50 protein-coding genes, 1 tRNA gene and 1 pseudogene (1 of these 52 only partly in view) are annotated in these 56,607 nt (G+C 72.3%); 18 read left to right on the top strand and 34 right to left on the bottom strand.

Translation table 11 applies throughout. From position 1 onward, the window contains the following. From folP to ACIQNG_RS32955, 5 genes are all read left to right on the top strand, one after another. Positions 1 to 569, top strand: partial view of a dihydropteroate synthase gene (gene folP, locus ACIQNG_RS32975; protein ID WP_401433665.1) — the 3' portion only. It extends 340 nt beyond the left edge of the window; 569 of the gene's 909 nt are visible here — the last part of the coding sequence; its start codon lies beyond the left edge, outside the window; the stop codon is at positions 567 to 569. Then, on the top strand, positions 566 to 1,072 hold the full coding sequence (locus tag ACIQNG_RS32970) for a nuclear transport factor 2 family protein (RefSeq protein WP_401490128.1): 507 nt from the start codon (positions 566 to 568) through the stop codon (positions 1,070 to 1,072). The genes folP and ACIQNG_RS32970 overlap by 4 nt, the downstream gene beginning before the upstream one ends. Positions 1,073 to 1,303: 231 nt before the next feature. Continuing rightward, positions 1,304 to 1,663 carry a dihydroneopterin aldolase gene (folB, locus tag ACIQNG_RS32965; RefSeq protein ID WP_401433671.1) on the top strand — a complete coding sequence of 120 codons (360 nt, stop codon included), beginning with the start codon at positions 1,304 to 1,306 and terminating at the stop codon, positions 1,661 to 1,663. Further along, positions 1,660 to 2,268 (top strand): 2-amino-4-hydroxy-6-hydroxymethyldihydropteridine diphosphokinase, encoded by a 609-nt coding sequence (gene folK, locus ACIQNG_RS32960; RefSeq protein ID WP_401433674.1) that lies wholly within the window; start codon positions 1,660 to 1,662, stop codon positions 2,266 to 2,268. Before folB ends, folK begins: the two co-directional genes overlap by 4 nt. Positions 2,269 to 2,322: 54 nt before the next feature. Next, the gene (locus ACIQNG_RS32955) at positions 2,323 to 2,811 is read left to right on the top strand and encodes a DUF3180 domain-containing protein (protein ID WP_401490126.1); all 489 of its coding nucleotides are present in this window, start codon (positions 2,323 to 2,325) and stop codon (positions 2,809 to 2,811) included. A 355-nt stretch (positions 2,812 to 3,166) separates the two neighbouring features. On the opposite strand, the gene folE is transcribed toward ACIQNG_RS32955, so the two are convergent. The 6 genes from folE to dacB form a co-directional block, all read right to left on the bottom strand. Continuing rightward, on the bottom strand, positions 3,167 to 3,772 hold the full coding sequence (gene folE / locus ACIQNG_RS32950; protein WP_401490124.1) for a GTP cyclohydrolase I FolE: 606 nt from the start codon (positions 3,770 to 3,772) through the stop codon (positions 3,167 to 3,169). Between the two features lie 135 nt (positions 3,773 to 3,907). Beyond that, the gene (gene ftsH / locus ACIQNG_RS32945; protein ID WP_401490193.1) at positions 3,908 to 5,944 is read right to left on the bottom strand and encodes an ATP-dependent zinc metalloprotease FtsH; all 2,037 of its coding nucleotides are present in this window, start codon (positions 5,942 to 5,944) and stop codon (positions 3,908 to 3,910) included. Positions 5,945 to 6,307: 363 nt separating this feature from the next. After that, positions 6,308 to 6,868, bottom strand: a complete 561-nt coding sequence (gene hpt / locus ACIQNG_RS32940) for a hypoxanthine phosphoribosyltransferase (protein ID WP_401434063.1) — start codon at positions 6,866 to 6,868, stop codon at positions 6,308 to 6,310. Between the two features lie 97 nt (positions 6,869 to 6,965). After that, positions 6,966 to 8,222, bottom strand: coding sequence for a tRNA lysidine(34) synthetase TilS (gene tilS, locus ACIQNG_RS32935; protein WP_401490122.1), 1,257 nt, complete (start codon positions 8,220 to 8,222; stop codon positions 6,966 to 6,968). 192 nt (positions 8,223 to 8,414) lie between these two features. Beyond that, on the bottom strand, positions 8,415 to 9,539 hold the full coding sequence (locus ACIQNG_RS32930) for a zinc-dependent metalloprotease (protein WP_401433683.1): 1,125 nt from the start codon (positions 9,537 to 9,539) through the stop codon (positions 8,415 to 8,417). A gap of 258 nt (positions 9,540 to 9,797) precedes the next feature. Further along, positions 9,798 to 11,393 carry a D-alanyl-D-alanine carboxypeptidase/D-alanyl-D-alanine-endopeptidase gene (gene dacB / locus ACIQNG_RS32925; RefSeq protein WP_401490120.1) on the bottom strand — a complete coding sequence of 532 codons (1,596 nt, stop codon included), beginning with the start codon at positions 11,391 to 11,393 and terminating at the stop codon, positions 9,798 to 9,800. 79 nt (positions 11,394 to 11,472) lie between these two features. Between dacB and ACIQNG_RS32920 the strand changes: the two genes are divergently transcribed. Further along, a complete protein-coding gene (locus ACIQNG_RS32920; RefSeq protein WP_401433689.1) occupies positions 11,473 to 11,964 on the top strand; it encodes an inorganic diphosphatase in 492 nt (163 codons plus the stop codon). Between the two features lie 177 nt (positions 11,965 to 12,141). Then, on the top strand, positions 12,142 to 13,803 hold the full coding sequence (locus tag ACIQNG_RS32915; protein WP_401433692.1) for a threonine/serine exporter ThrE family protein: 1,662 nt from the start codon (positions 12,142 to 12,144) through the stop codon (positions 13,801 to 13,803). Positions 13,804 to 13,819: 16 nt separating this feature from the next. Here the strand turns inward: ACIQNG_RS32915 and ACIQNG_RS32910 are convergent, their stop codons facing one another. Beyond that, positions 13,820 to 14,884, bottom strand: a complete 1,065-nt coding sequence (locus tag ACIQNG_RS32910; protein ID WP_401490118.1) for a DedA family protein — start codon at positions 14,882 to 14,884, stop codon at positions 13,820 to 13,822. A gap of 147 nt (positions 14,885 to 15,031) precedes the next feature. On the opposite strand from ACIQNG_RS32910, the gene ACIQNG_RS32905 reads away from it, so the two are divergent. Beyond that, on the top strand, positions 15,032 to 15,397 hold the full coding sequence (locus tag ACIQNG_RS32905) for a YbjQ family protein (RefSeq protein WP_401490115.1): 366 nt from the start codon (positions 15,032 to 15,034) through the stop codon (positions 15,395 to 15,397). Positions 15,398 to 15,468: 71 nt separating this feature from the next. On the opposite strand, the gene ACIQNG_RS32900 is transcribed toward ACIQNG_RS32905, so the two are convergent. Beyond that, a complete protein-coding gene (locus ACIQNG_RS32900; protein WP_401490112.1) occupies positions 15,469 to 16,230 on the bottom strand; it encodes a MerR family transcriptional regulator in 762 nt (253 codons plus the stop codon). Between the two features lie 148 nt (positions 16,231 to 16,378). Here ACIQNG_RS32900 and ACIQNG_RS32895 point away from each other — a divergent pair, with 148 nt between their 5' ends. Continuing rightward, positions 16,379 to 17,662, top strand: coding sequence for an ion channel protein (locus tag ACIQNG_RS32895; protein ID WP_401490110.1), 1,284 nt, complete (start codon positions 16,379 to 16,381; stop codon positions 17,660 to 17,662). An 82-nt stretch (positions 17,663 to 17,744) separates the two neighbouring features. Here ACIQNG_RS32895 and ACIQNG_RS32890 read toward each other — a convergent pair whose 3' ends face one another. From ACIQNG_RS32890 to ACIQNG_RS32855, 8 genes are all read right to left on the bottom strand, one after another. Further along, positions 17,745 to 18,506, bottom strand: coding sequence for an ABC transporter permease (locus ACIQNG_RS32890; RefSeq protein ID WP_401433704.1), 762 nt, complete (start codon positions 18,504 to 18,506; stop codon positions 17,745 to 17,747). Beyond that, a complete protein-coding gene (locus tag ACIQNG_RS32885) occupies positions 18,503 to 19,540 on the bottom strand; it encodes an ATP-binding cassette domain-containing protein (protein ID WP_401433707.1) in 1,038 nt (345 codons plus the stop codon). Before ACIQNG_RS32885 ends, ACIQNG_RS32890 begins: the two co-directional genes overlap by 4 nt. Before the next feature lie 79 nt (positions 19,541 to 19,619). Next, a complete protein-coding gene (locus tag ACIQNG_RS32880; RefSeq protein WP_401434065.1) occupies positions 19,620 to 20,765 on the bottom strand; it encodes an RNA polymerase sigma factor in 1,146 nt (381 codons plus the stop codon). A 164-nt stretch (positions 20,766 to 20,929) separates the two neighbouring features. Next, complete coding sequence (locus tag ACIQNG_RS32875; RefSeq protein ID WP_401433709.1) at positions 20,930 to 21,337, bottom strand: YciI family protein; 408 nt, start codon at positions 21,335 to 21,337, stop codon at positions 20,930 to 20,932. A 121-nt stretch (positions 21,338 to 21,458) separates the two neighbouring features. After that, entirely contained in the window at positions 21,459 to 22,100 is a 642-nt protein-coding gene (locus ACIQNG_RS32870; RefSeq protein ID WP_401490107.1) for a PadR family transcriptional regulator, read from the bottom strand. A 95-nt stretch (positions 22,101 to 22,195) separates the two neighbouring features. After that, entirely contained in the window at positions 22,196 to 22,744 is a 549-nt protein-coding gene (locus ACIQNG_RS32865; RefSeq protein WP_401490104.1) for a DinB family protein, read from the bottom strand. Positions 22,745 to 22,901: 157 nt separating this feature from the next. Beyond that, the gene (locus ACIQNG_RS32860; RefSeq protein WP_401490102.1) at positions 22,902 to 24,362 is read right to left on the bottom strand and encodes an aldehyde dehydrogenase family protein; all 1,461 of its coding nucleotides are present in this window, start codon (positions 24,360 to 24,362) and stop codon (positions 22,902 to 22,904) included. Positions 24,363 to 24,593: 231 nt separating this feature from the next. Then, positions 24,594 to 25,418 carry a helix-turn-helix domain-containing protein gene (locus ACIQNG_RS32855; RefSeq protein WP_401434067.1) on the bottom strand — a complete coding sequence of 275 codons (825 nt, stop codon included), beginning with the start codon at positions 25,416 to 25,418 and terminating at the stop codon, positions 24,594 to 24,596. Positions 25,419 to 25,749: 331 nt separating this feature from the next. Here ACIQNG_RS32855 and ACIQNG_RS32850 point away from each other — a divergent pair, with 331 nt between their 5' ends. Next, on the top strand, positions 25,750 to 26,247 hold the full coding sequence (locus tag ACIQNG_RS32850) for an ATP-binding protein (RefSeq protein WP_401490100.1): 498 nt from the start codon (positions 25,750 to 25,752) through the stop codon (positions 26,245 to 26,247). A 117-nt stretch (positions 26,248 to 26,364) separates the two neighbouring features. Here the strand turns inward: ACIQNG_RS32850 and ACIQNG_RS32845 are convergent, their stop codons facing one another. The 4 genes from ACIQNG_RS32845 to rpmG form a co-directional block, all read right to left on the bottom strand. Then, positions 26,365 to 26,664: a DUF397 domain-containing protein gene (locus tag ACIQNG_RS32845; RefSeq protein ID WP_401433720.1), complete on the bottom strand. Its 300-nt coding sequence runs from the start codon at positions 26,662 to 26,664 to the stop codon at positions 26,365 to 26,367. Between the two features lie 847 nt (positions 26,665 to 27,511). Further along, a complete protein-coding gene (locus tag ACIQNG_RS32840) occupies positions 27,512 to 28,693 on the bottom strand; it encodes a CobW family GTP-binding protein (RefSeq protein WP_401490190.1) in 1,182 nt (393 codons plus the stop codon). Between the two features lie 10 nt (positions 28,694 to 28,703). After that, the gene (locus ACIQNG_RS32835; RefSeq protein ID WP_401433722.1) at positions 28,704 to 28,952 is read right to left on the bottom strand and encodes a type B 50S ribosomal protein L31; all 249 of its coding nucleotides are present in this window, start codon (positions 28,950 to 28,952) and stop codon (positions 28,704 to 28,706) included. Positions 28,953 to 28,960: 8 nt separating this feature from the next. After that, positions 28,961 to 29,125 carry a 50S ribosomal protein L33 gene (rpmG, locus tag ACIQNG_RS32830; protein WP_401433725.1) on the bottom strand — a complete coding sequence of 55 codons (165 nt, stop codon included), beginning with the start codon at positions 29,123 to 29,125 and terminating at the stop codon, positions 28,961 to 28,963. Between the two features lie 64 nt (positions 29,126 to 29,189). Between rpmG and rpmB the strand changes: the two genes are divergently transcribed. The 3 genes from rpmB to ACIQNG_RS32815 all read left to right on the top strand — a co-directional run bounded on the left by rpmB (position 29,190) and on the right by ACIQNG_RS32815 (position 30,647). Beyond that, a complete protein-coding gene (gene rpmB / locus ACIQNG_RS32825; protein WP_401433728.1) occupies positions 29,190 to 29,426 on the top strand; it encodes a 50S ribosomal protein L28 in 237 nt (78 codons plus the stop codon). Positions 29,427 to 29,441: 15 nt separating this feature from the next. After that, positions 29,442 to 29,747: a 30S ribosomal protein S14 gene (rpsN, locus tag ACIQNG_RS32820; RefSeq protein WP_401433731.1), complete on the top strand. Its 306-nt coding sequence runs from the start codon at positions 29,442 to 29,444 to the stop codon at positions 29,745 to 29,747. A 402-nt stretch (positions 29,748 to 30,149) separates the two neighbouring features. Continuing rightward, a complete protein-coding gene (locus ACIQNG_RS32815; RefSeq protein ID WP_401490188.1) occupies positions 30,150 to 30,647 on the top strand; it encodes a hypothetical protein in 498 nt (165 codons plus the stop codon). A gap of 13 nt (positions 30,648 to 30,660) precedes the next feature. Here the strand turns inward: ACIQNG_RS32815 and ACIQNG_RS32810 are convergent, their stop codons facing one another. Continuing rightward, positions 30,661 to 32,937, bottom strand: a complete 2,277-nt coding sequence (locus ACIQNG_RS32810; RefSeq protein WP_401490096.1) for an FUSC family protein — start codon at positions 32,935 to 32,937, stop codon at positions 30,661 to 30,663. Between the two features lie 59 nt (positions 32,938 to 32,996). Between ACIQNG_RS32810 and ACIQNG_RS32805 the strand changes: the two genes are divergently transcribed. After that, entirely contained in the window at positions 32,997 to 33,539 is a 543-nt protein-coding gene (locus tag ACIQNG_RS32805) for a DUF4232 domain-containing protein (RefSeq protein ID WP_401490094.1), read from the top strand. Positions 33,540 to 33,542: 3 nt separating this feature from the next. On the opposite strand, the gene ACIQNG_RS32800 is transcribed toward ACIQNG_RS32805, so the two are convergent. Next, positions 33,543 to 34,811 (bottom strand): DUF2786 domain-containing protein, encoded by a 1,269-nt coding sequence (locus ACIQNG_RS32800; protein ID WP_401490092.1) that lies wholly within the window; start codon positions 34,809 to 34,811, stop codon positions 33,543 to 33,545. Positions 34,812 to 34,860: 49 nt separating this feature from the next. Between ACIQNG_RS32800 and ACIQNG_RS32795 the strand changes: the two genes are divergently transcribed. Then, entirely contained in the window at positions 34,861 to 35,586 is a 726-nt protein-coding gene (locus ACIQNG_RS32795) for a Clp protease N-terminal domain-containing protein (protein WP_401490089.1), read from the top strand. Positions 35,587 to 36,673: 1,087 nt separating this feature from the next. Continuing rightward, complete coding sequence (locus ACIQNG_RS32790) at positions 36,674 to 38,389, top strand: bifunctional 3'-5' exonuclease/DNA polymerase (RefSeq protein ID WP_401490087.1); 1,716 nt, start codon at positions 36,674 to 36,676, stop codon at positions 38,387 to 38,389. Here ACIQNG_RS32790 and ACIQNG_RS32785 read toward each other — a convergent pair. From ACIQNG_RS32785 to ACIQNG_RS32775, 3 genes are all read right to left on the bottom strand, one after another. After that, positions 38,349 to 39,083, bottom strand: a complete 735-nt coding sequence (locus tag ACIQNG_RS32785) for an NAD-dependent epimerase/dehydratase family protein (protein ID WP_401490086.1) — start codon at positions 39,081 to 39,083, stop codon at positions 38,349 to 38,351. The genes ACIQNG_RS32790 and ACIQNG_RS32785 overlap by 41 nt on opposite strands. A gap of 88 nt (positions 39,084 to 39,171) precedes the next feature. Next, positions 39,172 to 39,669 carry an SRPBCC family protein gene (locus ACIQNG_RS32780; protein ID WP_401490084.1) on the bottom strand — a complete coding sequence of 166 codons (498 nt, stop codon included), beginning with the start codon at positions 39,667 to 39,669 and terminating at the stop codon, positions 39,172 to 39,174. Between the two features lie 104 nt (positions 39,670 to 39,773). Then, positions 39,774 to 40,784, bottom strand: a complete 1,011-nt coding sequence (locus ACIQNG_RS32775) for an SDR family NAD(P)-dependent oxidoreductase (protein WP_401490081.1) — start codon at positions 40,782 to 40,784, stop codon at positions 39,774 to 39,776. Between the two features lie 102 nt (positions 40,785 to 40,886). Here ACIQNG_RS32775 and ACIQNG_RS32770 point away from each other — a divergent pair, with 102 nt between their 5' ends. Further along, complete coding sequence (locus tag ACIQNG_RS32770) at positions 40,887 to 41,456, top strand: TetR/AcrR family transcriptional regulator (protein ID WP_401490080.1); 570 nt, start codon at positions 40,887 to 40,889, stop codon at positions 41,454 to 41,456. 53 nt (positions 41,457 to 41,509) lie between these two features. On the opposite strand, the pseudogene ACIQNG_RS32765 reads toward ACIQNG_RS32770, so the two are convergent. Continuing rightward, positions 41,510 to 42,836: pseudogene (locus ACIQNG_RS32765) on the bottom strand (MFS transporter). Positions 42,837 to 42,946: 110 nt separating this feature from the next. Beyond that, on the bottom strand, positions 42,947 to 43,186 hold the full coding sequence (locus ACIQNG_RS32760; RefSeq protein ID WP_401490078.1) for a hypothetical protein: 240 nt from the start codon (positions 43,184 to 43,186) through the stop codon (positions 42,947 to 42,949). A gap of 556 nt (positions 43,187 to 43,742) precedes the next feature. On the opposite strand from ACIQNG_RS32760, the gene ACIQNG_RS32755 reads away from it, so the two are divergent. Then, positions 43,743 to 45,014, top strand: coding sequence for a DUF6357 family protein (locus tag ACIQNG_RS32755; protein ID WP_401490076.1), 1,272 nt, complete (start codon positions 43,743 to 43,745; stop codon positions 45,012 to 45,014). Positions 45,015 to 45,198: 184 nt separating this feature from the next. Here the strand turns inward: ACIQNG_RS32755 and ACIQNG_RS32750 are convergent. The 7 genes from ACIQNG_RS32750 to ACIQNG_RS32720 all read right to left on the bottom strand — a co-directional run bounded on the left by ACIQNG_RS32750 (position 45,199) and on the right by ACIQNG_RS32720 (position 56,143). Next, a tRNA-Thr gene (locus ACIQNG_RS32750) sits at positions 45,199 to 45,272 on the bottom strand. 116 nt (positions 45,273 to 45,388) lie between these two features. Further along, the gene (locus tag ACIQNG_RS32745) at positions 45,389 to 46,981 is read right to left on the bottom strand and encodes an alpha/beta hydrolase (RefSeq protein ID WP_401490074.1); all 1,593 of its coding nucleotides are present in this window, start codon (positions 46,979 to 46,981) and stop codon (positions 45,389 to 45,391) included. Positions 46,982 to 47,158: 177 nt separating this feature from the next. After that, a complete protein-coding gene (locus ACIQNG_RS32740) occupies positions 47,159 to 48,364 on the bottom strand; it encodes a DNA polymerase III subunit delta' (protein ID WP_401490072.1) in 1,206 nt (401 codons plus the stop codon). 131 nt (positions 48,365 to 48,495) lie between these two features. Further along, positions 48,496 to 51,918 carry a dTMP kinase gene (gene tmk / locus ACIQNG_RS32735; protein ID WP_401490069.1) on the bottom strand — a complete coding sequence of 1,141 codons (3,423 nt, stop codon included), beginning with the start codon at positions 51,916 to 51,918 and terminating at the stop codon, positions 48,496 to 48,498. A 109-nt stretch (positions 51,919 to 52,027) separates the two neighbouring features. Beyond that, positions 52,028 to 52,291 (bottom strand): hypothetical protein, encoded by a 264-nt coding sequence (locus tag ACIQNG_RS32730; protein ID WP_401433863.1) that lies wholly within the window; start codon positions 52,289 to 52,291, stop codon positions 52,028 to 52,030. Between the two features lie 91 nt (positions 52,292 to 52,382). Continuing rightward, positions 52,383 to 55,286, bottom strand: a complete 2,904-nt coding sequence (gene topA / locus ACIQNG_RS32725) for a type I DNA topoisomerase (protein WP_401490067.1) — start codon at positions 55,284 to 55,286, stop codon at positions 52,383 to 52,385. A gap of 659 nt (positions 55,287 to 55,945) precedes the next feature. Continuing rightward, positions 55,946 to 56,143 carry a hypothetical protein gene (locus tag ACIQNG_RS32720; RefSeq protein WP_401490065.1) on the bottom strand — a complete coding sequence of 66 codons (198 nt, stop codon included), beginning with the start codon at positions 56,141 to 56,143 and terminating at the stop codon, positions 55,946 to 55,948. Between the last annotated feature and the right edge of the window lie 464 nt (positions 56,144 to 56,607).

The following is a 56,607-nucleotide window of genomic DNA, read 5'->3' as shown; positions in this document are numbered from 1 at the left end:
CGAAGCTCGTCAACGACGTCAGCGGCGGCCTCGCCGACCCCGCGATGATCCCGGTCGTCGCCGCGGCCGACGCCCCCTTCGTGGTCATGCACTGGCGCGGCTTCCTGGAGGGCGGCAACGTCAAGGGCGTCTACGACGATGTCGTGAGCGAGGTCGTGGACGAACTCCGCGCGCGCGTGGACGCCGTACGCGCGGGCGGCATCGCCCCCGACCGGATCGTCGTGGACCCGGGCCTCGGCTTCTCCAAGGACGCCGAGCACGACCTGGTGCTCCTCGCCCATCTCGACCGGCTGCGCGCGCTCGGCCACCCGCTGCTGGTCGCCGCCTCCCGCAAGCGGTTCCTGGGGCGCGTCCTGGCCGGCCCGCAGAGCGCGCCGCCCCCCGCGCGCGAGCGCGACGCCGCCACGGCCGCCGTCTCCGCCCTCGCCGCCCACGCGGGCGCCTGGGCCGTCCGCGTCCACGAGGTCCGGGCCACCGCCGACGCCGTACGCGTCGCCCGCGCCGTCGAAGAGGCGCGCACGGACACGACCCGCGCTCCCGGCGCACACCCCGCAGAAGGAGCCCGGTGAGCGCCCCCCACACCGACGTCGAGCAGGTCGAGGCCGCCAACACCGCTTTCTACGAGGCACTGGAACGCGGTGACTTCGAGACCGTGTCCTCGCTCTGGCTCACCCCGTCCGACCTGGGCGTGGACGAGGAGTACCACGACCCGGCCGAGACCGGCGTGATCTCCTGTGTGCACCCCGGCTGGCCGGTGCTCACCGGCCGCGGCGAGGTGCTGCGGTCGTACGCGCTGATCATGGCGAACACCGACTACATCCAGTTCTTCCTCACCGACGTACATGTCTCCGTCACCGGCGACACCGCGCTGGTGACCTGCACGGAGAACATCCTCAGCGGCGGCCCCGCCCCCGAGGAGGGCGGTGAGCTGGGCCCTCTGGTGGGGCAGCTGGTGGTCGCCACGAATGTGTTCCGGCGCACCTCCGACGGCTGGAAGCTCTGGTCCCACCACGCCTCCCCGGTGCTCGCCGAGAACGACGAGGAGGACGGCGAGGAGGCCCAGCCTTCCTGAGGGGGCACCTCCGGAAGGGCACCTCCGGAAGGGCACCTCCTGAGGGGCGCCTCCTGAAGGGCATCGGCCTGGTTGGAATCACCGACCCGGGGGTAGATGCCGCTTCCGGCCCCGGGGGCGCGGGCCGGGGCCGGGGACTGTCAGTGCGCGCAGGTAGATTCGTTCGAGGCCGACCGTCCGCCCGCACGCGGTACGGACCGGCCGACACCGACGATTGCAGGAGTGATTCGCGTGGATCGTGTCGCGCTGCGCGGCCTGAAGGCCCGCGGGCACCACGGGGTGTTCCCCAAGGAGCGCGAGGAGGGCCAGACCTTCCTGGTGGACCTCGTCCTCGGGCTGGACACCCGCCCGGCCGCGGCCGACGACGACCTGACCAGGACGGTGCACTACGGCATCGTCGCCGAGGAGGTCGTGGCCGTCGTCGAGGGTGAGCCGGTCCATCTCATCGAGACGCTCGCCGAGCGCATCGCCCAGGTCTGTCTGAAGCACGAGAACGTCCAGGAGGTCGAGGTCTGCGTCCACAAGCCGGACGCGCCGATCACGGTCCCCTTCGACGACGTGACCGTCACCATCACCCGGAGCCGAGTATGACCGCGTTCACCGGAGGTTCCAGCGACCCGACCGTCCAGCCGGTGCCCGCTTCCGTGGTCGAGCAGGTCGACGCCGCCGACACCACGCTCCAGAATCCGCGCCGGGCCGTGGTCTCCCTCGGCTCCAACCTGGGCAACCGTCTGGAGACCCTCCAGGGCGCCATCGACGCGCTGGAGGACACCCCGGGGGTGCGGATCAAGGCGGTCTCGCCGGTCTACGAGACCGAGCCGTGGGGTGTCGAGCCCGGCAGCCAGCCGTCGTACTTCAACGCGGTCGTGGTCCTCAAGACCACCCTGCCGCCGTCCTCCCTGCTGGAGCGCGCGCAGGCCGTCGAGGAGGCGTTCCACCGGGTCCGCGACGAGCGCTGGGGTGCCCGCACCCTGGACGTGGACATCGTGTCGTACGCCGACGTCGTCAGCGACGACCCGCGGCTCACCCTCCCCCACCCGCGCGCCCACGAACGCGCCTTCGTCCTCGCGCCCTGGCACGACGTGGACCCCGAGGCCCAGCTCCCCGGCCGCGGCCCGGTGGCCGACCTGCTCGACAAGGTCACCCGCGACGGCGTCACGCCCCGCGCGGACCTGGAACTCCGGCTGCCCGAATAGTCGTTAAGGTCAACACGACCGTATGGGATCGGACCGGGGAGCTGAAGGCACACCGTGAGAGAGCTGCGCATCAGGCTGCTGGCCGGCGTTTTCGTCATCGCCGGAGTCGTGTCCTGGGCAGGTGCCCGGCTGTGGAACTCGGTGGGCACGCTCCCCAGCGTCCCCCTCGCCGCCCCGATCGTGCTCGCCCTGATCGCCGCGGTGCTGACCGCCACGGCGCTCTCGCTGCGCGCCCGGCTCAAGGCGCAGCGCGAGCGTCAGCCCGGCGCCAAGGGCGTGGACCCGCTGATGGCCGCCCGCGCGGTCGTCTTCGGCCACGCCAGCGCCCTGGTCGCCGCGCTCGTCGCCGGGATGTACGGCGGCACCGGTGTCTTCCTGCTGGAGTTCCTGGACATCCCGGCCCGCCGCGACCAGGCCATCTACGCCGGCTTCTCGGTCCTGGCCGGCATCGCGGTGATAGCGGCGGCCATGTTCCTGGAGCATGTCTGCAAGCTCCCGGACGACGAGGACCACGACACCACAGGCACCGCCCCAGCCGCCTGACCTGTCCTCCCGAGCCCAGCCCCCCGGGCCCACGACCCCGACCACCCACCCGGGTCCAGCCCGTCCCCCACCCCCGGGAAGGGAACCCACCCGCCGAGACCGCGCCCCGGTCCGTGGCGAGGCCGACCGGCTTCCGGATCCGTGGCGAGGCCGACCGGCTTCCCGGTCACTCCGCCCATTCCCCCGACTCACGAGGAGGGGCGGCGCTCCCGAGGGCGGAGGGGTCCCGCTTCCGCTTCCGGTCCCGCTTCCGGCGGGCGGCTGTGGCCCACTTCCAGGAACGGCCCCCGACCGCCCCCGACCGCCCCGCTCAGCCCCGCCCCGAGCCCCGCCCCCGGGAGGCCACCCGCTTGCCTCATCGGGCCATGATCAGGCTCATCGCCTCGTTGCGTGTCGCCGCGTCCCGCAGTTGGCCCCGGACCGCCGACGTGATCGTCTTCGCGCCCGGCTTGCGGATGCCCCGCATCGACATGCACATGTGCTCGCACTCCACGACCACGATCACCCCGCGCGGCTCCAGGATCTCCATCAGGGAGTCCGCGACCTGGGTGGTGAGCCGCTCCTGGACCTGGGGCCTGCGGGCGTAGACATCGACCAGTCGCGCCAGCTTGGACAGACCCGTGATCTTCCCGCTGGTCGACGGGATGTACCCGACGTGCGCCACCCCCCGGAACGGCACCAGGTGATGCTCACACGTGGAGTACACCTCGATGTCCTTCACCAGCACCATCTCGTCGTGCCCGAGGTCGAACGTCGTCGTCAGCACATCCTCCGGCCGCTGCCACAGCCCCGCGAAGATCTCCCGGTAGGCCCGTGCCACCCGCGCCGGTGTCTCCCTGAGCCCCTCGCGGTCGGGGTCCTCGCCGACCGCGATCAGCAGTTCCCGGACGGCGTTCTCGGCACGCTTCTCGTCGAACTCGCCTATGGGCCCCTCGCCGTCAAGGGTCACGGGGTCGGTCATGTGGTGCCTCGTTCCTGTGCCGTCGGCGTGCGGCCCACGCCTGTCCGCGGGCACGACACATGCCGTGCCCCCCAGGCTAAAACCTGGGGGGCACGGCATTCATTCCGGGCCGGACGGCGGCCGGACCGGGTCCGGTCAGCTCTCGGGGCGCTCCTCGGGAGCCGGTTCCGGCGTCGGTTCGGGCGCCGCGGGCGACTTCGACGTGGTGATCGCCGGAGCCGATCCGTTGGCACCGTTCGTCAGGGCCAGCTCCTTGGGGGAGAGCACCGGCGGACGGGTCGACGGGGTACGCCGTGAGGAACCGGTCCACGCGGGACGCGGGGGCCGCTTCACGATCGTGGCGAAGACCTCCGCGATCTCCTCCTTGCCCAGGGTCTCCTTCTCCAGGAGTGCCAGGACGAGGTTGTCGAGGACGTCGCGGTTCTCGACCAGGATCTCCCAGGCTTCGTTATGCGCATTCTCGATGAGCTTCTTGACTTCTTCGTCCACCAGGGCGGCGACCTCTTCCGAGTAGTCGCGCTGGTGAGCCATCTCACGCCCGAGGAAGGGCTCGGTGTTGTCGCCGCCGAACTTGATGGCGCCGAGCCGCTCGGTCATGCCGTACTGCGTGACCATCGCGCGGGCCGTGGTGGTGGCCTTCTCGATGTCGTTGGCGGCACCGGTGGTCGGGTCGTGGAAGACCAGTTCCTCCGCCGCGCGCCCGCCCAGCATGTAGGCGAGCTGGTCGAGCATCTCGTTGCGCGTGGTGGAGTACTTGTCCTCGTCCGGCAGGACCATGGTGTAGCCGAGCGCGCGGCCCCGGGACAGGATGGTGATCTTGTGGACCGGGTCGGAGTTCGGAGAGGCCGCCGCGACCAGGGCGTGACCGCCCTCGTGGTACGCGGTGATCTTCTTCTCCTTGTCCGACATGATCCGGGTCCGCTTCTGCGGGCCCGCGACCACCCGGTCGATCGCCTCGTCCAGCATGTGGTTGTCGATCAGCTTCTTGTCGCTGCGCGCCGTCAGGAGCGCCGCTTCGTTCAGCACGTTCGACAGGTCGGCACCGGTGAAGCCGGGGGTGCGACGGGCGACGGCCGACAGGTCGACGTCCGGGGCGACCGGCTTGCCCTTCTGGTGGACCTTGAGGATCTCCAGACGGCCCTGCATGTCCGGGCGGTCCACCGCGATCTGACGGTCGAACCGGCCGGGGCGCAGCAGCGCCGGGTCCAGGATGTCGGGGCGGTTGGTCGCGGCGATGAGGATCACGCCGCCCTTGACGTCGAAGCCGTCCATCTCCACGAGGAGCTGGTTCAGCGTCTGCTCGCGCTCGTCGTGACCGCCGCCGAGTCCGGCACCGCGGTGCCGGCCGACCGCGTCGATCTCGTCGACGAAGACGATCGCCGGGGCGTTCGCCTTGGCCTGCTCGAAGAGGTCGCGCACCCGGGAGGCGCCGACGCCGACGAACATCTCCACGAAGTCCGAGCCGGAGATCGAGTAGAACGGGACGCCCGCCTCGCCGGCGACAGCGCGCGCGAGCAGCGTCTTGCCGGTGCCGGGAGGACCGTAGAGCAGTACGCCCTTGGGGATCTTGGCGCCGACGGCCTGGAACTTGGCCGGCTCCTGGAGGAACTCCTTGATCTCGTGGAGTTCCTCGACCGCCTCGTCCGAACCGGCGACGTCCGCGAAGGTCGTCTTCGGTGTGTCCTTGGTGATGAGCTTGGCCTTGGACTTGCCGAAGTTCATGACCCGGGAGCCGCCGCCCTGCATCTGATTCATCAGGAACAGGAAGACGACGACGATCAGGACGAAGGGGAGCAGGGAGAGCAGAATGCCGACGATCGGGTTCTGCTTGGACGGCGAGACGGTGTAGCCGTCCGGGATCTGGTTCGCCTGGAACTTGTTCTGAAGGTTGTCGGCGATGGTGACACCCTGGTCACCGATGTAGCTCGCCTGGATCTTGGAGCTGCCCTCGATCTTCTGACCGTCCTTGAGCGTGACCTTGATGGTCTGCTCGTCGCCGGTGGTCAGCTTGGCCGCTTCTACCTTGTTCTGATTGATCGCCTGGACGACCTGGCCGGTGTCCACCGTCTTGTAGCCCCCGGACGAGCCGACGACCTGCATCAACACGACCACGGCAAGGACGGCCAGCACGATCCACATGACCGGCCCACGGAAGTATCGCTTCACGTCCATCCACACGGAGCGGTGCCGCCCCGTCCCTCCTGCCATAGTGAGTTTGATAAGACAGTTCTTCTGACGGTACCCCAGCATTGTCGCGTGACAGCGCACGGGAGTGCCGGCAATCTCGTCTACGCATGCTCCAACGGCGCGGAACCGGCTGGGGTTCCCGATCTCGCGCATCGGCCCGCACCGCTTGGTCCGTACGGTTCAGCCGGCGCCCGGCGGGCCCGGCCCGACTCGGCCGGAACCCGGCCAGTACCGGGCCGGGCCCGGCTCGGTCCAGCCGGACTCAGCCGTCTCGGCCGGTCTCGGCCGGCCTCGCCGGACCCAGCCCGCCTCGCCGGACTCAGCCCGCCTCGCCGGACTCAGCCGGTCTCAGCCGCCGTAGACATGCGGCGCGAGCGTGCCGACGAACGGCAGGTTGCGGTACTTCTCCGCGAAGTCGAGGCCGTAGCCGACGACGAACTCGTTGGGGATGTCGAAGCCGACCCACTCCACGTCGATGGCCACCTTCGCCGCGTCCGGCTTGCGCAGCAGCGTGCACACCTTCAGCGACTCGGGCTCGCGCGAACCCAGGTTGGACAGCAGCCAGGACAGGGTGAGCCCGGAGTCGATGATGTCCTCGACGATCAGGACGTGCCGCCCCTTGATGTCGGTGTCGAGGTCCTTGAGGATCCGTACGACACCGGAGGACTGGGTGCCCGCCCCGTAGGAGGACACCGCCATCCAGTCCATCGTGACGGGGGTGGACAGCGCCCTGGCGAGGTCGGCCATGACCATCACCGCGCCCTTGAGGACGCCGACGAGCAGCAGGTCCTTCCCCGCGTACTCGGCGTCGATCTTGGCGGCCAGTTCGGCCAGTTTGGCGTCGATCTCTTCCTTGGTGATGAGCACCTGCTGGAGGTCGGCACCCATGTCTTTCGCGTCCACCCGCATCACTTTCGGTCGTCCCACCGGCTGACCGGTCCCCCGTCCGGGGGGACCGATGTCCCTCACCGGAGGGGTACCGATTCCCCCGTCCGGGGGTGTCGGGTCAGCCTTGCCGAATCACCAGTCTGCCACCCTGCCGACGGGCGACGACCCGGCCCGGCAGATTGATGGCCCCCTGGCCGCGCCAGCCGGTGATCAGCCGGTCCACTTCCTCGATGTGCCGCGCGAACAGCGAACCGGCCGGGGCACCGGCCTCGATGGCCGCCCGGCGCAGCACCCTGCGGCGCACGGCGGGCGGGAGCGCGTAGAGCTTGGCGCACTCCAGCAGTCCGGCCGCGTCCCGGACGGCGGACTCGGCCTGGTGGGCCCAGGAGTCCAGGGCGTCGGCGTCGTCCCGGGAGAGCCGGGCGGTACGGGCGAGCGCCTCGACGACGCCCTTGCCGAGCGCCTTCTCCAGGGCGGGCAGCCCTTCGTGGCGCAGCCGGGAGCGGGTGTAGGCGGGGTCGGCGTTGTGCGGGTCGTCCCAGACGGGCAGGGACTGCACCATGCACGCCTTGCGGACGGTCTGCCGGTCGAGGTGGAGGAAGGGCCTGCGGTAACGGCCGGCGGCCCCCGAGACCGCGGCCATGCCCGACAGGGAGCGGATGCCGGAGCCCCGGGCGAGCCCGAGCAGGACGGTTTCGGCCTGGTCGTCGCGGGTGTGCCCGAGCAGGACCGCAATGGCCCCGTGGCGTGCGGCGGCGGCGTCGAGGGCGGCGTAGCGGGCGTCGCGGGCGGCGGCCTCGGGGCCCACCCGGCGTCCGCCGCCGCCGGCGTAGGCGGTGCCGTGCGCGGGGCTGCTGGACTCGCGGCCGACGGTGACCGAGGTGGCCTCGACGGGGTCGAGGCCGAGGGCGCGCAGCCGCAGGACGACGTCCTCGGCGCGCTCGGCGGAGGACGGCTGGAGTCCGTGGTCGACGGTGACGCCGCCCGCTCGGATGCCGAGCCGGGGCGCCTCGAAGGCGAGGGCGGAGGCGAGCGCCATGGAGTCGGCGCCGCCGGAACAGGCGACCAGTACGAGCGGAGTCGGCGGACGCTCGTACGTCCCGGGCCCGGCGGCGCCGGATGCGGCGGGGCCGGTCGGGAGGGGGCCGCCGGTAGGGCCGGTGGGGGCGGTGGGGGCGGTCGTGACGGTGCCGGTGGCGGACCGGTGGGGGGTGCGGCCGGTGGGGGTGCGGCCGGGGGCGGCCTGGGAGGTCGCGGTGGGGCCCGTCGGGTGGGGGCCGGCCGGGTCGGGGACGCGGCTGTGTTCGGTGAGGAGGTCGTGGAGGACGCGGCGGACCGCCAGGCGTATCGCCGCGACCGCAGGATGGGGACCCATGTCCGGTTCCCTTCATGAAGTTTTCGGGGGGTGAGCCCGGGTTCGGTCACTCAGAGTGTGTAGATGGTGACAGAAGCGGGCGGTGTCCCGAGCATTGCACGCCTGCCCAGGGCCCACGGTCCCTCGGACGGGTGATTGGAGGGGCGTTCGACTGCCGCGGGCGGGAACCGGTTCACCTCACCCCCATGGGTTTCACGACTCCGCCTTGCGGTGCACCCGCGCGATCCAGTCCGCCGGTTTGGCGATCTCCGTCTTGGTGGGGAGGGTGTTCGGGGAGGTCCACACCCGGTTGAAGCCGTCCATGCCGACCTCCTCCACGACGGCCCGTACGAACCGCTCGCCGTCCCGGTACTGGCGCAGTTTGGCGTCCAGGCCGAGCAGCTTGCGCAGGGCGAGATCCAGCCGTGAGGCGCCCTTGGCGCGGCGCTGCTGGAACTTCTCCCGGATCTCCGCGACGGTCGGCACGACCTGGGGGCCCACCCCGTCCATGACGAAGTCGGCGTGGCCTTCCAGGAGGGACATCACGGCGGTGAGCCGGGCGAGAACCTCCCGCTGGGCGGGGGTCTGCACGATCTCGACGAAGGAGCGTCCGCCGTCGTCCTCCTCGCCCTCCGGGCGGCCCCCGGCCAGGGACTGCGCGGCCTCGCGGATGCGTTCCAGGACGGTCATCGGGTCGACCTCGGTCTCGCCGAGGAACGACTGGATCTCGCCCTCCAGGTGGTCCCGCAGCCACGGCACGGCCGAGAACTGGGTGCGGTGGGTCTCCTCGTGCAGACAGACCCAGAGCCTGAAGTCGTGCGGCTGTACGTCGAGTTCGCGCTCGACGTGCACGATGTTCGGGGCGACCAGGAGGAGCCGGCCGCCGCCGTCGGCACCGGCCGGGAGGTCGCGGGAGGCGGGGGCGAAGGTCTCGTACTGGCCGAGGACCCGGGAGGACAGGAACGACAGCAGCATGCCCAGTTCCACGCCGGTGACCTTGCCGCCGACCGCGCCGAGCACGGCGCCGCCGGGGGTGCTGGTGCGACGTTCCTGCATCTTGTCGAGGAGGGGTTTGAGGATCTCCCGGAACCCGGCGACGTTCGCCCGCACCCAGCCGGGGCGGTCGACCACGAGGATCGGGGTGTCATGGGTGGCCTCGGTCCCCATCCGGGTGAATCCGCGGACGTGTTCCTCCGAGGCCCTGGCATGTCGGCGCAGCTCGGCGACGACGGCCCTGGCCTCGTCACGGCTCACCTCGGGGCCCGGCCGGACCAGCCGGGTCGCGGTCGCCACCGCGAGATTCCAGTCGACCATCTCGGCACCACCGATGCTCGTCATGGGTTCAACGGTACGTGAGCGGCGCCGCTTCGGGCAGGCCGTGCGGCGGCCGGACCCCGGGTGACCGCCCGGGGCGGGGGACGCGGACGCTCATCGGCACCCAGACCGCCGACGCGGTGGCCAGGGCCCGCCCGAGATACGGACGCTCATCGGCACGCAGACCGCCGACGCGGTGGCCAGGCCCCTCCCGGGACACGGACGCCCATCGGCACGCAGACCGGCGGCGCGGTGACCAGGCCCCTCCCGGGACGCGGACGCTCATCGGCACGCGCAGGTCGCCAGTGCGGTGGCGGTCCGGTCCAGGGCCGCCTGCGCCGCCTGCGGGTCGGTCGTCTCCGAGGCCAGGAAGGCGAAGGCGAGCAGATGGCCCCGGGCGTCCACGAGGGTGCCGGAGAGGGTGTTGACGCCGGTCAGGGTGCCGGTCTTGGCGCGTACGGTGCCGGCGGCGCCGTCGGTGTAGCGGGCGGTGAGGGTGCCGGTGAAGCCGGCGACGGGCAGCCCGGTGAGGGTGGCGCGCAGGTCGGGCCGGTCGGGGTCGGCGGCCTTGGCCAGGAGCGCGGTGAGGAGGTCGGCGGTGAGCCGGTCGTCGCGGTCGAGGCCGCTGCCGTCCTTCAGGGCGATGCCGGAGACCGGGACGCCGAGCTTCCTGAGGCGGTCCTTCATGGCCTTCCCGGCGCCCTTGAAGTCGGCGCGTTCGCCGGAGGCGAGGGCGGTGTGCCGGGCGAGGGCCTCGGCGATGTCGTTGTCGCTGTCGGTCAGCATCCGTTCGACCAGCGAGGACAGCGGCGGCGAGGCGACCGTCGCCAGGGTCGTGGCGCGGCCGGTGGCCTTGGAGGGGCCCGGCGCGCTCGCCTTGATGCCGTGCTGCTTGAGGAACGTCGCGAAGGCGCGGGTGGCCTCCACCGCCGGATCGGTGTGGCGGGGTGCGGGTCCGCTGGTGGAGTCGTCGGTGCGGGCCTCGTCGGCCATGAGCGGGGTGATCGACGCGAGGTTGTCGTTGACCCCGATCGGATGGCGCTCGTCCCCGGCGTAGAGGGTGGTGTCGTACGACAGCGTCACCGTGCGCAGGTCGCGCTTCTTCAGTTCCTTCGCGGTGCGTCGGGCGAGGTCGCGCAGGCTCGCGTTGCCGTCGGTGTCGGCGCGGGCGGTGAGGGTGGGGTCGCCGCCGCCGACGAGGACGAGTTCGCCGGTGTCGGGCTCCAGGGCGGCCCGGGTGGTGAGGCGGTGGTCGGCGCCGAGCGCGGAGAGCGCCGCGACGGCCGTGGCGATCTTCGTGGTGGAGGCGGGGGTGAGCGCCGTGTCCTGGTCCAGTCCGTAGAGGGGTTTCCCGGCGGTGACATCGACGACCGAGGCGCTGCGGCCCTCCCCGAGTCCGGCGTCCCTCAGGAGCGGTTCGAGAACTTCGGCGAGGGGCTTGCCTCCGTTCGGGGCGGCCTTCACTCCTCCGGCGGGCCCGGAGGCGGTGCCGAGACCGCTGAGGACGGGGGGCGCGCTCGGCGCGGGACGCGGTGCGCCGGCGGACGTATCGGAATTACGTCCGTGATCTGCGCCACCCAGGGGCCCCTGCGCGGCGGCCCGATCGGCCTCGGCCCTACGCTGGCCCGTGGAGTCCCAGGGCCCGGCGGCGGTCACCACCCCGGCGGCCAGGACCAGACCGACGGTCGCGGCGCCCGCCGTGTACTGCCAGGTCTTCACCGTGGTCAACCGCGTGACCTGCGGTTGCACGGAACGCGCCCAGCGCGCGACCCGCGGCTTCGCGGCCACCGCCGCCCGGGTGAGCCGGGGCCGTAGGGCCTGCGCGACCCGCGTCACACGCGCTTTCGCCCGCCAGCGCCTCTGCTCGGGCACGACCACCAGCCCCTTTCGCGATCACACACCTGCGTGAGGGACACTTAACCACCAGAACTGTGTGTTGATCATGGAGGAGCCACCGGTGGAGTTCGACGTCACGATCGAGATTCCGAAGGGTTCGCGCAACAAGTACGAGGTGGACCACGAGACCGGTCGTATCCGCCTGGACCGCCGACTCTTCACCTCGACCAGCTACCCGGCCGACTACGGCTTCGTCGAGAACACCCTCGGCGAGGACGGCGACCCGCTGGACGCGCTGGTCATCCTGGAGGAGCCGACCTTCCCCGGCTGCCTGATCAAGTGCCGTGCGATCGGCATGTTCCGGATGACGGACGAGGCCGGCGGGGACGACAAGCTGCTCTGCGTCCCGGCGTCCGACCCGCGGGTGGAGCACCTGCGCGACATCCACCACGTGTCGGAGTTCGACCGCCTGGAGATCCAGCACTTCTTCGAGGTCTACAAGGACCTGGAGCCCGGCAAGTCCGTCGAGGGCGCCAACTGGGTCGGCCGCACCGACGCCGAGATCGAGATCGAGCGGTCGTACAAGCGGTTCGAGGAGCAGGGCGGCCACTGAGTCCGCCGCGGCCGGGCCAATGCGCCCGGTGGAGCGGGCCACTGGGCCCGGTGCAGGGCCAATGGGCCCCCTTCGTGCCCCTCCCGGACGGGCCGTACGCGTGAGCGTGCGGCCCGTCCGCATGTCTGTGCGCATACTGAGGCGGTTGGGACCCAGTCGTACAGGGAGCGGCCTCAAGTGACGGACGCGCAGGACCGCCGGCCTCCTCAGGACGAGGCCCGGGGCGTTTTCGATCCGGAAGTCACCTCCGAGTTCGCCGTCCCCGACGGCATGGCCGTGGCCAGACCGGGGGACGAGCCGGAGACCACCTCCGAGTTCTCGGTGCCGGAAGGGCTCGACGTCCCGGCGTCGGCGGGCGGGGAGCAGGAGGGGTCGGCGTTCACGGCGCCGAGCACCTACAGCGCCAGGAACGCCCCGCCGGTGTTCACCCCGGTGGGCGGGGTGCCGGCGGTCAGTCTGACCAAGCACGCGCCCTGGCAGGACCGGATGCGCACGATGCTGCGGATGCCGGTGGCCGAGCGGCCGGCGCCGGAGACCGCGCACAAGACGGACGAGGCAGGACCGGCCGTCCCGCGGGTGCTCGACCTGACCCTGCGTATCGGTGAACTGCTGCTCGCGGGCGGGGAGGGCGCGGAGGACGTGGAGGCGGCGATGTTCGCCGTGTGCCGCTCCTACGGTCTGGACCGCTGCGAGCCCAACGTCACCTTCACGCTGCTGTCCATCTCGCACCAGCCGTCCCTGGTGGAGGACCCGGTGACGGCCTCGCGGACCGTGCGGCGGCGGGGCACCGACTACACCCGGCTCGCGGCCGTGTACCGGCTCGTGGACGACCTCAGCGACCCGGAGAGCCATCTCTCCCTGGAGGAGGCGTACCGGCGGCTCGCCGAGATGCGCCGCAACCGGCACCCCTATCCGACCTGGGTGCTCACCGCCGCGAGCGGGCTGCTGGCGGGGGCGGCGTCCGTCCTGGTCGGCGGTGATGTGATCGTGTTCGTCGCGGCGGCGATCGGCGCGATGCTCGGCGACCGGCTGGCGTGGTGGTGCGCCGGGCGGGGGCTGCCGGAGTTCTACCAGTTCGTGGTGGCCGCGATGCCGCCCGCCGCCGTCGGGGTGGCGCTCACGGTGGCCCATGTCGATGTGAAGGCGTCCGCCGTGATCACCGGTGGGCTGTTCGCGCTGCTGCCGGGGCGGGCCCTGGTCGCGGGGGTGCAGGACGGGCTGACCGGCTTCTACATCACCGCCGCCGCCCGGCTCCTGGAGGTCATGTACCTGTTTGTCGGGATCGTCGTCGGGGTGCTGGTGATGCTGTATCTCGGCGTGCAGGTGGGCGCCGAGTTGAGCCCGGACGCGGCGCTGCGGATCGCCGAGCGGCCGGGCATCCAGATCGCGGCGAGCATGCTGCTGTCGCTGACCTTCGCGATCCTGCTCCAGCAGGAACGATCCACCGTGTTCGCCGTCACCTTGAACGGCGGTGTCGCGTGGAGCGTGTACGGCGCCCTGCACTTCGCCGGGAACCTCTCCCCGGTCGCCTCCACCGCCGCCGCGGCGGGACTGGTGGGGCTGTTCGGGCAGTTGCTGTCCCGCTACCGGTTCGCCTCCGCGCTGCCCTACACGACCGCGGCGATCGGACCGCTGCTGCCGGGTTCCGCGACGTACTTCGGGGTGCTCTCGATCGTGCAGAACGAGGTGGACCAGGGGCTGGCGTCCCTGACCAAGGCCGCCGCCCTGGCCATGGCGATCGCCATCGGGGTGAACCTGGGAGCGGAACTCTCCCGGCTGCTGCTGCGGGTGCCGGGCGGCGGCGGACGCCGGGCGGCCAAACGGACCAGGGGCTTCTGACCCGACGGCGGGGCGCTCAGCCCTGGTTGTACGGCGAGTACGGGCCGTTCTGGCCGTTCTGGCCGTACTCGCCGTTCTGCTGCCGGCCCTGCGGGTACTGCGGCTGGGGCGGCTGGGGCGGGTACGGCTGCTGCTGCGGCGGGTAGGGCTGCTGCTGTTGCGGCTGCTGCGGCTGGGGGTACGGCTGCGGCTGCTGCGGCCGGCCGTAGTAGGGGCCGTACTGCTGCTGCTGAGGCTGGCCCGGGTGCTGCTGCTGGGGCTGTTGGGGCTGTTGCGGGGCCGCCGGGGGGATACGGCGGAGCTGGGTCGTGGAGTCGTCCATGACCGGGGGCTGCTGCTGCGCGTAGGGGTACGGCTGGTTCTGCTGGTTCTGCTGTGCCTGCTGGTACGGCTGCGGCTGCTGCGGCTGGGGGTACGGCTGGTGCGGCTGCTGGGCGGCGGCGGGCGGCTGCGGGTTGTTCTTCTTCTGCTTCCGGGCGCGGAGCACCTCGAAGACGATCGGCAGGACGGAGAGCAGCACGATCAGGATCAGGATCGCCTCGATGTTCTGCTTCACGAAGGCGATGTTGCCGAGCCAGGAGCCCAGCAGGGTGACACCGGCGCCCCAGAGGACGCCACCGACCACGTTGTAGGTCAGGAAGGAGCGGTACCGCATGTTGCTGACGCCCGCGATGATCGGCGTGAACGTCCGCACGATCGGCACGAAGCGGGCCAGGACCAGCGACTTCGGGCCGTGCTTCTCGAAGAACTCGTGCGCCTTCGTCACGTTCTCCTGCTTGAAGAGGCGGGAGTCCGGTCGGGTGAAGAGCGCCGGGCCGACCTTCTTGCCGAACATGTAGCCCACTTGGTCGCCGACGATCGCCGCGATCACGATCAGGATGACCGCGGCCCACAGCGGGAAGTCGAGCTGTCCGGAGGTGATCAGCAGACCGGCCGTGAACAGCAGCGAGTCACCCGGCAGGAAGAAGCCGATCAGCAGTCCCGACTCGGCGAAGACGATCAGGAGCAGGCCCCAGATGCCGAAGTTGTCGAGCAGGTTGTTCGGATCGAGCCAGCTCGGTCCGAGGGCAAGCGTCGTCACGGTTCCTGGCTCCTGAGGGGTGATGAGAACTGCGGCGTCCGTACGGCCGGACAAAGCTATCAACGCAATCAACGCGCCGGATCCGGCCCAGGTTCCACCCGTGCCTCCAGGATGCACTGTGTGTGCAGGGGGACCAAGCTGAGGGTCATGGGCATCGATGACTACGGCGGCGGGCAGGGGCCCGAGCCGACTGTGCTGGTCGTGACGACGAACGACGTACCGGGCCACCGGGTGGAGAAGGTGATCGGCGAGGTCTTCGGACTGACCGTGCGGTCCCGGCATCTGGGGAGCCAGCTCGGGGCCGGGCTGAAGTCACTGGTCGGCGGGGAGCTGCGCGGGCTGACGAAGACGCTGGTGGAGACCCGTAACCAGGCCATGGAACGGCTGGTGGAGCAGGCCCGCACCCGGGGCGCCAACGGGGTGCTGATGTTCCGCTTCGATGTCTCGGAGGCGGCCGACACCGGCACCGAGGTGTGCGCCTACGGCACCGCGGTCGTCCTCGTCCGGGAGTGACGGGTCGCCCCCACGACGACGGCGGCGCGGTGCCGGGGCGCCCGCGTCAGGTCAGGTCGCATCAGGTCAGGTCAGGTCAGGTGCCGGACGGCGTTGGCGGTGATCGCGTCGCGGAGATAGGCCGCGAGCCCGGGGCGGATCGTGTCGTAGGTCGCCGTGAACCGGGCGTCGGCGACGTACATGTCACCGAGGCCGGTGTGCATCTCGTACGAGCACGGGTAGTGCGCGGCCGAGATGAACAGCCGGTGCTCCTCGGCCACCGCCATGGCCGCCTCGGCGTCGGCGGGGGTGCCGGCCGCCATCAGATCGGCCATCCGGCGGTGGATCGCGTCGAACTCCTCCGTCAGCCGCTTCCAGTCCTCCTTGGTGAAGGTGGCGGCGCGGCGCTGCGACTCCCGGTGGGCGTCGGTGCCGCCCCAACGCCGCCGCACCTCCTCCTCGTACCGGTCCGGGTCGAAGTCCCCGAACACCTCGAACTTCTCCTCGGGCGTGAGGTTGATGCCCATGTCGTGTGCCTCCATCGCGTGCTCCACGGCCGCCGCCATCTTCTTCAGCCTCTCGATCCGGGCGGTCAGCAAGGTGTGCTGGCGGCGCAGATGCGCGCGCGGGTCCGCGTCCGGGTCGTCGAGCAGGGCGGAGACCTCTTCGAGCGGAAAGCCCAGCTCCCGGTGGAACAGGATCTGCTGGAGCCGGTCGAGGTCGGCGTCGTTGTAGCGCCGGTGCCCCGCGTGGCTGCGCTCGCTCGGCACGAGCAGGCCGATGGTGTCGTAGTGGTGCAGCGCGCGCACCGTGACCCCGGCGAACCCGGCGACCTGTCCTACGGAGTAGCTCACTTCCGCTCCTTCTGTCGGTACGCCCTCCACGCTCGGCCCTCACGTCACGTGAGGTGCAAGCCCGAATCTCCCCACGCCCGATCCCCACACCCGATCCCCATGCCCGATATACCCGGATACACCCCCCTTGCCCGTCTATCGTGTGCCGGTGGCCCCCGACACCTCGCCGCCGGCGTCGACCGCTCCGGCGACCCCGGCCCGCACCCTGCTGCCCCTGATCCTCCCCGCGCTCGTCGTGGGGGTGGTCGCCAGCCTGCTCTTCCTCGGGGTGAGCGGGGCGGCGGAGGCGCTCCAGCATGTGCTGTGGGGCAATCTGCCCGACGCCCTGGGCGTGGGCCGCTACTCCGTGCTCTGGACGATGGTCATACTCACCGGCACCGGCGTCCTCGCGGGCCTGGTGGTCTGGAAGGTGCCCGGCCACGCGGGCCCCGACCCGGCCACCACCGGTCTGGACGCGCCCGTCCTGCCGCCCGTCGTCCTGCCCGGACTGCTGCTCGCCACCGCGCTCACCCTGGCCGGCGGCCCCAGCCTCGGCCCGGAGAACCCGATCATCGCCGTGAACGTCGGGCTCGCCTACTGGCTGGGCCGACGCCTGCTGCCCCGGATGCCGGGCGGGATGTGGACGGTGCTGGCGGAGGCGGCGACGATCGGCGCGCTGTTCGGCACCCCGGTCGCCGCCGCGCTGGTGATGTCGGAGGCGCTGGCCGGACAGCCGCTCAAGGGGCGGCTGTGGGACCACGTCTTCGCCCCGCTGGTCGCCGCCGCGGCGGGCGCGATCACGACCAGCCTCGTCGCCCATCCGACCTTCGATCTGCATCTGCCGCCGCTCGGCCGGGCGGGCTGGGTCGATGTGCTGGCCGCGCTCGTGATCGCCCCGCTCGCCGCGCTGCTCGGGATGTGCGCGGTCCGCGCCTTCCCGTATGTGCACGGCGCCTTCTCCCGGCTGCGGCACCCGATGCTGATCCTGCCCGCCGGCGGGATCGTCATGGGGCTGCTGGGGGCGCTGGGCGGGCAACTGACCCTGTTCAAGGGGCTGGACCAGGTCGCCGAACTGGCGAGGGACCCGGACGGGTGGACCGCGGGCCAGTTCGCCGGGATGACCCTGGTGAAGCTGGCCGCGCTGCTCGTCGCCGCGTCCAGCGGCTTCCGGGGCGGGCGGATCTTCCCCTCGGTGTTCATCGGCGCCGCCTTCGGACTGGCCGCGCACGCCCTGGTGCCGGCCGTCCAGCCCGCGCTGGGGGTGGCCGCCGGGGTGCTCGGGATGCTGCTGGCGATCACCCGGCAGGGCTGGGTCAGCCTCTTCACCGCCGCCGTCCTGGTCGCCTCCCCCACCGTCCTCGCGCTGCTGTGCATCGCCTCCCTCCCCGCCTGGCTGCTGGTCACGGGCCGCCCGCAGATGCAGCTGACGAAGGAGGGGGCGGCGGTGCGGTGAGCGCCGGGCTCGCGGCGGCACGCGGGTGCGTGGCGGTGGTCGTGGTCTCCCGCCCCGCCTCCGCGTGCCCCGGCCGCCCGGGCTACTTGCTCATCCGCCCGAACTTCCGTACCGCCAGCGGGAAGAACACCGCCAGCAGGGCCAGTGGCCAGATCACCGCGGCCCAGAGGTGCCCCGGCTCGCCGCCCGGGTTGCCGAACAGGTCACGGACGGCCGTCGCCGTCTGGGACATCGGGTTCCACTGCACGACCGTGCCCAGCCAGTCCGGCATGGCGGATGGGGTGGCGAAGGCGTTCGAGAGGAAGCCCACCGGCCAGACCAGGATCTGGACGGCCGCCACCAGTTCGGGTCTGCCCGCCACCAGCGCCAGATGGATACCGATCCACAGCATCGCGAAACGGAACAGCAGCAGCAGTCCGAGGGCGCCGAGGAAACCGCCCACCGAGCCGGTCACCCGCCAGCCCAGTGCCGCGCCCACCCCGACCAGCACGAGCAGGCCGACCGCCGACTGGAGCATGTCGGCCGAGGCCCGGCCGACCAGGACCGCCCCGTCGGCCATCGGCAGCGACCGGAAGCGGTCGATCACCCCCTTGTCGAGATCCCGGGTCACCGCCACCATCGTGGACTCCAGACCGAAGGCCATGGTCAGCGCGAGCATGCCGGGCACCAGGAAGTCGACGTAGTCCCCGCTGATCCCGCGCCCGCCGCCGACCAGATAGCCGAACATCACCAGCAGCATCACCGGGAAGACGAGACTGACGACCACCTGCACCGGCTGCCGCGCCCAGTGGGCGAGTTCCCGCCGGGTCATGGTCCACGAATCGGTCAGTGCGTACGTGTTCACGCCACGGCCTCCTTCCTCGTGCCGGGCTTCCCAGTGCCGGGCTTCCTTGTGCCGGGCTTCCTTGTGCCCGGCCCGGCCGTCCCGGCGTCCGCGGGTTCGTCGCCGCGGCCGGTCAGCTGGAGGAACACCTCGTCCAGCGTGGGCCGCCGCAGTGCGATGTCCTCCGCCTGGAGACCGGCCGCCTCCAGGGCCCGTACGACCTCGGAGAGCGCCGTCACACGGTCCGTGACGGGTGCGCTGACCAGCCGGCGGTCCGGGTCGACCGTCACTTCGTCCCGCCCCGCCGGCAGCAGGGCGACCGCCGCCCCGAGCTGTCCCGCGTCGCGCAGGACCACATCGATCCGGTCGCCGCCGATCAGGTTCTTCAGCTCGTCCGCCGTACCGTCCGCGATGACCCGCCCCCGGTCCACGACCGAGATCCGGTCGGCGAGCTGATCGGCCTCCTCCAGGTACTGCGTGGTCAGCAGCACCGTCGTACCGCCACCGGTCAGCGAGCGGACCGCCGACCACACCTCGGCCCGGCCGCGCGGGTCGAGCCCCGTGGTCGGTTCGTCCAGGAAGAGCACCTCCGGCTCCACGATCAGCGACGCGGCGAGGTCGAGTCGGCGCCGCATCCCGCCGCTGTACCGCTTGACCTCCTTGCGGCCGGTGTCGGCCAGACCGAAGCGCTCCAGCAGTTCCGTGGCCCGGTCCCGTGAGCGGCGGGCCCCCAGGTGGTGGAGGCGGCCGAACATCTCCAGGTTCTGGTGGCCGCCCAGCCCCTCGTCGAGCGCCGCGTGCTGGCCCAGCAGACCGATGCGGCGGCGCACCTCCTGGGCCTGGGTCAGCACGTCGTACCCCGCTACCCGGACCCGGCCGGAGTCCGGCCGCAGCAGGGTGGACAGGACCCGGACCAGGGTGGTCTTGCCCGCTCCGTTCGGTCCGAGCACTCCCTGTACCGTGCCGCGCCCGACCGTGAGGTCCAGCCCGTCCAGCGCGCTCCTGTCGCCGTACTTCTTGTGTGCGCCTTCGACGGCGATCACTGTGTCGGACACTCGGTCACCCACTCAGCCAGCCCCTCCCTAGTCAAACTTGACTAACGCCGGAGAGGCTAGTACCCCCGAGACCTATTGGTCAAACTTGATTAATGGCGTTGAGCCGTGCCGCCCGACGGGTCAGATGGTCGCGTTCGGCCAGGTTGGTGGCCTTGCCGGCGGCCTCCGCGTACAGGCGCGCGGCCGTCACCGGGTCGCCGTCCCGCTCATGGAGGTACGCCGCCACCGCCGTGTACCTGGGCAGGGACGGGTCCAGCGCGGTGAGCGCCGCGAGCCCGGCGCGCGGGCCGTCGGCCTCACCGACCGCCACCACGCGGTTGAGCCGCACCACCGGACTGTCGGTGAGGCCGGCGAGTTCGTCGTACCACTCGACGATCTGCACCCAGTCGGTCTCCTCGGCGGTCGGCGCGTCCGCGTGCAGCGCGGCGATGGCGGCCTGCGCCTGGAACTCGCCCAGCCGGTCGCGCGCGAGCGCCGCCTGGAGGATCCCCACGCCCTCGGCGATCAGCCCGGTGTCCCAGCGGGCGCGGTCCTGCTCGGCGAGCGGCACGAGGCTTCCGTCGGGCGCGGTCCGCGCCGCCCGCCGGGCCTGGTGCAGCAGCATCAGGGCGAGCAGCCCGGCCACCTCGGGGTGGTCGACGGCCGCCGCGAGTTGCCGGGTGAGCCGGATCGCCTCGGCGGCGAGGTCGAGGTCGCCGGAGTAGCCCTCGTTGAAGACCAGGTAGAGCACGCGCAGCACGGTGGCGACGTCCCCGGGCCGGTCGAACCGCACCCCGGAGACGGTGCGCTTGGCCCGGCTGATGCGCTGGGCCATGGTCGCCTCGGGCACCAGGTACGCCCGGGCGATCTGGCGGGTGGTGAGACCGCCGACGGCCCGCAGCGTCAGGGCGACGGCGGAGGCCGGGGTGAGGGAGGGGTGGGCGCACAGGAAGTAGAGCCGCAGGGTGTCGTCCACCGAGGGCGCGGGCCCCGCCACCGGCTCCTCCTCCATGAGGCCCTCGCGCCGCCGGCGGGCGGTGTCCGAGCGGGCCGCGTCGAGGAACTTGCGCCACGCCACGGTGACCAGCCAGCCCTTGGGATCCCGCGGCGGATCGGCCGGCCAGACCCGGACCGCCTCGACCAGCGCGTCCTGCACGGCGTCCTCGGCCGCCGCGAACTCGGCTCCGCGGCGGACGAGGACGGTGAGGACACCCGGGGTGAGACTGCGCAGCAGGGCTTCGTCCAGGGGAGGACGGGGGCCGTGCGGGCCGAGTGGCTCGTGTGGTCCGTGCGGCCTGAGTGGCTCGTGCGGCCCCAGTGGTCCGTGCGGCCCCAGTGGTCCGTGCGGCCCCAGTGGTCCGTGCGGCCCTAGTGGTCCGTGCGGCCCAAGTGACCCGGTCACGCTGGAGGTCACTCCGTGATGGTGGGCGGGGCGGTCAGGAAGGGGCGCAGTTCCAGCCATTCGTGGATCGGCCTGCCCCCCGCTCCGGGGGCGGCGGACAGCTCCCCGGCCAGTTCGAGGGCCCGCTCGTGGCTGTCGACGTCGATCACCATCCAGCCGGCGATCAGGTCCTTGGTCTCGGCGAACGGTCCGTCGGTGACCGGCGGTCGCCCCTCACCGCCGTACTGGACCCAGGTCCCCTCGGGGGCGAGGGCCTGGCTGTCGACGTACTCGCCGGTCTTCTCCAGCCGGTCCGCGAAGTCCTGCATGTACTGGATGTGCGCCGAGATCTCCTCGGGCGTCCAGCGGTCCATCGGAACGTCGTTGACCGCGGCCGGGGCGCCCCGGTAGTGCTTCAGCAGCAGGTACTTGGCCATGATGTGTCTCCTCGGTGCCGTTTGCGACCCATGGTGGTCGCGTTCACCCCGGGGACGGAGCGGGACGCGCGTTCTCGACATCGCCGCCGGAATTTCTTTTTTCCCGGTCCGTGGGGCGGGTTCAGCGGCTGTCGCCCGGGTGCGGCCTCGGTCGGGCGTACGGGTTCTCCTCGCCGTCCGCCAGCACCCCGTGGAACGGGGCGCCCTCCCCGGCGAAGGTGTAGGCGCCGCCGCGGATGCGCTCGATCAGTCCGCGGGTCCACTCCGCGCCGGTGTCGGCGGTGTGCACCCACAGGTTCATGATCTCGCCGATATGGCCGAGCTGCCCGGGGCCCTCCTCGGGCGTGTAGTACTCGGTGACGGATTTCCGCCATGCCTCGATCGCGCGCACCCGCTCCTCCAGCAGGGTGAGCACCTCGTCGCGGGGCAGGTCGACCATGAAGCCCAGTGCGGCGGTGAGCATGTCGGGGCGCTGGTCGTAGGCGGTGAGATTGGTCCGCAGCAGGGCGAGGTACTCCTCCGTGCCCTGCTCGGTGATCTCGTACTCGGTGCGGGGCGGGCCGCCCGCGGTGGACGGCGCGACCTCATGCGCGCGCAGCAGTCCCTGCTTGTCCATCTGCTTGAGGGCGTGATAGATCGAGCCGGGTTTGGCGTTGGACCACTCGTGCGCGCCCCAGTACTCCAGGTCGTTGCGGACCTGGTAGCCATGGGCCCGCCCGTGCTGGCGTACGGCGCCCAGCACCAGGAGACGGATCGCTGACATGGGTTCAGGGTAGGCGGCACCGACCCACCGGGAGGAACCCGGTCACCGGAAGGACTCCGGCCACGGGAAGGACTCCGGCCGCCGGGCGTCGTCGCTCACCCCCAGGACTCCCCCCGCTCCAGCGCGACCAGCTCGAACGCCGTCTTTCCGTCCAGCGACTCCCGGATGATGTCCGCGTGGCCCGCGTGCCGGGCGATCTCCCGGATCAGATGCAGACACAGCCAGCGCACCGACACCCGCCCCTCCGGCGGGAACCAGGGGGCCTCGGGCAGCGCGAAGGTCTCGTCCAGGTCGGGCACCGAGCGGACGTACGCCTCGGTCTCGGCGGCCACCTTCTCCCAGTGGGCGAGTTGGGAGGCCACGGTCTCGTCCCCGACCAGCAGGAAGGTCTCGTGCCAGTTCGACTCGGACCGGGTCACGGCGGGCGGCTCGCCCTTGGCGCGGGCGACCCAGCTCTGCTCGACCTCGGCGACATGCTTGAGCAGCCCGGACAGCGAGAGGTCGCTCGCGCTGGGCTTGCTGGCCGCCTGCTCGTCGGTGAGCCCGAGCAGGGCGCGACGGACACCGCCGCGCTGCTCCTCGATGAAGTCCAGCAGCGCCCCGCGCTCGTCGCCCGCCGCCTCGGCCCGTACGTGCGTGACCATGACCGGCCCGCCTCTCCTCGGTTCAGCACCACTGCTTGCCTGACACCGACCAAGCTACGGGGGCAGTAGGTCAGCCGCTGTCCTAGTCAAGCGGCCCTGGTGGGCGAGGAGACGGGCGGCCGGGTCCGGACCGATCCCGTTCTGGACCAGGCCCGGTCTAGAACGGGAAGGCGCTGCGGCCCCGCTGGATCGAGATCCACTTCAGGGAGGTGAACGCCGCCGCCGTCGACTCGCCGTTGAGCCGGCCCATCCCGGAGTCCTTCTCGCCGCCGAAGGGGACGAGCGGCTCGTCGTTGACCGTGCCGTCGTTGACGTGGAACATCCCGGTGTCGATCCGGCGGGCGAAGCGCACCCCGCGCTCGGGGTCGGCGGTGTGGACGGCGCCGCTGAGGCCGTAGGGGGTGTCGTTGACCAGGCGTACGGCCTCCTCCTCTCCGTCGAAGGGGATGAGGAAGGCGACCGGGCCGAAAAGCTCCTGCCGGAGGAGGGGGGAGCCGGCCGGGAGGTCGGTCAGGACGGAGGGTTCGACCAGGTTGTCGCGGGTGGTGCCGCGCACCAGCGCCGTCGCGCCCTCGGCGAGCGCCTGCTCGACGGCGGACGAGATCGTCTCGGCCTGGGAGGCGTTGATCACCGGGCCGATGACGGTCTCGGGGTCGCGCGGGTCGCCCGTCTTGAGGGATGTGACCTTGGCGACGAACTTCTCGGTGAACTCGTCGGCGACCGAGCGGTCCACCAGCACCCGGTTGGCGGCCATACAGACCTGGCCCTGGTGGATGTACCGGCTGAAGACGGCCGCGTCCACGGCGTAGTCGAGGTCGGCGTCGTCCAGGACCACCAGGGCGCTGTTGCCGCCGAGTTCGAGGACGACCCGCTTGAAACGGCTCGCGCAGACCGTGGCGACATGCCGGCCGATCTTGTCGGAGCCGGTGAAGGAGATCACCTTCGGGACGGGGTGCTCGATGAACGCGTCCCCGATCTCGGCGATGTCCGTGATGACGACATTGAACACACCGGCCGGCAGTCCCGCGTCCTCGAAGATCTTGGCGAGGAGCGTGCCGCCGCAGACCGGGGTGTCCTGGTGCGGCTTGAGGACGACGCCGTTGCCGAGCGCGAGCGCGGGGGCGACGGACTTCAGGGCCAGCAGGAAGGGGAAGTTGAAGGGGCTGACGACACCGACGACGCCGACCGGGACGCGGTAGAGGCGGTTCTCCTTGCCGGGTACGGGCGACGGGATCAGCCGCCCTTCCTCCGCGGTGGCGAGGCCGATGGAATCGCGCAGGAACTCCTTGGCGAGGTGGAGTTCGAAACCGGCCTTCACCCGGGTGCCGCCGAGTTCGGAGATGATCGCCTCGGCGATCTCGGCCTCGCGCTCCTCGACCAGCCGCAGCGCCCTCTCCATGACGGTCCGGCGGACGAACGCGTTGGTTGCCGCCCACTCCCGCTGGGCCCGCTCGGCGGCGCGGTACGCCTGATCTATCTCGTCGACCGTGGCTATGGTGATCGAGGCGAGCTTCTCGCCGTCGTACGGGTCGAAGTCGATGATGTCCCAGGAGCCGGTGCCCGGACGCCACTCACCGTCGATGTACTGCTGGGCCAGATCGGTGAAGTACGACGACATGTGATCCCTCAATCCCTGCCGCTAGCACGGTCGAAGCGGTCGGCCGTCAGACGCGGCGCGCGGACCGCCACCAAGAGCGGTCCGAGACCCATCCGGAAAACCTGACGCTCTGATCACACGTCATCGTACTTGCGTTTCAGGCAAGTTGAAGCGCTTGCTAGAGAGGATTTCAGGAAGTGACCGTTGTTTTCCGGAGAGTTGTCACTTTCTCCTGACCGACTCCACCTGTTTTCAGGTGAGTTGCAGCAGCCCCCGCAGCAGATCCCGGCTCTCGGCGGGGCCCGGGCTGTCGGACTGCAGCTCCTTGAGCGCGGTCTCGTACTGGGCGACGTCCTCCGGCTTGTCGAGATAGAGGGCGCTGGTGAGCTGCTCCAGATAGACCACGTCCGAGAGGTCGGACTCGGGGAAACTGAGCATGGTGAAGGCACCGGATTCACCGGAGTGCCCGCCGAAGCCGAACGGCATGATCTGGAGCCGTACGTTGGGCCGCTCGGAGATCTCGACCAGATGCTGGAGCTGTCCGCGCATCACCTCGCGGTCACCGTACGGACGGCGCAGCGCGGCCTCGTCCAGCACGATGTGGAAGTCCGGGGCGTCCTCGGCGACCAGGTGCTTCTGCCGTTCGAGACGCAGCGCGACGCGGCGTTCGACGTCCGCCTCGCTCGCGCCCTTCATGCCGCGCCGCACCACGGCGCGGGCGTACGCCTCGGTCTGGAGCAGACCGTGCACGAACTGCACCTCGTAGGCGCGGATGAGGGAGGCCGCGCCCTCCAGGCCCACATAGGTGGGGAACCAGTTCGGCAGGACGTCGGAGTAGCTGTGCCACCAGCCGGCGACATTGGCCTCGCGGGCCAGCGACACGAGGGAGGCGCGTTCCGTCTCGTCCGTGATGCCGTACAGGGTCAGCAAGTCCTCCACGTCCCTTGTCTTGAAGCTCACCCGGCCCAACTCCATCCGGCTGATCTTCGATTCGGAGGCGCGGATGTGGTAACCCGCCGCTTCACGCGTGATGCCCCGCGCCTCGCGCAGTCGCCTGAGTTGCGAGCCGAGCAGCATGCGTCGCACCACCGATCCGGGCTCTCCCGCGCTCACGTTCGCCGCCTCTCAACCGTCTTCAGGGCCCGCAGTCTGCCACTAAAGCACTTCGAGCAGTACTCGTCCGGTTACAGAGACGGAAAGAAGCCAAACATTCCGCTTCGCCACAGGGGTCCCGATGTCCCACAGCTGGCGCAAAGATGGTGGAAAAAATGACCAAGAAGCGTTACAGGAGGGCTCAATTCGGTCGCGTGCACGTGCATCTGCCCTTGCATCTGGTGTACGCATCCGAAACCATGGTCTCGCGCCACCGCTGCATCGCAACGACCGCGAATTCCCGGGAGTGCCTCGCATGGGGACGAATGGATCGACCATGCTCAAGCCCTTACGGCAGGGCCTTCCGCCACTGGATCCCTCGGCCGTGTCCGACGCCGCCTCCTGCGCACTGCCCGCCCGCTACGAAGCGGTCCGCGAGGCCCGCCGGTTCACCCGCGACACCCTCGGCGAGTGGGACGTGGACGACCGGTTCGACGACATCTGCCTGGTGGTCTCCGAGCTGGTCACCAACGCCCTGCGGCATGCGCTGCCGCATCCCGGTCCCTGTCCGGTCGGCCATGAGGCGCCCGTGCGGCTGCAGTTGATGCGCTGGACCGAGCGGCTGGTGTGCGCGGTGCGCGACCCGAGCGGGGAGACGCCCGTCGCCCGGGAGACCGAGGACTACGCGGCGGAGTCCGGCCGGGGGCTGTTCCTCGTGGACTCCTTCGCGGACGGCTGGGGCTGGCACCCGCTGGCCGGCACCCTGCCCGGCAAGGTCGTCTGGGCGATGTTCCGCCTGGGGAACCGCGGCTGACGTGCCGTCAGATTTCTGGCGCCGTGGTTCTACGCGCGTTACCGGCTGGTATGGACCACGGGTTCTCGCGCGGGCGTTTCGGGGGCGGCCCACGGTCAGTATGCGATCAGTCCGTGATCAGCCCGCGATCAGATGGTCGAACTCCCCGTCCTTGATGCCGAGGAGCATGGCCTCGATCTCCGCCCGGGTGTAGACGAGCGCGGGGCCGTCCGGGAAGTTGGAGTTGCGTACGGCCACCCGGCCGCCCGGCAGCCGGGCGAACTCGACGCAGGATCCCTGCGAATTGCTGTGCCGGCTCTTCTGCCAGGCCACTCCGCTCAGCTTTGTGGCGGCCATGCCGTTGTACACGCCGGGGGCGGGAACTCCGCCGCGCCGGTCACCGTCGTACACATCACCGTCGTACACGTCGTGGTCCACAGGTCGCTCCCCGGTGGTGCACTGGCTGGTGTGGCCATTGATGCATCGGTCAACTGTGCCGGATCATAACCCTGTTCATCTGCAGATGCATGGGCAGATGCACGTGCACGCGGGGTGTTCCCATGGTTACAGCTTTGACGGCCGCTTTACCGCGGCCTTACCAGCTTTACCGATTCACCCGAGCCGATCCATTCGTTTTCTCCGGCGCCGTTTCACCGGTGGCCTTCCCGTCCCGTCCCGCGTCTGCCCCGGAGACCGTGTGACATGCGATCTCCGCCCTCCACCCATGATCCTCCGGGCCGTCACCGATGCCGGATCGTCCGGGTCGAATCCCACGCGCACTAGGAACAGACGCGATCCGCGGCCTTCCTGTTCCAAAGTCATGTGAGGGTCCAGTGAGAAGCGCCTACCGGATCGGCATCGGCGCGGCGGAAGCGAACCATCCGTTCAATGCCGTAACCGATGTCGGGGGCGGGACGTCGAAGTCATCCGGAGTCATCCCGGAGTCATCCGGTAACCGTGGGCGATCTCACGGTGGAACTCCCCGGAACGGGGCATCTGCCTTTGTCCGAGCGGTTCGGGGCCGGTCGGGCTGTGCCACGCCGCGGAACGCGGACGGGGGCCGGCCGTGCCGCCGGGCTCGTGCGGGAGCACGGGGCCCGGGTCGGCCCATCGTCGCAGCCGCGCTCAGGCGGCACGCCGGGATCCGTCAGCCGTTCGCGCCAGTACCTCTCGTACGGATGGAGGCGGCCCCGCGCCTCGCCTTGCGGGGCCGCCTCCGGCGCTGGGTACGGCGTCCGGCGGACGCCCCGCACCCGGTCCTTCGGGATGCAGATGCCGAGGAGATTCAGATGCCGAGGAAGGTGTCGAAGACCGGCGGCAGCCGCTTCCAGGCGGATCGTCCGGCGGCGTACTCGGCGTCGGTGAGCAGACAGGACTCCAGCAGATGCTCCACCCCGTGCCGGTCGAGGCCGGGTGAGGTGAAGACCAGGTGCTGGCAGCGGTCGCCGTGCTCGGGGTGCCAGTCCAGCGCGGCGGCGGCCCGGCGCATCGGCGGCGCCAACTCCCAGGCCGCGTCCGGGAGCGAGGCCAGCCAGGGGCCCGCCGACTCCACGCAGAGCGCGCCGCCTGCCGCGTCCCAGTGCAGCAGGGTGTCCGGTCGGTCCGCGAGCCAGAACCGCCCCCGGCTGCGGGCGGCGGCGCACGTCAGTTGCTCCAGCGCCGCGTACAGCCGCTCGGGGTGGAAGGGGCGACGGCGGTGCCAGGCGTAGGTGGTCACACCGTGCGCGTCCGCGTCCGCGGGCAACAGCGCGCACGCCGGGTGCTGGGCCGCGGCGGCGGCCTCCACGTCGAAGCCGGCCAGGGCGGCCCCGGCGAGGGTCGGGACGGGGGTGGGGATGGGTGTGGGTGTGGGGGTGGTCGGGGCCGGGGCCGGGGGGCCGAGTCGGATGTGTCGGGCGGTCGGGTGGAGTTGGGTCAGGAGTGCGTGGTCCTCGTCGTCGGCCTCCGGGGACGGGGTGAGGGCGAGGACGGGGGCGTACTCCAGTTGGCGGGCGAAGGTGTCGGCCACGGTGCGCCGGTCGGTGCCGGCCGCGGCGAGGCCGGCCTCGGCCAGGTCGTCGCCGTTGCCGAGGTAGGGCAGCAGCAGCGCCGGGTCGACGGCGGTGATGACGCCGGTCAGCCGGAGGCCGCCGGCCACGATCACCTCGGCCATCGCCTTGGGTTCGACCGAGTCCCACAGTTCGACGATCGCGAGCGGGGTCGGCCCGCCCTGCGCGAGCCGCTTCAGCTCGGGCACCAGGTCCTCGCGCAGCGCGCAGCACGCGCAGTCGTTCACCAGGGGCGTCTCGCCGGTGGACAGCACCCCGGAGGCGTCCGAGACGGTCCGTACGACGGTGCCCGCGGCGGCCGTCGCGAGGTCGTGGTGCAGGACGACACCGCCGGGCACCTCGGCGAGCAGCCGGGCCACCGCCGCCCTGCGGGCGTCGGCGTGCAGCCCGCCGACGATGACGACGGGAAGGTCGGGCAGGGGCACCGCGCTAGCCCCGCTTCCCGAAACGGCGCTCGAAGCGCTCGACGCGGCCCGCGGTGTCCAGGACGCGGGCGGTACCGGTGTGGAAGGGGTGGCTGGCGTCGGAGATCTCGACGTCCACGACCGGGTAGGTCTCGCCGTCCTCCCAGACGATCGTCTTCTCGCTCGTCATGGTGGAGCGGGTGAGGAAGGCGTGGTCGGCGGCCCGGTCGCGGAAGACGACGGGCCCGTACGGCGGATGGATCGCCTTGCGCATGGCGGGGTTCAGCGCTCCTCTCGGAAGTCGACGTGGCGGCGGGCGACCGGGTCGTACTTGCGCAGCGTGAGACGGTCCGGGTCGTTCCGCCGGTTCTTGCGGGTGACGTAGGTGTAGCCGGTGCCGACGGTGGAGCGGAGCTTGACCACCGGGCGCAGTTCGTTGCGTGCCATGCTGCTATCTTACTGAAAATGATTCCCATTAACATCCCCTGAGCAGAGAGGTACGTCACCACCGATGTCCGCGCACTGCATGCTGACCGGCGCACAGCCGGGGTTCGGCAACCGTGTCTCCCACTCCCACCGGCGCACCTCGCGCCGCTTCGACCCCAACATCCAGACCAAGCGGTACTGGCTGCCGAGCGAGGGCCGGCACGTACGGCTGCGGCTGAGCACGAAGGGCATCAAGACCGTCGACGTCATCGGCGTCGAGGCCGCCGTCGCCCGGGTCCGCGCGCGCGGCGTGAAGGTCTGAGGGGCGGAGGACACCATGGCCAAGAAGAGCAAGATCGCGAAGAACGACCGCCGCAAGGAGATCGTCGCCCGGTACGCCGTACGACGGGCCGAGCTGAAGGAGATCGTCCGCCGCCCCTCCTCGACCGAGGCCGAGCGGCTCGCGGCCCAGCGGGAGTTGCGCGGGCAGCCGCGGGACGCCAGCGCCACGCGCGTACGCAACCGGGACTCGGTGGACGGACGTCCGCGGGGGTATCTGCGGGCGTTCGGGCTGTCCCGGGTCGGGGTGCGGGAGCAGGCGCACGCGGGGTATCTGCCGGGGGTGCGGAAGGCTTCTTGGTGAGGTCGGGGGTGCCTGGGGGTTCGTAGGTCCGGAGGGTCTGGGTGCGTGGGCCGGTGGGTGCGGGGGTTCGTGGGCCGGTGGGTGCGGGGGTTCGTGGGCCGGTGGGTTCGTGGGTTCGTGGGCCGGTGGGTTCGTGGGCCGGTGGGTTCGTGGGTTCGTGGGCCGGTGGGTTCGTGGGCCGGTGGGTTCCTGGGTTCGTGGGTTCGTGGGTTCGTGAGCCGGTGAGCCTGTGGGTTCGTGAGCCCGTGGGTCCGTGGAGCTGCGGTTTCGGGGGCTGCTGGCGCGGGGGCTCGGGGCTCGGGGCTGGTGGCTCGGGCTCCGGGGCCGGGGGTCGGTGGCTGGTAGCTTGCTGCGGTCGGGGGCTGGGTCGTTGATCCCTGGGGGGGGCTGGCGGTGACTTCGGTGGCGTACGCGGGTGAGGTGGTGCGCGAGGGCGGCGGGCGCGGGCCGTCGCGGTGGGCGGCCGTTGCCGTGGGTGCGGTGGTCGCGCTGAGCGCCTGCGGTGGGGACGGCGGTGGGGGTGACGGCGCCCCGGACCGGTCCCCGAAGCCCTCCCCCACCACGTCCACCGGCGGCGGAACCGGTGCGCTGGAGGGCAGTTGGGCCACCACGTCCGGGGACGGGAAGGCCGTCGCCCTCATCATCACCGGTACCGAGGCGGGGCTCTTCGCGACCGGCGGCACCGTGTGCAGCGGGACGGCCGGGGAGTCGGACGGCGAGCGGGTGATCAGCCTCCGGTGCACCGACGGCCGTGACGAACGGACCTCGGGGACGGTGGACTCCGTGGACGGTACGACGCTCACGGTGACCTGGCGGGGCGGGCTCGGCGCGGAGACGTACGCCAAGGCGGAGGGCGGGAAGCTGCCGTCGGGGCTGCCGTCGGCCGTCGGGGGGCGCTGATCCCGACGTAGGGTCACGGGCCCTCGCGCCGGGCGGCCTTCGTGGGCACGGTCGGTTCCAGCGCCTCCGACAGGGCCGTGAGGGAGTCCAGGAGGAGACGGGCGGTGGTGTGGACGACGTTCCCGTCCGGGGAGTCGGGGGTCTGCGCGTCGGCCCAGGCGGGGTCGTCGAGCGCCTCGCGCACCGCGTCCCAGGCGGGGACCCCGCGCTCGCGGACCGTGCGGGCGCCGTTCTCGGTGGCGGTGCGCAGGACGTCGGCGAGGTGGGCGGCGGCCGGGACCGGGGGCGCGTCGGGCTTGGGCAGATGGGCCTCCAGGAGCATCGCCGCGCGGCCGAGGTGGGTGAGGGCGTCCTCGGCGTCGTCGGCGGTGACCCGGGGCAGACCGCGGTGCCGGACGGGTTCGCCCTCCGCGCGGGCGACGGCCGCGTGCCAGGCCGCCCGCGCGCCCCGGGCGGCGAGCAGCGCCTCGCGCACGTCGGGGGCGGCCTTGCCCGCGGGTTCGGCGAAGTGCCGGACGACGGTGGCGGCGTACCGGCCCTGGGCGGCCAGCCAGTCGGCGAGCCGGCCGCGCAGCCGCGGGGTCTCCCAGGCCGGGTAGACGGCGTAGGCGACCATCGCCAGCACACCGCCGAGAAGGGTGAGGACGACCCGCTCGGGCACGGTCTGCGTCCATGCCTCGCCGCCCATGCCGAGCAGGAAGACGACGTACGCGGCGATGCACGCCTGGGCCGCGAACTGGCCGGTGCGCATGAGGAGATACAGCAGCGCGGCACTGGCCACGGCGAGCGTCCCGGCGAGGGAGGTGCCCGCTCCGGTGGCCTGGAGCACCGCGGTGGCGACGGCGACGCCGACGACCGTACCGGCGAACCGGGCGACCGCCCGGCTGTACGTCTCCGAGAAGTCCGGCCGCATGATCATCACGGAGGCGAGCGGGGCCCAGTAGCCGTGGCCGAACGGCAGGGCGGTGCCGAGGAGATAGCCGACGGCGGCGACCACGGTCACGCGCGTGGCGTGCCGGGTGATCGGGGAGCCGGGGGTGTGCAGTTCCGCGCGCATGGCCGTGAGGGCGACGGGGATGAGGGCGAGGAGGGTGGGGCGGGGGCGGTGGGTGTGGGGGTGGGGGTCGGGATGGGTGTGGGCGCGGGGGGATAGGGGGTGATTTGGGGTCGGGCCGTTCGGGGTGCGGTGATGCGGGAGGGGGCGGTGCGGGAACGGGCGGTGCAGAGTCGGGCGGTGCAAGGTCAGGCGGTGCAAGGTCAGGCGGTGTGGGGTCGGGCGGTGTGGGGTCGGGCGGTGTGGGGGTGTTGTCGAGTCTGCGGTCTCGGCGACGTCCGGGAGGAGGCGGGCCAGGCGGGTGGCGGCGCGGTAGGGGGCGCCGTGGAGGAGGGCGCCGGTGTCGGGGGTGCGCAGGGCGGCGACGGCGGCGGGCGGCAGGGTGACGGGCTCGCCGCGGCGGATGGCGCGGGCGGTGGCGTCGAGGACGGTCGCGGCGGCGGCGAGCAGTTCGCGGACGCGGTCGCGTTCCCGGCCCTCCTCGGGGACGCCCATCGCCGGGTCGGCGAGGGAGGCGAGGACCGGACGGATCCGTTCGGCCAGGCCGCGGGCGCCGTGGAGTTCGGCGGGACGGCGGCGGGCCTGGCGCGCGGTGACGGCGGCGGCGTCGCGGGCGTCCATCAGCGGGACGGGGTCGAAGGGCGCGGTGGGGTCGTGCCGCAGCCTGCGCGCGTAGTCGGCCTCGGCGGCGAGCGCGTCGGCGAGGGCGTCGCGCTGGGCGCCCCAGCGTCGTACGGGGAAGAGCACGATCAGGGCCGCCTGCACCAGGCCGCCGCCGACCATGGTCGCCGCGTGGACGGCGGCATCGGCGACGGAGGTCGGGAGGGTGACGGTGACGAGCATCATGGCGACGTTGGAGGAGGCGATCAGGCCGGTGGTCGGGCCGGCCGCCCAGCTCAGGCCGGAGACGAAGGTCCAGAGCACCAGCAGGGCGAGGAACAGGCCGAGGTGGGAGACGGTGAGGTAGCCGAGGAAGGTGGAGACGGCGAGGCTGGCGCCGGAGGCGACGGCCAGTTCGGGGCGGGGGCGCCAACTGCGCTGGAAAGTGGCGATCGCGGCCTGGAACGCGCCGAAGGCGGAGCTTGCCGCCGTCTCCGGCCCGAGCGTCCACAGGCACACGGCGATCGTGATCGCGAGCCCGGCCGCGCCGCGCAGCGCGAGCAGCGGTTCCAGCCGCTTGCGCTCGACCGCGAGCCCCGAGCGGGCGGTCCGCCGCAGCGCCCGGAACCAGCTCATCCGGCCAGCGTAAGCTCCTCGCAGACCATCGTCATCGGCCACCCGTGGGGATCCCGTACATGCGCGCGCGTCCGCTTCCGTTCACCGTCCTCGCCCTCGCGGGCGCCCTGTTCCTGACCGCGTGCGGCGGCGACGGGGACGGTGGTGGCGGCAGCGACGGGGGTGCGGGGGGCGCGGGTGACGGCAAGGCGTCCGGCGCGGGCGCCGCGTGTGTCCTCGCGGAGGTGAAGGTCGAGACGGGCCCGGCGGCCGAGGCGCCCGCCGACGGGGACACCGGCAATGTCCCGGTGACCGTCACCAACGAGGGCGAGGAGTGCGTCCTGGACGGCTTCCCCGCGGTGCGGCTGAAGGGCGGCGACACGTCCCTGACCGTCCCCGCCGACGAGGCCGCCGCGGCCCAGGAACTGACCCTCCCGAAGGACGTCGCGGCGACCTTCACCCTCACCTACGTCCGTGGCGCCGGACTGGACGCCGACAACCTCCTCATCGGCCTCCCGGGCGACGACGGGACGACCAGCCTGGCGTGGTCGTACGGCCCGGTGGCCCTGGTGGACGGCGAGCCGGACGCTTCCGTCAGCGCGTTCCAACAGGCCGGGGACTGACTCTCACGGCCCGGTGACCTTCGCCCGGTCGGCGGCCCGGGTGCCCTCGGTCCAGCCGCTCGCGTCGGTGACTCCGCGCAGCCGGGCGGTGGTGGTCTCGGGGAACAGGTGGTCGGCCGTGGCGGTGACGGCGATCGCGCGGGAGGCCAGTAGGGGCAGCAGGTCGGCGGTCGAGTCGGCCTCGGCGGCCTCGGCCGCCTCCGCCGCCTCTGCGGCCCGGGCGGCGGCGGTCAGCCGGGTGCCTATGCGGTGGGCGTAGGCGGCGAGGAAGGACTGGCGGAACGTCTTGGTCCGCCGACGACCGCCCTTGCGCTGGGCGGCCTCCGCCTTGGTCATGGCGGTGGTCGCCTGGACGAGCAGCGAGGTGTGGAGCAGTTCGACGGCCGCGAGGTCGGACTCGTAGCCGACGACCGTGGTGAAGCCGAAGGGTTCGTTCCACACCGCGCGGCAGTGGTTCGCCGTCGCCACCGCGTCCAGGAGCACCGCCTTGGCCTGCTCGTACGGCGGCTCCACCCCGATCCGCCAGGCCGTCGGCGAGTCCGGGGCGGGTCCCCGCGCGGACAGCAGCGCCTCGTCCAGGCTGTGCCGGGCCATCAGTTCCTGCGCCTTGGCGCTCAGCGCCTCGGCCTCCTCCGGGAAGTCCGTGGCCTCGGCCTTGGCGAGCAGGGCCCGGATCCGGGTGAGCGTGCGGGACTCGACCCCACGGACCCCGGAGGCCCCCACCCGCGCCCCGCCCAGGGATCCCGGAGAGCCCGGAGCCCCCGGGGACCCCAGGGACCCGAGGGACTCCAGTGGTTCGAGGGCGGGGAGGTGGAGGAGCAGGCGGAACAGCTCAAGGGTGGTGGTCGCGCGTGAGAAGCGGTCGGTGCGGGGGCCTCGCGGCCCGGGTTCGAGGGCGTCGATCTGTGCGGCCCAGCGGGGGCCGCGGGGGCGGTCGTCGGGGGCCTGCGCACGGATGAGTTCCGCCACGAGCCCGAGGTGTACGTCGTCCAGGTCACGGCGTACGACCCGGATCAGGTCGGCGGGCTGCCAGCCGCGCCGCCAGGCCGCCGCGATGAACTCCCGCCCTCGCCGGTCGAGTTCGGCATCGACGGCGTCGACGGCGGGGTCGGCGGCGAGGAGGGAGGCGGCGGTGTCCAGGTCGGCGGGGGCGCGGGTGCCGTCGGCGTCGGCGTCGGCGTCGGCGGGGGCGGGGGCGGGGGTGTAGAGGGCGGCCAGCGCGCGGGTGACGGTTTCGGAGGGGGACGTACTCACCCTGCGATCGTCACACATGGGGCAGGGGGGAAGCAGACCCCGGCAGACGTCAACCTACGGTTGACACATGGAATCCAACCCGATCCGTTCCTCCGTACGCCTGGACGACCTCATCGAGTCCATCAAGACCGTCCATCAGGAGCCGCTCGAACAGCTCCAGGACGCCGTACTCGCCGGGCAGCACCTGGGTGACGTGGCCGACCATCTGATCGGACACTTCGTGGACCAGGCCCGGCGCTCGGGCGCCTCCTGGACGGACATCGGCCAGAGCATGGGCGTCACCCGGCAGGCCGCGCAGAAGCGGTTCGTGCCCAAGGAGTCCGTCGACCTCGACCCGAACCAGAGCTTCAGCCGCTACACGCCGCGCGCCCGCAAGGTCGTCCTGGCCGCGAACCAGGAGGCGGTGGCCGCGCGCAGCACCGAGGGACGCCCCGAACATCTGGTGCTGGGGCTGCTGACCGAGCCGGAGGGTCTGGCCGCGCAGGCGATCGTGGCGCAGGGCGTGCTGCTCGACGTCGTACGGCAGGCCGCGTCCGCCGCGCTGCCGCCGCCCGCCGACGAGGTCCCCGGGCTGATCCCCTACACCGCGGACGCCAAGAAGGTCCTGGAGCTGACCTTCCGCGAGGCCCTGCGCCTCGGCCACAACTACATCGGCACCGAGCACCTGCTCCTCGCCCTGCTGGAGTTCGAGAACGGAGCCGGTGTCCTGTCCGGCCTCGGCATCACGAAGGAGGGGTCGGAACGGTACGTGGCGGGGGCGCTGGCGGCGTACACGGAACGACGGGGGAGGTAGGGCCACGGCTGTCGCGCTGGCGCGGTCTGGTTGGGGGGTGGGGGGTGGCCGGGCGGGGGGGGTGGCCGGGCGGCGGGGGTGGTCGGGTGGCGGGGTGCCGGGGGCACGCAGGTGGCGGGGGCGGCGGGGGCACGCAGGTGGCGGGGGCAGCGGGGGCACGCAGGTGGCGGGGGCAGCGGGGGCACGCAGGTGGCGGGGGCGGCGGGCCATGAGGGCGCCGGGTCACCGGGTCGCTGGGCCCCGGGTTACCGGGTTACGGACTACCGGGCTACCCGGGCTACCCGGGCTGCCGGGCTACCGGATCACCGGGACGGCGGGGCCACCGGCGCCGCAGGGTGACCGGGCGGGGGCCACCGGATCACCCGGGCCGCCATGGCCGCCATGGTCGCCGGGGCCACGGAGGTCGCCGGGGTCGCCGGGGTCGCCGGGCCGTCAGGACCACGGAAGGCCGCCGTGCCTCCGAGGTCACCGGCACCGCAAGGACACCGGGCCGGGGTCACCGGATCACCCGGGCCCGCCGGACTGCCAGGGCCCCCGATGTCACCAGGCCGGGGCCACCGGACCTCCAGGGCCACCGGGCGGGCCACGGGGGCCGCCGGGCCACTGGGGTCGCGGGGGCCACCGGGGCAACCGGGGCAACCGGGCCGTCAGGGCCGCCGAGCCGCCCAGGTCACGGGCGCCACAAGGTCACCGGCCTGGGGCCCCCGGGCCACCAGGGCCCCCGGGACCGCAGGGTCCCCGGGACCGCAGGGTCCCCGGGACCGCAGGGTCCCCGGGACCGCAGGGTCCCCGGGAGCACCAGATCACCGGCGCCACGAGGTCACCGGGCCGAGGCCACCGCATCACCCGGGCCGTCGGACTGCCAGGGCCGCCGGGGCCACGGGGGTCGCCGGGGCCGCCGGGCCGTCAGGACCACCGGGGCCCCCGGGCCACCAGAGCCACCGAGATCACCGGCCCGCAAGGGGGCCGCCAAGGCCACCCAAGGCCACCGGCCCGCGAGTAGGCCGCCAAGGCGAGGCCACCAAGGCCACCGCCGCCGCAGATGGGCCGGAGGGGCGTTGTCAGACCCGGGTGTCACACTCGCGGCATGGTCGATCGGTGGGCGCTCGCTCCGGTCGAGGGAGGCGGTGTGGAGGTCGCCCCCCTCGGCCCGGACGGGCTGCCCGCCGGTCCGGTGGTGCGGGAGCCCGATCCGGCGGAGGCGGTGCGCGGGCGGCCCGAGGTGGTGCGGTGGGTGTGGCGGTCCACCGCCGAGGTGTATCCGCGTCTGCTCGAAGCGGGAGCGCGGGTCGAGCGGTGCTACGACATCGAGGCCGCCGAGACCCTGCTCCTGGGCCACGAGGGCCGGTACGGGGAGCCCCGTTCGGCCGCCGCCGCCCTGGCCCGGCTGAGCGGCGGACCCGTACCGCCGGATCCGCCGGTGCGCCCGGCCGAACCGGGCGCGCAGTCCTCGCTGTTCGAGGCGCGGCCGACCGAAGTGCCGCTGACCGACCTGCTCACGGTCTACGCGGAGCAGCAGCGCCGGCACGAGCGGGCGGAGCACCCCGACCGGATGCGGCTGCTGACGGCGGCCGAGTCGGCGGGGACGCTGGTGGCGGCGGAGATGAACGCGTCGGGGCTGCCCTGGCGGGCCGACGTCCACCGCGAGGTGCTGACCGAACTGCTCGGCGAGCGGTACGCGGGCGGGGGCGAGCCGCGTCGCCTCGCCGAACTGGCCGACGAGGTGTCGGCGGCGTTCGGGCGGCGGGTGCGGTGCGATCTGCCCGCCGATGTGATCAAGGCGTTCGCGCAGGCCGGGATCAAGGTGGGTTCCACCCGGCGCTGGGAGCTGGAGAGCATCGACCATCCGGCGGTGAAACCCCTGGTGGAGTACAAGAAGCTGTACCGGATCCGGGTCGCGCACGGCTGGTCCTGGCTCCAGGACTGGGTGCGGGAGGGCCGGTTCCGCCCGGAGTTCCTGGCCGGTGGGACGGTGACCGGGCGGTGGGTCACCAACGGCGGGGGCGGGCTCCAGATCCCGAAGGTGATCCGGCGGGCCGTGGTCGCCGACCCGGGCTGGCGGCTGGTGGTCGCGGACGCCGACCAGATGGAGCCGAGGGTGCTGGCGGCGATCTCCCGCGACCCCGGTCTGATGGAGGTCGCGGCCCGGACGAGCGACCTCTACCAGTCGGTGTCCGACCGTGCCTTCTCCGGCGACCGCGAGCAGGCGAAACTCGCCGTCCTGGGCGCCGTCTACGGCCAGACCTCCGGCGACGGACTGAAGAACCTGGCCGCGCTCAGACGCCGTTTCCCGAAGGCCGTCGCGTACGTCGACGAGGCGGCCCGGGCCGGGGAGGAGGGGCGCCTGGTGCGGACCTGGCTGGGCCGGACCTGCCCGCCCGCGGCCGACGGGGCGGGACAGGAGACCTGGGAGGAGGCCGGGATCCCGCAGGGGGAGGGGGCCGGGAGGGAGGCGGACAGCGGGGGCGGGGGCGACGGCCAGGAGTGGGTGCCGGGCTACGCGTCCGGCAACTCCCGTGCGCGCGGCCGTTTCGCGCGGAACTTCGTCGTACAGGGCAGCGGCGCCGACTGGACCCTGCTGCTGCTCGCCGCCCTGCGCCGCGCCTGCGCCGGACTCGCCGCCGAACTGGTCTTCTTCCAGCACGACGAGGTCATCGTCCACTGTCCCCAGGAGGAGGCGGAGACGGTCGTGGCGGCCGCCCGCGAGGCGTCGGAGCTGGCGGCCCGGCTGACCTTCGGGGAGACGCCGGTCCGGTTTCCGTTCACGACGGCGGTGGTGGAGTGCTACGCGGACGCGAAGTGAGGGGGGCGGCACGACGACCGTCGGCGAGAGCCGAGGCGTTGATGTCCCGGGTGTGGAGCACGCGTTGGGGCGCGCCGTCGCGGGCGACGGCGATCATCGCGCGGCCGAGTTGTTCGGTGGTGGTGACGTGGTCGGGTGCGAGCCTCCGGAGGAGGGGGTAGAGGGGCGAGGTGACTCCGTAGATCACGCGGTACAGACGGGTGCGGGAGGTGATTCCGTGGAGCGGCTGGATGTATCCGGGACGGAAGAGGTGCGTACGCAGGGGTAGGGCGAGCAGGTCGTTCTCGGTCCTGCCCTTGACCCGGGCCCACATGCTCCGGCTCCGCTCGGTGCTGTCCGTGCCCTGCCCGGACACGTACACGAAGGTGAGGTCGGGGCGCGCGGAGGACAGCGCGCCGGCCACCGCGAGGGTGAGGTCATGGGTGATCCGCCGGTACGCCTCCTCGCTCATGCCCGCGGCGGAGACACCGAGGCAGAAGAAGCAGGCGTCGTACCCGGACAGTCGGTCGACGATGCCGTCCTCGGTCATCAGGGCGTCCAGGTCCTGACGGAGGATCTCCCGCAGTTTCGGATGCGCGACGCCGGTCGCCGTGCGCCCGATCACCAGTACCTCGCTCACCGTGTCGTCGCGCAGGCACTCGCGCAGCACACCTCGGCCGACCATGCCGGTCGCCCCGAAAACGATCACCTTCATCGATCAGTCCCTGTCGTGGTGCGGATGATGACTCCCGGCCGGCGTCCGGCCACGGAGCCGCCGGTGCTCTGTTCGTCTGCTCGTCCGGTCAACTCGTACGCTTCACGGCCTGTTCGCTCAAGCCCCGCAGGGTGGTGAGGGCGGCCCCGTCGAACCAGCGCCGGATGAGGGGGGCGAGGGGCTTGAAGAGCGGGCTGAGTTCGGAGCCCATGGAGTAGTGGATGCGGCTGCTCGCGTCGTCGACGGGCTCGATCCGTACGCGTTCGACGAACCGGGAGAAGACCTTGGGCCGGAAGCCCACCGCGGTGAACGACCACAGGGAGGGCTCTTCCCACCCGACAAACCTTTCCTTGAGCTTGCCGAGGCCCCACAGGAACGTGACCTCGCGGGTGGCGCCGACGCCGTGCTCGGGATCGGAGGTCGATCGGACCTTGGTCACGAAGGACCCCATCCAGTTGACGCCGCCCGGATTGTCCTTGAGCACCTCGAAGGCGGTGGCGGCCGGAGTGGGAGAGAGGTAGGAGGCGGTCACCGTGAACGGGGCCGCGTCCACGTACGAGAGGGGTTGGGGTTCGAGCTTTCCCATGGGTTTCCTTCGATTCCTTCGGCGGGTTCGATGCGTTCGATGCGTTCGGCGGGTCCGGCGGGCTGGATGGGTCCGGCGGATTGGATGGGCTCGGCGGGCTCGGGTCAGACCGGGTAGACGACGCCGGTCAGCTCCTCGGAGACGGTCCAGAGCCGCCGCTGGACCGAGGTGTCGTACGACTTCGCGCTCGACTTCACGGCCTTCGGATAGCCGCGCATCCCGCCGAGGCCGTCCGGACCGTAGAACTGCCCGCCCGTGGCCCGGGGGTCCGTCGCGGCGCGCAGGGACGGCAGGGCGCCCATGTCGGCGGACTGCGCGGCGAGAGGGACGATCAGCTTGTCGAACAGCAGCCGCACCGGCGGATAGGAGTCGCGCGCCAGGTCGGTGCCGGCGCCGCCGGGGTGGGCGGCGAGCGCGATGGTCGGGTACTTGTCGGCGAGGCGGCGCTGGAGTTCGTAGGTGAACAGCAGGTTGGCGAGCTTGGACTGCCCGTACGCGCCGGTCCTGCTGTACGTGCGCTCGGACTGGAGGTCGTCGAAGTCGATGGAGGCGCCGAGGCGGTGGGCCTGGCTGCTGACGGTGACGACGCGTGAGCCGGGCACCGGGAGCAGGTGGTCGAGGAGCAGTCCGGTGAGGGCGTAGTGGCCGAGGTGGTTCGTGCCGAACTGCAACTCGAAGCCGTCCTCGGTCGTCGTCCGCGGGGTCCACATCACGCCCGCGTTGTTGATCAGCAGGTCGATGCGCTCATGGCGGGTCCGCAGCGCGTCGGCGGCGGCGCGGACGGAGTCGAGCGAGCTGAGGTCGAGCCGCTGGAGGGTCAGCCGGGCACCGGGGGTGCGGGCGGTGATCCGGGCGGCGGCCTGCTTGCCCTTGTCGAGGTTGCGTACGGCGAGGACGACCTGGGCGCCCCGTGCGGCCAGCGCGGCGGCGGTCTCGAAGCCGAGGCCGGTGTTGGCCCCCGTGACCACGGCGGTACGTCCGCTCTGGTCAGGGATGTCGGCGGTCGTCCACTTGCTCTTGTCGGCCCTGTCGGTCCCGGTGGCCCCGTCGATCTTGCCGGTCTTGGCGGTCCTGGCGGTCTTGGCGGTGTTCGTGGAAGTCCTGGTGGTGTCCATGAGGACCAATGTAGACGTCGACAACAAAGCTGTCAACGCCAACAATGCTGACATCATCAACAATGATGACGGCGGCAACATTGCCCTTGTAGGATGGGCGCCATGGCGTATCACCACGGAAATCTGCGGGCCGAGCTGCTGGCCCGTGCCGAGACCGTCCTCGCCGAGGACGGCGTCGGTGCCCTCTCGCTGCGTTCTCTGGCACGGGATCTCGGGGTCTCGCACGCGGCGCCCGCCCGGCACTTCCCCGACCGCCAGGCCCTGCTCGACGCGCTCGCGGTCGAGGGCTTCGAACGGCTCGGCGCCGAGCTGGGCGAGGCGGCGTCGGGCGACGGCGGGTTCGAGGACCGGCTCACCCGGGCGGCCCTCGTCTACGTCGGCTTCGCCACCCGGCACCCGGCGCTGCTGGAGGTGATGTACGCCCGTAAGTACCGCGACCCGGAGGACAAGGTGCGCGTGGCCTCCCAGGCGTGCGCGGCGATCCTGCTCGGCCTCTTCGCCGGCGACGACGCTCCCGTGACCGACCCGGAACGCTTCGCCGTCATCCTCCTGGCCGCCCTCCACGGCATCGCCGCCCTCGCCGCCGCCGACGCCCTCCCTCCCGCCCACCAGCCCGACGACCTCACGACCGACACCGTCCAACGCCTCCTGCGCGGCTCACGCGGGGATTGATCGGGGATCCCGGCAGGGAAGTGGGCGGCAGGGAAGTGGGAACAACGGTCACGTCAGTGGTGCTGCTCCCTGACATCGACGTCGCGCGGGGTGAGGACGTAGACCGGCGCGGCGGCGGCGAACAGGATGATGCCGCCGATGAGGCCGACCCGGGCCAACGATTCGGTGAAGGCGTCCTGGGCCTGGGCCGCCAGTTCGGGCAGACCCACGCGGTGGGCGACTTCGAGGGCTCCGCCCAGGGACTCCTCGGCGGCGTCGACCGCGGTCTCCGTCCGCGCGTCCGGCGAGGGTCCGGCCGTGAGCGACCCCAGGTGGGGGCTGTCGCGGTAGATGATGGCGGCGATGCTGCCGGCCTTGTCCTGGGGGCTGCCGGACATGATGAGCGCCGAGGCGATCGCCAGGGAGCCCGCGCCCGCGCCCTGGAGCGCGAGGGCGGTCGCCGCCCACCCGTGCTCCAGGGGGGAGGGAGCGACGTACAGGAGCACGAAGCCCGCACCGGACAGGGCCGACCCGCCGGACAGTACCGCGCGGGCACCGATCCGGGAGCCCAGCACGGGCGCCGCGACGGAGGTGACGACGGAACCGGCGGCCAACGGCAGCAGCCGCACCCCCGCCTCCAACGGCGAATGTCCCTCCGCCAGTTGCAGCCACTGCGCGCCCAGGAGCAGCAGGGCGGCCATGGCGAACATCGCGGCGAGCGGGCCAGCGCTCCGGCCGTGAACGGCCGGCGGGCGAACAGCCGGACGCCCAGCATCGGGTCCGGACGGCGCAGGCAGCGCAAGGTGAACCAGGTCAGCGCGGCGACGCCGAAGGCCGGCACGGACCAGGCGGCGGGGTTGGCGAAGCCCTCGTCCGTGTAGTGCTTGGCGATGTCCTTGATGGCCCACACCAGGGCGGCCATGCCGACGATCGACAGCACCGAGGCCGGCAGATCCCAGCGACCCGCGTTCGGCACCCCGGGACTCGGGCAGCAGCCACGCCCCGAAGACCAGGCCGACCACCATCAGCGGCACATTCACCAGGAACGCCGCCTGCCAGGAGAAGTGCTCCAGCAGGGCGCCTCCGACGATCGGCCCGACGATCAGCCCGACGGCCGCCCCCAGGGCCGTGACCGCCGCCCAGGCCGAGCAACACCCGCACGGCGATCACCAGTTCCGGGCTGTCGGCCACCGTCACCAGCAGTGACGCCACCCCGAACACCGCGAACCCGGCCATCAGCAGCCGCTTGCGGCCCCACCGGTCGGCCGGCGCGCTCGCCGACACCGGCAACCCGGCCAGGACCAGGGAGCAGGCGTCCACGATCCACAACTGCTGGGTCGCCGACGGTTCGAGGTCCGCCGCCAGATCCGGCAGCGCCACCTTCAGCACCGTCAGGTCCATCACGACGGCCATCAGGCTCAGCGACAGCACCGCCAGCGCACCCCAACGGCGCCCCGGGGACAGCTCCGCCCCGTCGGCCGCGGTGGGCTCCTTGTGCCGCGCCATCCCGGTCACCGCTCCCCCACGGTGGCCGCACCGCACAGCAACTTCGCCACGACGTCCGTCAGGAACTCCCGCGTCAACGGCGCGTCGTGCAGCACCGCGTGGGTCGCGGCGCCGTCCACGAACACCGCCAGTTCCCCGGCGATCTCCCGCAGATCCGCCTCGGCCCGGTTGCCCAGCAGGGCCAGCGCCTCGCGCCCCAGCTCCTCCAGCGACGCGAAGTAGTACGTCGTCGACCCCAGCGGCACCCCGGCCCCGGTCCGCCACCAGGCGATGATGCGACAACCCCGCCGCCCCGGCCCCCGGCCAGTGAGGCCGCGGCCTCCACGATCACCCGCCGCCGCCCCTCTGGATCACGCCGCGCGCGCCCACCCTCCACAGCCATGCCTACCTCCACCTCCGCCTCCGCCTCCGCCTGCGCCCGCACTTCACGTCGCCGCCGAGGACATACGGGTGCCCGCCCGACGGATGCACTCGAAAGAGCGGGGCCGGAACCGGCCCGATGGACGCGGGTCTTCGGCACAGGGTCTCTGGGCCTGGGCGGGCTCACATCATCTGAACCGGATGCTTCGAACGGGAGCTGCCGGGCGCCGAGACCACGGTCGGCAACACCACAGTGACCGCTTACGACGGCGGCCACCTCGGCAGCGGCCCGGCATCCCGCACCGACGCGGTGGACGGGTGGGAGTCCGGATCGGGCGGATCAGGAGGGCGAGCGGGCGGCGCGGGGTGGGCACGGAAGTGGCCGGTCGAACCGGTGCGGGTGGGGCTCGCTAGTCTCGTCCGATGGGAAGCGCTGAGTCCATGAGAGACATCGTCTTCACGCGCCGGAGCGGTTGGATCCCGAGCGTGATCCGCGAGGACGGTGCGCTGCGGCTGACGCTCGGTGCCGGGGCCGACGCCGCCCATGAGCCTCGTACGTTCACGTTCCCGATCGGGGAGGCTCATCTCGCGGTGATCCAGGAGGACCTGGCCAGGCATCTGCTGCTGTGGAGTGCGGTCCTTCCGTTGTGCGACGACGCCGGAACCCGGGGCCGGCTCGACGAGGACGCCGCCGTCGCGCTCCTGGACCCGATCCTCCTCTCCGCACCCGAGGACGTCGACGCGCTCTTCCAGCGCATCCGGTGGGACAAGGGCCGGCTCATCGCCCATGGGGCCGACCTCGACCTGCTGGAGCGCGGTCGGGTCAGCGCGGCGATGCGCGCGGCGACAGAGACGTCCGACGGGAAGCGGGCTCAGGAGTACCAGGCGAACCGCCGTCGCGCCGAGCGCGGAACAGTCCTCGGCGCGCTCGACGCCGCGATCCTGAGGTACACGGGCCAGTACCTGCACGGCGCGACGGTTCCGAGGCGGATACCCGAAGCCGTCGACCCCGCGCTGTTGCCCGAGGTCATGCGGGTGATCGCCACCGCGGAGCAGGCGTGCGCCGGGATGCGGATCGGCCGCGACCCGCGACGGGGGAAGCGCGCCACGGACAAGCGCGACGGGGATCGGATGGCGGCGACGGTCGACGCGGCCGTGCGCCACGCCCACCCCGCGCTCGCCGATGACGCGGTGCGCACCGTGAGCTTCCTGATGTGCTCGGAGGCCGCGGACCGCTCCAGGAGTACGCCCGTGGAGAACGACGAGGAAGCTGCCGACTGCCGCGCCGGCTCCGGCGGGAGCGCGAGGAAGCGGATCCTGTCGTTCACCGACGACAAGGGCGTCGGGAGGCGGTGGCTCCCGGACCATCCCGACCATCCCCGCACCGCCACCGCGGAGTTCTGGGATTTCGTCGGCGACCGTTCTGCCGCGGACAACGAGGTGTTCACCATCGAGGACGAGGAGCGGGGCGAAGGGATCCAGCTCCACTTCTACGCGGACTCCGTCGCCCGGATCACGACGGCGCACGAGGGGGGAGGCGGATCGGATCCGGAGTACCGGGTCGAGTACAGCCTGGTCGACGGGATCGGCGGATACCGGGCCCTGGTCAGCGCCTTCGTCCACGGCGGCTGTGCCGCACTCGACCAGCACGGCTCCTGGCTGTCCGACGCCGCCGAGCTGGAGCGCGCCCGACACCGACGCGACGCCGGGTAGCCGCGGCGGACCTCCACTTCGACGTCGACATCGCCTTCGCCTTCGCCTTCGCCTTCGACGCGGAGATCGAGAACAGCGCGGCGGCCTGCTTCAAGGAAACGGAACGAGGGGGCCACCGACCGAGAAGTCGCCCGGAACAGCGAAAAACCCCAGGTCACGGCGAGTGAGTCCTGGGGTCCTTCAGAGCCGCCTTCGGGATTCGAACCCGAGACCTACGCATTACGAGTGCGTTGCTCTGGCCATCTGAGCTAAGGCGGCGCGCTGCCGGCACTATGGTGCGATCGGCAACGCCGGTAAGTCTACACAGTTTCCGGAGGTGCTCCGCACCAGCCCCGGGGAGGGCGACCGGGGGCGGAGGCGGGGGCCTCGTACCGCTATGAGCAGCGCTTTCCGTCCTTCGGCGGGGTACCGCGGAGCAGGTAGGTGTCGATCGCGCGGTCGATGCAGGCGCTGCCGCGGCCGTACGCGGTGTGGCCGTCGCCGTCGTAGGTGAGCAGGCGGGCGGTGGTGAGCTGGCGGGAGAGGGACTGGGCCCAGCGGTAGGGGGTCGCCGGGTCGCGGGTCGTGCCGACGACCACGATCGGGGCGGCGCCCTCCGCCGCGATACGGTGCGGTTCGCCGGTCGCCGCCACCGGCCAGTACGCGCAGTTCAGGGCCGACCACGCGAAGCCTTCACCGAACACCGGCGACGCCTTCTCGAACTGCGGCAGCGCCTCCCGTACCTCCTCCGGGGTGTCGAAGGCGGGCGGCAGGTCGAGGCAGTTCACGGCCGTGTTGGCGAACATCAGGTTGCTGTACTCGCCGTCCGGCTGACGCTCGTAGTAGCTGTCCGACAGGGTCAGCAGCCCCGCCCCGTCCTTCTCCCGCATCGCCGAGGTCAGCGCCTCGCGCAACTGCTCCCAGGCACTCTCGTCGTACATCGCCGCGATCACCCCCGTCGTGGCGAGGGACTCGGTGAGCCGGCGGCCGTCCGCGTCGCCCGCCGCGACGGGCCGTGTGTCCAGCGTGCCGAAGAACGCCTTGAGGTTGCGGCCGACCCGGTCGACGGAGGTGCCCCGCCCGCCGAGCGGGCAGTCCGGCCGGGTCACGCAGTCCTTCGCGAACGCCCGGAACGCCGTCTCGAAGCCCGCCGTCTGGTCGAGGTTCAGCCGTCGCGCGGGCAGCGCGGGGTCCATCGCCCCGTCCAGCACCAGTCGCCCCGTCCGCTCCGGGAAGAGCCCGGCGTACGTCGCCCCGAGGAACGTCCCGTACGAGGCCCCCACGTAGTTCAGCTTCCGGTCGCCCAGCACCTGCCGCAGCAGGTCCATGTCCCGCGCCGACTCCACCGTGGACACATGCCGCAGCAGCCGCGGCGACTGCGCTCCGCAGCCTTCCGCGTACTTCCGGTACGACGTGACCAGCGCGTCCGTCTCCCTCGTGTCGTCCGGCGTCACATCCGTCTGCGTGTAGCGGTCCATCTCGCGTCCGTCGAGGCACTTCACCGGCTCGCTCCGGGCGACGCCGCGCGGGTCGACCGCCACCATGTCGTACCGGGCGCGCACCTTCGCCGGATAGCCGATCCCGGCGTACGACTGGAGGAAGTCCACCGCCGAGCCACCCGGTCCGCCCGGGTTCACCAGCAGCGAGCCCAGCCGCTCCCCCGGCCCCGTGGCCTTCTTCCGGGCGACCGCGAGCCGTACCTCGCCGCGCCCGGGGTCGCCGTAGTCCAGTGGGGCGCGCAGCGTGGCGCACTGGAATTCGGGGGCACCGCAGGAACGCCAGGACAGTTTCTGTCCGTAGTACGGCGCCAGCGCCTTCGGTGTGGCCCGGGGCAGCGCGGTCAGCGCCGCGTCCGCCGCCGTGGCGGAACCCGACGCGCTCCCCGCCGAGCACGACGACACCAGCAGCGCGGCGGCGACCGCGGAAGCGGCGGAGACGAGAAGGACAGCGGCCGTACGGGACCTGCGGTGAGTGCGCCTTGTGTGCATCCAGCGAGGGTAACCGTGCGCGACGGGTCGAGTGCGGTGCGTACGCTCTCCGCCACGGAAGAGGTACGTCTTCCTCTGCGTCTTCCTCTCGACTGCCCCCGGCTTCCTCCCGCTCCCCCGCTCCCCCCGCTTCCCTCTGCTTCCTCCCGACGCCCTCGCCCTACGGGCGTCAGATCCTCAGCCCGCTCTCAGCGCCATCGTCATCGCCTCCACCGCCAGCAGCGGTGCCACATTGCGGTCGAGGGCGTCCCGGCACGCGCGGATCGCCTCGATCCGCCGCAGTGTCGCCTCGGGCGTGCCGGAAAGGACCAGGCGCTCCAGGGTGTCCTCGACGTCCCCGTTCGCGATGGCCACCCGTGAGCCCAGCTGGAGGGCGAGAACATCGCGGTACAGGCTGGTCAGATCCATCAGCGCGACATCGAGGCTGTCGCGCTGCGTCCGGGTGCGGCGGCGCTTCTGCATGTCCTCCAGGTCCTTCACCACCCCGGCCGTGCCGCGCGGCAACCGACCGCCCTGCGCCGCGCCCAACGCCGCCTTCAGCTCCTCCGTCTCCTTGCCGTCCCGCTCCTCGGCGAGTTGCTTGGCGTCCTCGCTCGCGGCGTCGACCAGTTCCTGCGCGGCCTTCAGACACCCGCCGATGTCCTCGACCCGGAGCGGAAGCTTGAGGACGGTGGCCCGGCGCTGCCGCGCGCCCGGGTCGGTGGCCAGTCGGCGGGCCCGGTCGACATGGCCCTGGGTGGCACGGGCCGCCGCCGCGGCGACGTCCGGCTCGACGCCCTCGCGCCGCACCAGCATGTCCGCGACCGCCTCCACCGACGGTGTGCTCAGATTCAGATGGCGGCAACGGGACCGGATCGTCGGCAGCACATCCTCCAGCGACGGCGCGCACAGCAGCCACACCGTGCGCGGGGCGGGCTCCTCCACCGCCTTCAGGACGCCGTTCCCCGACTTCTCGTTCAGCCGCTCGGCGTCCTCGACCAGGATGATCTGCCAGCGGCCGTTGGCCGGGGACGTGAACGACTTACGGACCGTGTCCCGCATGTCGGCCGCCAGGATCTGGCTGCCGACGGCGGCGACCGTGCTCACATCCGCGTGCGTCCCGACCAGCGCCGTGTGGCAGCCTTCGCAGAACCCGCAGCCCGGTGTGCCGCCGAGCGCCCGGTCCGGGCTCACGCACTGCAACGCCGCGGCGAAGGCCCGCGCGGTCTGTGCCCGCCCGGCGCCCGGCGGGCCCGTGAACAGCCAGGCGTGCGTCATCTTCGACGCCTCCGGCACCGGCGTTCTCGTGGCCACCGCCGTGACCAGCGCGTCGGCGTCCCGGGCGGCGGCTTCGAGCTGCTCGCTCACCCGTTCCTGACCCACCAGGTCGTCCCATACGGTCATGGGTCACCCCGCCATTCCGTCAATTCCGTCGTACCGGCATTCCGGCCGCCCTTCATCAGGCTCCGGTCACGCTCACCGTCCGTATCCATTGTGGAGGGACCCACTGACAGTCGGGGGAGGGAGGGGCTCGCTCAGCCCCTGCGGCCCTGTCCCCGGCCTCTCCCCCCGCGTCCCGGCTCCTGCCCCTCGTCCGACTCGTCGTCGTCACGCGGTCCGAGCAGTTCGTCCGCCAGGGTCGGCAGGTCGTCCAGCGGAGTCTCCTCGGCCCAGTCCGGACGCGGCCGACGCCGGTGTGTCTCCTCCGCCTCCGCCCGTACCGGCTTCCCGTCCGCGCCGAGCTGCGGAATCTCCCGCGTACGGTCCTCCATCTGCGGAATCTCGCGGGTACGGTCCTCCGCGCCCGCCTGCGGCGCCTCGTCCCGGAAGTACCCGGGCGGCACCCGGTCCGAGGGGTTCTCCTCACGCACCGGAGGCAGTACGGCCGTCTCGTCGGCGGCCCCGGGCACAGCCGGCGGCACCGGCGGCAGTACGGCTGTCTCGTCCGCGGCACCCGGCGGCACCGGCGGCAGCACAGCCGTCTCGTCCGCCGCCCCCGGCACCCCGTCCACCTGCGGCAACTCCGTGGTCACCTCGTTGTCCGCACCGCCGGGACGGGCCACCCGCCCCGAGCCCTCGGCCGACTCGGAGCCCTCGGAGCCCCTGGCCGACTCGGAGCCCCTGGCCGACTCGGAGCCCCTGGCCGACTCGGAGCCCCTGGCAGACCCGGAGCCCCCGGCGGACCCGGCCTCCCCGGCGAACCCGGAGCCCTCCGCACGACGTGCCCCCGTCCCCTGGTCACCGGGGCGCTCCCCCTCGCCGGGAACGGACACCACCGGCGTGGCCACTGTCGCCGCCTCCGGTCCTCGCGTCGGCGCGTCCGGGCGCCGCGGACCCGCAGCCGCCGCGGCAGCCGCCTCCTCGGCCGCGCGCCGGGCCTGCTCGGCACGGAGCAGCGCCTCCTCAGCCTTCTGCTGCTTCTCCACCCGACGGGCCTCGGCCTCCGCCCGCAGCCGGGCCTCTTCCTCGGCCTGCTGGCGGCGCCGGTCCTCCTCGGCCTTGCGGCGGGCTTCCTCCTCCGCGCGCGCCTTCTCCTCGGCGAGCAGCCGGGCCCGCTCCTCCTCGGCCCGTCGGCGGGCCTCCTCGGCGCGCTGCCGGGCCTCCTCCGCCTGGCGTTCGGCCTCGCGCCGCTGCGCCTCCTCCAACTCGCGCTGCTTGCGCTCCTCTTCCTCCTTGCGGAGGCGTTCGAGCTGTTCCTGGCGCTCGCGTTCCAGCCGCTCCTCCTCGGCCTTGCGCGCGGCCTCCTCCTCGGCCTTGCGGCGGGCCTCCTCCTCGGCCTTCTTCCGCGCCTCCTCCTGGGCCTTCACCTCGGCCTCGGACAGCGGCAGCATCTGGTCGAGCCGGGCCCGGACCACCGTGGTGACCGCCTCGGGCTCCTGCCCGGCGTCCACCACCAGGTACCGGCCGGGGTCGGCGGCGGCCAGCGTCAGGAAACCGGACCGCACGCGCGCGTGGAACTCGGCCGGCTCCGACTCCAGCCGGTCCGGCGCCTCCGTGAACCGCTCCCGCGCCACGTCCGGCGCCACGTCCAGCAGCACCGTCAGATGCGGTACGAGCCCGTCGGTCGCCCAGCGTGAGATCCGCGCGATCTCGGTCGGGGAGAGATCGCGTCCGGCGCCCTGGTACGCCACCGAGGAGTCGATGTACCGGTCCGTGATGACGACGGCGCCCCGCTCCAGCGCGGGCCGCACCACCGTGTCCACGTGCTCCGCGCGGTCGGCGGCGTACAGCAGCGCCTCCGCGCGGTGCGACAGCCCGGCGCTCGACACGTCCAGCAGGATCGACCGCAGCCGCTTGCCGACCGGCGTCGCCCCCGGCTCGCGCGTGAGGACCACCTCGTGGCCTTTGGCCCGGATCCACTCGGCGAGCGCCTCCGCCTGTGTCGACTTCCCGGCGCCGTCGCCGCCCTCCAGGGCGATGAAGAAACCGGTGGCGGCGGGGGCCTGCACGGGGTCGTCGCCGCGCCGCACCGCGTCCCGCAGGTCATGCCGCAGCGGCACCCCGGCGCGGTCGTCGAGCTTGGCCAGCACCAGCGCGGCCACCGGCAGCAGCAGGGCGCCGACCAGCATCAGCGTGAACGCGGCGCCCCCGTGCGCGAAGACGAACTTGCCGTTCTCCATCCGGTGCGGCCCGATCAGCGCGGCCACCACGGGCGCGATGACCGCGCCGAGCGCCATGAAGACCCGTACGACCGCGTGCAGATGCTCGGTCGTGCGGGCCCGGCGGAAGTCCTCGGTCTCCTGGTCCAGCAGCGCGTGCCCGGTGTGGGCGGCCACCCCCGCGCCCGCGCCCGCGAGAGCGGAGATCAGCAGCACGGTCGTGACGTCCGGGACCAGTCCGGCGGCCAGCAGCGCGATGCCGGTGAAGGCGAGGGCCAGCGCCAGCAGCCGGCGCCGCGACAGCGACACCAGCAGCCGAGGCGCCGTACGGACGCCGATCACGACTCCGCCGGTCAGCGCCAGCACCAGCAGGCCGTACGTCACCGGCCCGCCGCCCAGGTCCTTCGCGTGCAGCACGGACACGGCGACCGCCGCGGTGATCGCGCCGGCGACCGAGGCGCCCGCGAGCACCAGCAGGGTGATCGCGCCCGTACGGCCCTTGTCGGTGCCCGTGCCCGTCCTGGGGCGGCGCAGTCCTTCGAGCGGCGACCGCGCGCGCGGCGTGCGCGTGCCCGGCACCTCCAGGAAGGTCAGCACCGACAGGGACGCGGCGAAGAGTCCGGCGGCCACGTACGAGGCGAGCGCCGCCTGGTGCTGGGCGAACCAGTCGATGCCCGCGCCCAGCAGGTTGTTCAGCAGCGCGGCGACGACCAGTGCGGCGCCCGCCAGCGGGACCGCCACGAAGGCGGTACGCAGCGACAGGCGGCGCAGGGCGTCCATGTGGTCCGGCAGCGGTCGTACGGTCGCGCCCTCTGGGGGCGGGGTGGGCAGCAGCGCGGGCGCGGCGGTCTCGCGGCTCACCGTCCAGAACCGCTCGGCGACCCCGGTGACGAAGGCCGTGACCAGCAGCACCGCCAGCGCGTCGTCCGGCGTCCAGTCGATCCACAGCGGCGCGACGATCAGCAGCGCCGCGCGCACGCCGTCCGCGCCGACCATGGTCCAGCGGCGGTCCAGCGGGCCGTCCTGGGAGGTCAGGGAGGAGAGCGGGCCGAGGAGTACGGCGCCGAAGAGCAGGACGGCGAGGATCCGCGCGGCGAAGACCGTCGCCACCGCGAACGCCACGCCCCGGTAGCCGCCGCCGAAGGAACCCTCGGCGATCGCCGCCTGGAGCGCCAGCAGAACCAGTACCAGCAGCGCCAGCACATCGCCGACACCGCCGACCAGTTGCGCGCTCCACAACCGCTTGAGCTGGGGCTCACGCAGCAGTGCGCGCACCGCCCGCTCCCGGGAGTCGGCCACGAGGGCGTCGTCCGAGGCGGAGGGTGCGGGGTGGGCCGTTGGCTGCTCGGCTCGCGTCATGCGTTCAGCCTATCGGCACCCACCGACAGTCCAGGGCGCTCACCCGAACACCCGCACGCCCTCTTCAAACCCCCGGCACCGCGACGGCATGGCAAGCGGAAGCGCGCGGTCAGTCCCCGACGATCAACGCCTCGTCGAAGATCTCGATGACGACCACCACCAGCAGCCCGTGCGCGACCACGTACTCGATCAGCAGTCCGGGCGCGACCTGTGCCTTGCGGTCGTCCTCGTGGGTGCCGATGTGGCTGCTGGCCTTGTGGTACGGGTCCTGGGCCAGGGTCGCCAGTCCGCGCTCCAGCAGGGCCCGCCGCTCGGGCGACATGCTGTCCGCGGTCGCCTTGGTCTCGACCGTGTACGTCACCCGATACGACATGCCACCCCCGTCGCGCCCCGTCGCGCCACCTTCGTGCCCCGCCCCGCCCCGCCCCGCCCCGTCCCGTCCGACTCCGCGTCGGGCGGGCCGGTCAGTCCGAGGACTCGCCGGCCGCCTTCTTCACGGCCCCGGCCGTCGTCTTCACGGCCCCGGCCGTCGTCTTCTTGGCGGCGGCCTTCTTCGCGGTGGCGGTCCCGGTCGTGGTCGTCTTCTTCGCGGCCGTCTTCTTGGTCGCCGCCGCCTTCTTGGCCGGAGCCTTCTTGGCGGTGGCCGCCTTCTTCGCGGTGGTCGCCTTCTTCGCGGTGGCCTTCTTGACGGTCTTCTTCGCCGTCTTCTTGGCCGGTGCCTTCGCCCGCTTCTCGGCGAGCAGTTCGTAGCCCCGCTCCGGCGTGATCGTCTCCACGCTGTCGCCGGAGCGCAGTGTGGCGTTGGTCTCGCCGTCGGTGACGTACGGCCCGAAGCGGCCGTCCTTCACGACCACCGGCTTCGCGCTGACCGGGTCCTCGCCCAGTTCCTTCAGCGGCGGCTTGGCCGCGGCGCGGCCCCGCTGCTTGGGCTGGGCGTAGATGGCCAGAGCCTCTTCGAGGGTGATCGTGAAGAGCTGGTCCTCGCTCTGGAGCGAGCGCGAGTCGGTGCCCTTCTTCAGATACGGGCCGTAGCGGCCGTTCTGCGCGGTGATCTCGACGCCCTCGGCGTCGGTGCCGACGACACGCGGCAGCGACATCAGCTGGAGGGCCTCCGCCAGCGTCACCGTGTCCAGCGACATCGACTTGAACAGCGACGCCGTGCGCGGCTTGACCGCGTTCTTGCCGGTCTTCGGGGTGCCGTCGGGCAGCACCTCGGTGACGTAGGGGCCGTACCGACCGGTCTTGGCGACGATCGGGTGGCCGCTCGCCGGGTCCGTGCCCAGCTCGAAGTCGCCGCTCGGCGCCGCCAGCAGTTCCTCGGCCAGTTCCACGGTCAGCTCGTCCGGCGCCAGGTCCTCCGGGATGTCGGCGCGCTGGTGCTGCTCGGTGTCCTTCTCGCCGCGCTCGATGTACGGGCCGAAGCGCCCGACGCGCAGCACGATGTCATGGCCCAGCGGGAACGACGACACCTCGCGCGCGTCGATCGCGCCCAGGTCGGTCACCAGTTCCTTGAGGCCGCCGAGGTGATCCCCGTCGCCGTTGCCGGCGTCGGCCGCGCCTCCGGTGCCCGCGCCCTCGCCGAAGTAGAAGCGCTTCAGCCACGGCACCGACTGGGCCTCGCCGCGGGCGATGCGGTCGAGGTCGTCCTCCATGCGGGCGGTGAAGTCGTAGTCGACGAGCCGCCCGAAGTGCTTCTCCAGGAGGTTGACCACGGCGAACGACAGGAAGGACGGGACGAGTGCCGTGCCCTTCTTGAAGACATAGCCGCGGTCGAGGATCGTGCCGATGATCGACGCGTACGTCGAGGGGCGGCCGATCTCGCGCTCCTCCAGCTCCTTGACCAGGCTGGCCTCGGTGTAGCGGGCGGGCGGCTTGGTGGCGTGGCCGTCGACCGTGATCTCCTCGGCGGCCAGCGGGTCGCCCTCGCTGACCTGCGGCAGCCTGCGCTCGCGGTCGTCCAGCTCGGCGTTGGGGTCGTCGGCGCCTTCGACGTACGCCTTCAGGAAGCCGTGGAAGGTGATCGTCTTGCCGGAGGCGTTGAACTCGACGTCCCGTCCGTCGGCGGCCGTGCCACCGATCTTCACGGTGACGCTGTTGCCGGTGGCGTCCTTCATCTGGGAGGCGACGGTCCGCTTCCAGATCAGTTCGTAGAGCCTGAACTGGTCGCCGGTCAGTCCGGTCTCCGCCGGGGTGCGGAAGCGGTCGCCGGAGGGGCGGATCGCCTCGTGCGCCTCCTGAGCGTTCTTGACCTTCCCGGAGTACGTCCGCGGCCGGTCCGGCAGATAGTCGGCGCCGTAGAGCTGGGTGACCTGCGTACGGGCGGCGGACACGGCGGTGTCGCTCAGGGTCGTGGAGTCCGTACGCATGTACGTGATGTAGCCATTTTCGTACAGCTTCTGCGCGACCTGCATGGTGGCCTTGGCGCCGAAGCCGAGCTTGCGGCTGGCCTCCTGCTGGAGCGTCGTCGTACGGAACGGGGCGTACGGCGAGCGGCGGTACGGCTTGGACTCGACCGAGCGCACCGAGAAGCGGGTGTTCTCCAGGGCGGCGGCGAGGGCGCGGGCGTTCGCCTCGTCCAGGTGGAGGGTGTTCGCGCTCTTGAGCTGTCCCAGGGAGTCGAAGTCGCGGCCCTGGGCGACCCGCCGGCCGTCGACGGCCTGGAGGCGGGCGACCAGCGACGACGGGTCCGACGGGTCTCCGGCGCGGCCGGTCGCGAAGGTGCCCGTCAGGTCCCAGTACTCGGCTGAACGGAACGCGATCCGCTCGCGTTCCCGCTCGACGACGAGCCGGGTGGCGACGGACTGGACGCGGCCCGCCGACAGCCGCGGCATGACCTTCTTCCACAGCACCGGGGAGACCTCGTAGCCGTAGAGCCGGTCGAGGATACGGCGGGTCTCCTGGGCGTCCACGAGCTTCTGGTTGAGCTGGCGCGGGTTGGCCACGGCGGCCTGGATCGCGGCCTTGGTGATCTCGTGGAAGACCATCCGCTTGACCGGGACCTTGGGCTTGAGCACCTCCTGAAGGTGCCAGGCGATGGCCTCGCCCTCGCGGTCCTCATCGGTGGCGAGGTACAGCTCGTCGGAGTCCTTGAGCAGGTCCTTGAGCTTCTTGACCTGAGCGCGCTTGTCGGCGTTCACCACATAGATGGGCTCGAAGTCATGGTCTACGTCCACACCGAGGCGACGGACCTCGCCGGTGTACTTCTCCGGCACCTCCGCGGCGCCGTTGGGGAGGTCGCGGATGTGCCCGACACTCGCCTCGACGACGTATCCGGGGCCGAGATAGCCCTTGATCGTCTTCGCCTTGGCGGGCGACTCGACGATGACGAGTCGGCGACCGCCCTGTGCGGTATCGCTGGTCGGGGACAACTTCGCTCTTCTCTCCGGTCGACACTGGGGCCTCCCCGGAGCCTTCGTCCCGGGGTCGGGTCATGGTGACGCTGCGGAGTGTGACGGTACATCCCGCCCCCGTGTCAAACGGGAAAAGCCCGCAACGGCCACTCGAACGGTAACCCGACTACCGCCTTTCCTGCCGCCCGGAGTACCCAGCGGGCATTCCGAGGCGATCCGGAGGGCGACCTACCGATTACCGACGATCATGGCGGAGACGAGGCCCCGGGGGTGGGCCGGGGAGGACGGCGAGCCCTGCCGCGGACGGGGCAGAGCCTGGTGGGGAGCGGGTCCGGGCGGAAAACGCCGCCCCCGCCCGAGCCCGTCGCGCAGACGACTTTCAGCCGTACGAGGGGGTGGGGCTGAAGATCGTAGACCTGGTCCGGAGCCTGTAGGACTGGCCGGAAGGTCGTCGGACGGGATCGGACCGGACCGGACCGGACCGGGCCGGGAGGGGCCGGGGGGGGCCGGGGGCCGGGGGCCGGGGGCCTGGAGGCCGGGGGGCCGGGGGGCCGGGAAGGTCGGGAGGGGCCGGGGGGCTGAAGAGGCCGGGGGGCGAAGGGGCGCGGTGGGCCGGGGGCCGGGGGCCGGGGTTGGCTCTCGGGGGCCGAGGCGCTGCGGCCGGTGTGTCCCACGCCTCACAGGCGGGTGAAGCACCACACCCCGAGGAGGAGCGCGATCACCGACACGAGGGCGGTGACGGTCGCCGAAGCGACGGGACTCACACCGATGGCCACGGGTTCGCGGCGCCGTACGCGCACCGCGGTCCACACCAGCAGACCGCTTCCGAACAGTGCGAAGACCACTCCCGCGAAGACCGCCGGCCCGCTCTCCATGTGCGCCGCGCCCTCTCTCGTCCCGACCTGCGCGTACCCAGCACCGGGAGACTGGCACGCCCGCACGGCGTCCGGGCGAACCGGAGGTGAACGTCGGGCGGCCCCGGCGAGTCTCCAGGGCCCACTACCACTCCGGTGGGCCCTGCTGCGGCTTCAGCGGGTCCGAACCTGACGACGAGCGACCTCCAGGCGCGCCGGTCCCGCCGACCCGGACCCTGCGTCGCCGGGACGCCGGGACGCCGGGATGCGGGACGCCGGGACCCCGGGACGCCGAGACTCCGGGACCCCGGGACCCCGGGATGATCCGATCGGCGTGCCGGGACGCCGGGATGCGGGACGCCGGGACGGCGGGATGATCCGAACGGCGGGGCCTAGGAGTTGTCTTCAAATGTCACGCCCACATCAGGAGTGATGCGAGGGTGACGGCTGCTTGGTAGGACTCGGCGGTCTTCTCGTAACGGGTG

Origin of the sequence: Streptomyces sp. NPDC091377 (genome assembly GCF_044757045.1) — a bacterium.
Taxonomy (GTDB): Bacteria; Actinomycetota; Actinomycetes; order Streptomycetales; family Streptomycetaceae; genus Streptomyces.
This window is presented reverse-complemented; position numbering and strand designations above follow the sequence as displayed.

Bases quoted from the DNA above. Each gene is read 5' to 3' on its own strand.
- folK (WP_401433674.1), top strand. From the start codon at position 1,660: ATGACCGCGTTCACCGGAGGTTCCAGCGACCCGACCGTCCAGCCGGTG.
- folE (WP_401490124.1), bottom strand. From the start codon at position 3,772: ATGACCGACCCCGTGACCCTTGACGGCGAGGGGCCCATAGGCGAGTTC.
- ftsH (WP_401490193.1), bottom strand. From the start codon at position 5,944: ATGGACGTGAAGCGATACTTCCGTGGGCCGGTCATGTGGATCGTGCTG.
- hpt (WP_401434063.1), bottom strand. From the start codon at position 6,868: ATGCGGGTGGACGCGAAAGACATGGGTGCCGACCTCCAGCAGGTGCTC.
- tilS (WP_401490122.1), bottom strand. From the start codon at position 8,222: ATGGGTCCCCATCCTGCGGTCGCGGCGATACGCCTGGCGGTCCGCCGC.
- ACIQNG_RS32930 (WP_401433683.1), bottom strand. From the start codon at position 9,539: ATGACGAGCATCGGTGGTGCCGAGATGGTCGACTGGAATCTCGCGGTG.
- ACIQNG_RS32905 (WP_401490115.1), top strand. From the start codon at position 15,032: ATGGGCATCGATGACTACGGCGGCGGGCAGGGGCCCGAGCCGACTGTG.
- ACIQNG_RS32875 (WP_401433709.1), bottom strand. From the start codon at position 21,337: ATGGCCAAGTACCTGCTGCTGAAGCACTACCGGGGCGCCCCGGCCGCG.
- ACIQNG_RS32870 (WP_401490107.1), bottom strand. From the start codon at position 22,100: ATGTCAGCGATCCGTCTCCTGGTGCTGGGCGCCGTACGCCAGCACGGG.
- ACIQNG_RS32865 (WP_401490104.1), bottom strand. From the start codon at position 22,744: ATGGTCACGCACGTACGGGCCGAGGCGGCGGGCGACGAGCGCGGGGCG.
- ACIQNG_RS32860 (WP_401490102.1), bottom strand. From the start codon at position 24,362: ATGTCGTCGTACTTCACCGATCTGGCCCAGCAGTACATCGACGGTGAG.
- ACIQNG_RS32855 (WP_401434067.1), bottom strand. From the start codon at position 25,418: ATGCTGCTCGGCTCGCAACTCAGGCGACTGCGCGAGGCGCGGGGCATC.
- ACIQNG_RS32850 (WP_401490100.1), top strand. From the start codon at position 25,750: ATGGGGACGAATGGATCGACCATGCTCAAGCCCTTACGGCAGGGCCTT.
- ACIQNG_RS32835 (WP_401433722.1), bottom strand. From the start codon at position 28,952: ATGCGCAAGGCGATCCATCCGCCGTACGGGCCCGTCGTCTTCCGCGAC.
- rpmG (WP_401433725.1), bottom strand. From the start codon at position 29,125: ATGGCACGCAACGAACTGCGCCCGGTGGTCAAGCTCCGCTCCACCGTC.
- rpmB (WP_401433728.1), top strand. From the start codon at position 29,190: ATGTCCGCGCACTGCATGCTGACCGGCGCACAGCCGGGGTTCGGCAAC.
- rpsN (WP_401433731.1), top strand. From the start codon at position 29,442: ATGGCCAAGAAGAGCAAGATCGCGAAGAACGACCGCCGCAAGGAGATC.
- ACIQNG_RS32810 (WP_401490096.1), bottom strand. From the start codon at position 32,937: ATGAGCTGGTTCCGGGCGCTGCGGCGGACCGCCCGCTCGGGGCTCGCG.
- ACIQNG_RS32805 (WP_401490094.1), top strand. From the start codon at position 32,997: ATGCGCGCGCGTCCGCTTCCGTTCACCGTCCTCGCCCTCGCGGGCGCC.
- ACIQNG_RS32800 (WP_401490092.1), bottom strand. From the start codon at position 34,811: ATGTGTGACGATCGCAGGGTGAGTACGTCCCCCTCCGAAACCGTCACC.
- ACIQNG_RS32795 (WP_401490089.1), top strand. From the start codon at position 34,861: ATGGAATCCAACCCGATCCGTTCCTCCGTACGCCTGGACGACCTCATC.
- ACIQNG_RS32790 (WP_401490087.1), top strand. From the start codon at position 36,674: ATGGTCGATCGGTGGGCGCTCGCTCCGGTCGAGGGAGGCGGTGTGGAG.
- ACIQNG_RS32785 (WP_401490086.1), bottom strand. From the start codon at position 39,083: ATGAAGGTGATCGTTTTCGGGGCGACCGGCATGGTCGGCCGAGGTGTG.
- ACIQNG_RS32780 (WP_401490084.1), bottom strand. From the start codon at position 39,669: ATGGGAAAGCTCGAACCCCAACCCCTCTCGTACGTGGACGCGGCCCCG.
- ACIQNG_RS32775 (WP_401490081.1), bottom strand. From the start codon at position 40,784: ATGGACACCACCAGGACTTCCACGAACACCGCCAAGACCGCCAGGACC.
- ACIQNG_RS32770 (WP_401490080.1), top strand. From the start codon at position 40,887: ATGGCGTATCACCACGGAAATCTGCGGGCCGAGCTGCTGGCCCGTGCC.
- ACIQNG_RS32755 (WP_401490076.1), top strand. From the start codon at position 43,743: ATGAGAGACATCGTCTTCACGCGCCGGAGCGGTTGGATCCCGAGCGTG.
- ACIQNG_RS32745 (WP_401490074.1), bottom strand. From the start codon at position 46,981: ATGCACACAAGGCGCACTCACCGCAGGTCCCGTACGGCCGCTGTCCTT.
- ACIQNG_RS32740 (WP_401490072.1), bottom strand. From the start codon at position 48,364: ATGACCGTATGGGACGACCTGGTGGGTCAGGAACGGGTGAGCGAGCAG.
- tmk (WP_401490069.1), bottom strand. From the start codon at position 51,918: ATGACGCGAGCCGAGCAGCCAACGGCCCACCCCGCACCCTCCGCCTCG.
- ACIQNG_RS32730 (WP_401433863.1), bottom strand. From the start codon at position 52,291: ATGTCGTATCGGGTGACGTACACGGTCGAGACCAAGGCGACCGCGGAC.
- ACIQNG_RS32720 (WP_401490065.1), bottom strand. From the start codon at position 56,143: ATGGAGAGCGGGCCGGCGGTCTTCGCGGGAGTGGTCTTCGCACTGTTC.